This is a genomic window from Pseudoflavonifractor sp. 60, assembly GCF_009911645.1.
Classification (GTDB): domain Bacteria; phylum Bacillota; class Clostridia; order Oscillospirales; family Oscillospiraceae; genus Lawsonibacter.
On the sequence record NZ_QWKI01000044.1, the window covers coordinates 1 to 47,532 of the forward strand.

At 58.3% G+C, this 47,532-nt stretch carries 54 protein-coding genes and 1 other annotated feature; of the genes, 28 read left to right on the forward strand and 26 right to left on the reverse strand.

The genetic code is table 11. The features are described 5' to 3' along the window. On the reverse strand, positions 1-1,454 hold a 1,454-nt coding region (locus D1646_RS06015), incomplete at its 3' end, for a thiamine pyrophosphate-binding protein (RefSeq protein WP_160635592.1). 350 nt (positions 1,455-1,804) lie between these two features. Here D1646_RS06015 and D1646_RS06020 point away from each other — a divergent pair. Next, positions 1,805-2,086: a hypothetical protein gene (locus D1646_RS06020; protein ID WP_160635593.1), complete on the forward strand. Its 282-nt coding sequence runs from the start codon at positions 1,805-1,807 to the stop codon at positions 2,084-2,086. A gap of 56 nt (positions 2,087-2,142) precedes the next feature. On the opposite strand, the gene D1646_RS06025 is transcribed toward D1646_RS06020, so the two are convergent. Beyond that, positions 2,143-3,024 carry a LysR family transcriptional regulator gene (locus D1646_RS06025; protein WP_160635594.1) on the reverse strand — a complete coding sequence of 294 codons (882 nt, stop codon included), beginning with the start codon at positions 3,022-3,024 and terminating at the stop codon, positions 2,143-2,145. Positions 3,025-3,266: 242 nt separating this feature from the next. Between D1646_RS06025 and D1646_RS06030 the strand changes: the two genes are divergently transcribed. From D1646_RS06030 to D1646_RS06055, 6 genes are all read left to right on the forward strand, one after another. Next, positions 3,267-4,112, forward strand: coding sequence for a transketolase (locus D1646_RS06030; RefSeq protein WP_160635595.1), 846 nt, complete (start codon positions 3,267-3,269; stop codon positions 4,110-4,112). Beyond that, a complete protein-coding gene (locus tag D1646_RS06035; RefSeq protein WP_160635596.1) occupies positions 4,112-5,050 on the forward strand; it encodes a transketolase C-terminal domain-containing protein in 939 nt (312 codons plus the stop codon). Before D1646_RS06030 ends, D1646_RS06035 begins: the two co-directional genes overlap by 1 nt. An 85-nt stretch (positions 5,051-5,135) precedes the next feature. Beyond that, on the forward strand, positions 5,136-5,894 hold the full coding sequence (locus tag D1646_RS06040) for a class I SAM-dependent methyltransferase (RefSeq protein ID WP_160635597.1): 759 nt from the start codon (positions 5,136-5,138) through the stop codon (positions 5,892-5,894). Between the two features lie 15 nt (positions 5,895-5,909). Continuing rightward, positions 5,910-6,719, forward strand: a complete 810-nt coding sequence (locus D1646_RS06045; RefSeq protein WP_160635598.1) for a sugar phosphate isomerase/epimerase family protein — start codon at positions 5,910-5,912, stop codon at positions 6,717-6,719. 16 nt (positions 6,720-6,735) lie between these two features. Next, entirely contained in the window at positions 6,736-7,407 is a 672-nt protein-coding gene (locus tag D1646_RS06050) for an aspartate/glutamate racemase family protein (protein ID WP_201754571.1), read from the forward strand. Between the two features lie 57 nt (positions 7,408-7,464). Continuing rightward, positions 7,465-8,277 (forward strand): sugar phosphate isomerase/epimerase, encoded by an 813-nt coding sequence (locus D1646_RS06055; RefSeq protein ID WP_160635599.1) that lies wholly within the window; start codon positions 7,465-7,467, stop codon positions 8,275-8,277. Here D1646_RS06055 and D1646_RS06060 read toward each other — a convergent pair. After that, a complete protein-coding gene (locus tag D1646_RS06060) occupies positions 8,274-8,963 on the reverse strand; it encodes a LysR substrate-binding domain-containing protein (protein WP_160635600.1) in 690 nt (229 codons plus the stop codon). The two genes, D1646_RS06055 and D1646_RS06060, sit on opposite strands and share 4 nt — an antisense overlap. Before the next feature lie 237 nt (positions 8,964-9,200). On the opposite strand from D1646_RS06060, the gene D1646_RS06065 reads away from it, so the two are divergent. After that, positions 9,201-10,298, forward strand: coding sequence for a metallophosphoesterase (locus tag D1646_RS06065; RefSeq protein ID WP_160635601.1), 1,098 nt, complete (start codon positions 9,201-9,203; stop codon positions 10,296-10,298). 27 nt (positions 10,299-10,325) lie between these two features. Then, positions 10,326-11,234, forward strand: coding sequence for a phosphatidylglycerol lysyltransferase domain-containing protein (locus tag D1646_RS06070; protein WP_160635602.1), 909 nt, complete (start codon positions 10,326-10,328; stop codon positions 11,232-11,234). Positions 11,235-11,346: 112 nt separating this feature from the next. Here D1646_RS06070 and D1646_RS23680 read toward each other — a convergent pair whose 3' ends face one another. Beyond that, on the reverse strand, positions 11,347-12,876 hold the full coding sequence (locus tag D1646_RS23680; protein WP_279279922.1) for an oligosaccharide flippase family protein: 1,530 nt from the start codon (positions 12,874-12,876) through the stop codon (positions 11,347-11,349). 920 nt (positions 12,877-13,796) lie between these two features. Here D1646_RS23680 and D1646_RS06080 point away from each other — a divergent pair. The 3 genes from D1646_RS06080 to D1646_RS06090 all read left to right on the forward strand — a co-directional run bounded on the left by D1646_RS06080 (position 13,797) and on the right by D1646_RS06090 (position 17,498). Continuing rightward, positions 13,797-14,573, forward strand: a complete 777-nt coding sequence (locus D1646_RS06080; RefSeq protein WP_160635603.1) for an enoyl-CoA hydratase-related protein — start codon at positions 13,797-13,799, stop codon at positions 14,571-14,573. Positions 14,574-14,629: 56 nt separating this feature from the next. Continuing rightward, positions 14,630-15,913 carry an alpha-amylase family glycosyl hydrolase gene (locus D1646_RS06085; protein ID WP_160635604.1) on the forward strand — a complete coding sequence of 428 codons (1,284 nt, stop codon included), beginning with the start codon at positions 14,630-14,632 and terminating at the stop codon, positions 15,911-15,913. Between the two features lie 196 nt (positions 15,914-16,109). Then, positions 16,110-17,498: an MATE family efflux transporter gene (locus D1646_RS06090; RefSeq protein WP_160635605.1), complete on the forward strand. Its 1,389-nt coding sequence runs from the start codon at positions 16,110-16,112 to the stop codon at positions 17,496-17,498. An 81-nt stretch (positions 17,499-17,579) separates the two neighbouring features. On the opposite strand, the gene D1646_RS06095 is transcribed toward D1646_RS06090, so the two are convergent. The 7 genes from D1646_RS06095 to D1646_RS06125 all read right to left on the reverse strand — a co-directional run bounded on the left by D1646_RS06095 (position 17,580) and on the right by D1646_RS06125 (position 20,669). After that, positions 17,580-17,786: a hypothetical protein gene (locus D1646_RS06095; protein WP_160635606.1), complete on the reverse strand. Its 207-nt coding sequence runs from the start codon at positions 17,784-17,786 to the stop codon at positions 17,580-17,582. Further along, positions 17,773-17,997, reverse strand: coding sequence for a hypothetical protein (locus D1646_RS06100; RefSeq protein WP_160635607.1), 225 nt, complete (start codon positions 17,995-17,997; stop codon positions 17,773-17,775). Before D1646_RS06100 ends, D1646_RS06095 begins: the two co-directional genes overlap by 14 nt. Then, the gene (locus D1646_RS06105) at positions 17,994-18,293 is read right to left on the reverse strand and encodes a hypothetical protein (protein WP_160635608.1); all 300 of its coding nucleotides are present in this window, start codon (positions 18,291-18,293) and stop codon (positions 17,994-17,996) included. The genes D1646_RS06100 and D1646_RS06105 overlap by 4 nt, the downstream gene beginning before the upstream one ends. Positions 18,294-18,305: 12 nt before the next feature. Then, a complete protein-coding gene (locus D1646_RS06110; RefSeq protein ID WP_160635609.1) occupies positions 18,306-18,776 on the reverse strand; it encodes a hypothetical protein in 471 nt (156 codons plus the stop codon). A gap of 4 nt (positions 18,777-18,780) precedes the next feature. Further along, a complete protein-coding gene (locus D1646_RS06115; protein ID WP_160635610.1) occupies positions 18,781-19,299 on the reverse strand; it encodes a hypothetical protein in 519 nt (172 codons plus the stop codon). Beyond that, on the reverse strand, positions 19,296-19,901 hold the full coding sequence (locus D1646_RS06120) for a hypothetical protein (protein WP_160635611.1): 606 nt from the start codon (positions 19,899-19,901) through the stop codon (positions 19,296-19,298). Before D1646_RS06120 ends, D1646_RS06115 begins: the two co-directional genes overlap by 4 nt. A gap of 126 nt (positions 19,902-20,027) precedes the next feature. Next, on the reverse strand, positions 20,028-20,669 hold the full coding sequence (locus D1646_RS06125) for a YigZ family protein (RefSeq protein ID WP_160635612.1): 642 nt from the start codon (positions 20,667-20,669) through the stop codon (positions 20,028-20,030). Positions 20,670-20,777: 108 nt separating this feature from the next. On the opposite strand from D1646_RS06125, the gene D1646_RS06130 reads away from it, so the two are divergent. After that, positions 20,778-21,014 (forward strand): hypothetical protein, encoded by a 237-nt coding sequence (locus D1646_RS06130; protein WP_160635613.1) that lies wholly within the window; start codon positions 20,778-20,780, stop codon positions 21,012-21,014. 120 nt (positions 21,015-21,134) lie between these two features. Here D1646_RS06130 and D1646_RS06135 read toward each other — a convergent pair whose 3' ends face one another. Further along, positions 21,135-22,100, reverse strand: a complete 966-nt coding sequence (locus D1646_RS06135; RefSeq protein WP_160635614.1) for a carbohydrate kinase — start codon at positions 22,098-22,100, stop codon at positions 21,135-21,137. Between the two features lie 4 nt (positions 22,101-22,104). Further along, positions 22,105-23,607, reverse strand: coding sequence for a glycoside hydrolase family 32 protein (locus tag D1646_RS06140; protein WP_160635615.1), 1,503 nt, complete (start codon positions 23,605-23,607; stop codon positions 22,105-22,107). Between the two features lie 471 nt (positions 23,608-24,078). Between D1646_RS06140 and D1646_RS06145 the strand changes: the two genes are divergently transcribed. Then, positions 24,079-24,339: an HPr family phosphocarrier protein gene (locus D1646_RS06145; RefSeq protein ID WP_160635616.1), complete on the forward strand. Its 261-nt coding sequence runs from the start codon at positions 24,079-24,081 to the stop codon at positions 24,337-24,339. Positions 24,340-24,427: 88 nt separating this feature from the next. Next, positions 24,428-25,585: a DUF4317 domain-containing protein gene (locus tag D1646_RS06150; RefSeq protein WP_160635617.1), complete on the forward strand. Its 1,158-nt coding sequence runs from the start codon at positions 24,428-24,430 to the stop codon at positions 25,583-25,585. A gap of 81 nt (positions 25,586-25,666) precedes the next feature. Here the strand turns inward: D1646_RS06150 and D1646_RS06155 are convergent, their stop codons facing one another. The 3 genes from D1646_RS06155 to D1646_RS06165 are packed head-to-tail and all read right to left on the reverse strand — an operon-like array spanning position 25,667 to position 27,774. Beyond that, a complete protein-coding gene (locus tag D1646_RS06155; protein WP_160635618.1) occupies positions 25,667-26,176 on the reverse strand; it encodes a GNAT family protein in 510 nt (169 codons plus the stop codon). Positions 26,177-26,209: 33 nt separating this feature from the next. Further along, a complete protein-coding gene (gene hflX / locus D1646_RS06160; RefSeq protein ID WP_160635619.1) occupies positions 26,210-27,499 on the reverse strand; it encodes a GTPase HflX in 1,290 nt (429 codons plus the stop codon). A 5-nt stretch (positions 27,500-27,504) separates the two neighbouring features. Beyond that, positions 27,505-27,774 (reverse strand): hypothetical protein, encoded by a 270-nt coding sequence (locus tag D1646_RS06165; RefSeq protein ID WP_160635620.1) that lies wholly within the window; start codon positions 27,772-27,774, stop codon positions 27,505-27,507. A 111-nt stretch (positions 27,775-27,885) separates the two neighbouring features. On the opposite strand from D1646_RS06165, the gene D1646_RS06170 reads away from it, so the two are divergent. Then, a complete protein-coding gene (locus D1646_RS06170) occupies positions 27,886-28,131 on the forward strand; it encodes a helix-turn-helix domain-containing protein (RefSeq protein WP_160635621.1) in 246 nt (81 codons plus the stop codon). A gap of 2 nt (positions 28,132-28,133) precedes the next feature. On the opposite strand, the gene D1646_RS06175 is transcribed toward D1646_RS06170, so the two are convergent. Both D1646_RS06175 and rpmE read right to left on the reverse strand, forming a co-directional pair. Further along, positions 28,134-28,634, reverse strand: a complete 501-nt coding sequence (locus D1646_RS06175; protein WP_160635622.1) for a flavin reductase — start codon at positions 28,632-28,634, stop codon at positions 28,134-28,136. A gap of 139 nt (positions 28,635-28,773) precedes the next feature. Next, complete coding sequence (gene rpmE / locus D1646_RS06180; protein WP_120395541.1) at positions 28,774-28,977, reverse strand: 50S ribosomal protein L31; 204 nt, start codon at positions 28,975-28,977, stop codon at positions 28,774-28,776. 288 nt (positions 28,978-29,265) lie between these two features. Then, positions 29,266-29,500: a binding site (T-box leader), on the forward strand. A 50-nt stretch (positions 29,501-29,550) separates the two neighbouring features. On the opposite strand from rpmE, the gene D1646_RS06185 reads away from it, so the two are divergent. Further along, a complete protein-coding gene (locus D1646_RS06185; RefSeq protein WP_160635623.1) occupies positions 29,551-30,165 on the forward strand; it encodes a hypothetical protein in 615 nt (204 codons plus the stop codon). A 26-nt stretch (positions 30,166-30,191) separates the two neighbouring features. Further along, positions 30,192-31,877, forward strand: coding sequence for a 2-isopropylmalate synthase (gene leuA, locus D1646_RS06190; protein WP_160635624.1), 1,686 nt, complete (start codon positions 30,192-30,194; stop codon positions 31,875-31,877). A 116-nt stretch (positions 31,878-31,993) separates the two neighbouring features. Here the strand turns inward: leuA and tsf are convergent, their stop codons facing one another. After that, positions 31,994-32,914: a translation elongation factor Ts gene (tsf, locus tag D1646_RS06195; protein WP_201754572.1), complete on the reverse strand. Its 921-nt coding sequence runs from the start codon at positions 32,912-32,914 to the stop codon at positions 31,994-31,996. Positions 32,915-33,028: 114 nt separating this feature from the next. Then, positions 33,029-33,757, reverse strand: a complete 729-nt coding sequence (rpsB, locus tag D1646_RS06200; protein ID WP_160635625.1) for a 30S ribosomal protein S2 — start codon at positions 33,755-33,757, stop codon at positions 33,029-33,031. Between the two features lie 303 nt (positions 33,758-34,060). Here rpsB and D1646_RS06205 point away from each other — a divergent pair, with 303 nt between their 5' ends. From D1646_RS06205 to ispE, 6 genes are read left to right on the forward strand one after another with little or no spacing between them, the layout of a single operon-like run. Next, positions 34,061-34,540, forward strand: coding sequence for an Lrp/AsnC family transcriptional regulator (locus tag D1646_RS06205; RefSeq protein ID WP_160635626.1), 480 nt, complete (start codon positions 34,061-34,063; stop codon positions 34,538-34,540). Further along, positions 34,537-35,730 (forward strand): aminotransferase class I/II-fold pyridoxal phosphate-dependent enzyme, encoded by a 1,194-nt coding sequence (locus D1646_RS06210; RefSeq protein WP_160635627.1) that lies wholly within the window; start codon positions 34,537-34,539, stop codon positions 35,728-35,730. The genes D1646_RS06205 and D1646_RS06210 overlap by 4 nt, the downstream gene beginning before the upstream one ends. Further along, on the forward strand, positions 35,730-36,332 hold the full coding sequence (gene thrH / locus D1646_RS06215) for a bifunctional phosphoserine phosphatase/homoserine phosphotransferase ThrH (protein WP_160635628.1): 603 nt from the start codon (positions 35,730-35,732) through the stop codon (positions 36,330-36,332). Before D1646_RS06210 ends, thrH begins: the two co-directional genes overlap by 1 nt. Position 36,333: 1 nt before the next feature. Further along, positions 36,334-36,540 carry a hypothetical protein gene (locus D1646_RS06220; RefSeq protein WP_160635629.1) on the forward strand — a complete coding sequence of 69 codons (207 nt, stop codon included), beginning with the start codon at positions 36,334-36,336 and terminating at the stop codon, positions 36,538-36,540. Between the two features lie 15 nt (positions 36,541-36,555). Continuing rightward, positions 36,556-37,827 carry a DUF1015 domain-containing protein gene (locus D1646_RS06225; protein ID WP_160635630.1) on the forward strand — a complete coding sequence of 424 codons (1,272 nt, stop codon included), beginning with the start codon at positions 36,556-36,558 and terminating at the stop codon, positions 37,825-37,827. Positions 37,828-37,840: 13 nt separating this feature from the next. Then, positions 37,841-38,737 carry a 4-(cytidine 5'-diphospho)-2-C-methyl-D-erythritol kinase gene (gene ispE / locus D1646_RS06230; RefSeq protein ID WP_347565140.1) on the forward strand — a complete coding sequence of 299 codons (897 nt, stop codon included), beginning with the start codon at positions 37,841-37,843 and terminating at the stop codon, positions 38,735-38,737. Positions 38,738-38,781: 44 nt separating this feature from the next. Here the strand turns inward: ispE and D1646_RS06235 are convergent, their stop codons facing one another. Both D1646_RS06235 and D1646_RS06240 read right to left on the reverse strand, forming a co-directional pair. After that, positions 38,782-39,918 (reverse strand): DUF697 domain-containing protein, encoded by a 1,137-nt coding sequence (locus tag D1646_RS06235; protein ID WP_160635632.1) that lies wholly within the window; start codon positions 39,916-39,918, stop codon positions 38,782-38,784. A gap of 2 nt (positions 39,919-39,920) precedes the next feature. After that, complete coding sequence (locus D1646_RS06240) at positions 39,921-40,214, reverse strand: hypothetical protein (RefSeq protein WP_160635633.1); 294 nt, start codon at positions 40,212-40,214, stop codon at positions 39,921-39,923. Positions 40,215-40,565: 351 nt separating this feature from the next. On the opposite strand from D1646_RS06240, the gene D1646_RS06245 reads away from it, so the two are divergent. Beyond that, positions 40,566-41,189: a stage II sporulation protein R gene (locus tag D1646_RS06245; RefSeq protein WP_160635634.1), complete on the forward strand. Its 624-nt coding sequence runs from the start codon at positions 40,566-40,568 to the stop codon at positions 41,187-41,189. Between the two features lie 107 nt (positions 41,190-41,296). Beyond that, positions 41,297-41,665, forward strand: a complete 369-nt coding sequence (locus D1646_RS06250) for a TnpV protein (RefSeq protein WP_160635635.1) — start codon at positions 41,297-41,299, stop codon at positions 41,663-41,665. A gap of 65 nt (positions 41,666-41,730) precedes the next feature. Here D1646_RS06250 and D1646_RS06255 read toward each other — a convergent pair whose 3' ends face one another. The 4 genes from D1646_RS06255 to D1646_RS06270 are packed head-to-tail and all read right to left on the reverse strand — an operon-like array spanning position 41,731 to position 45,014. After that, on the reverse strand, positions 41,731-42,690 hold the full coding sequence (locus D1646_RS06255) for a hypothetical protein (RefSeq protein WP_160635636.1): 960 nt from the start codon (positions 42,688-42,690) through the stop codon (positions 41,731-41,733). A 25-nt stretch (positions 42,691-42,715) separates the two neighbouring features. Further along, positions 42,716-43,255 (reverse strand): hypothetical protein, encoded by a 540-nt coding sequence (locus D1646_RS06260; RefSeq protein WP_160635637.1) that lies wholly within the window; start codon positions 43,253-43,255, stop codon positions 42,716-42,718. A 24-nt stretch (positions 43,256-43,279) separates the two neighbouring features. Next, positions 43,280-44,626, reverse strand: coding sequence for a DNA/RNA non-specific endonuclease (locus D1646_RS06265; protein WP_160635638.1), 1,347 nt, complete (start codon positions 44,624-44,626; stop codon positions 43,280-43,282). Between the two features lie 13 nt (positions 44,627-44,639). Further along, positions 44,640-45,014, reverse strand: a complete 375-nt coding sequence (locus D1646_RS06270; RefSeq protein WP_160635639.1) for a hypothetical protein — start codon at positions 45,012-45,014, stop codon at positions 44,640-44,642. A gap of 842 nt (positions 45,015-45,856) precedes the next feature. Here D1646_RS06270 and D1646_RS06275 point away from each other — a divergent pair. After that, positions 45,857-46,147, forward strand: coding sequence for a hypothetical protein (locus D1646_RS06275; RefSeq protein WP_160635640.1), 291 nt, complete (start codon positions 45,857-45,859; stop codon positions 46,145-46,147). A 1-nt stretch (position 46,148) separates the two neighbouring features. Further along, positions 46,149-47,489 (forward strand): relaxase/mobilization nuclease domain-containing protein, encoded by a 1,341-nt coding sequence (locus D1646_RS06280; RefSeq protein ID WP_160635641.1) that lies wholly within the window; start codon positions 46,149-46,151, stop codon positions 47,487-47,489. Positions 47,490-47,532 lie beyond the last annotated feature (43 nt).

Here is a 47,532-nt window from a genome sequence, read left to right on the forward strand (position 1 = left end):
TTCATCACCACCCAGGTACAGGCGATGCCATGCTCCACCGCGGCGGCCAGCACGGAGGGGTTGATGCCGAAGCCGCCGTCACCGGTGAGGTTCAGGACAATCCGGTCGGGCGCCGCCACCTTGCCGCCCAGCACGGCAGCGGGGCCGAAGCCCATGGTGGCCAGGCCGGAGGAGTGGTGGATGGTACCGGGGAGGGTTATGTCGAACTCCTGAGCCACGCCGTTCTTGTTCCAGCCCACATCGGTGAAGATGATGGCGTCCTCGGGGATGACCTCCTTCACATCCTTCAGGATGCGCTGGGGGGTCATGGGGAAGCGGCTGTCGCTGGAAATGGCCTGGTTGGACTGCTTGAAGTCCGCCTTGGCCTGGGCGATCTGCTCCCGCAGGCCGGGGCGCTTCTTCCCCTGGGGGCAGATCTTCTTCACCTCGTCCAGGATCTGTGCCAGGGCAATCTTCACATCGGCAATGGCCCCAATCTCCACCGGGTAGTTGCGACCGATCTCGGTGGGGTCAATGTCGATCTGGAGGAAGGTGGTCTTGTCGGGGTCGAAGGTGACCCCCTGGTACCAGCTGGAGCTGTCCGCCTCCCCGAAGCGGGTACCCAGACCCAGGATCACATCGGCGTTGACGGTGAGGGAGTGGGTGAACTCCAGTCCCCAGAAGCCGGTCTGGCCGATCATCAGGGGGTGCAGGTCGGACAGGCAGCCCTGACCGGCCAGAGTGCGGGAGACGGGGATATCCAGGAACTCGGCCAGAGCGGCCAGCTCCTCAGAGGCCTGGGACAGCAGGATACCGCCGCCGGCATGGAGGACGGGGTTCTCGGCGTTGACCAGCTTCTCGGCGATGGCCTTGGCGGCGGCGGGGGAGAGACCGGGGCGCAGGGTCTCCCGGCTGTCCTTGTAGGTGCGCTCCCACAGAGCCTCCTCCATTTCCCGGGAAAACATATCCATGGGGACGTCCACCAGCACGGGGCCGGGGCGGCCCGACTCGGCCAGCCGGAAGGCCTTGTCCAGGATGTAGGGCAGAGCCTCCACATCGTCAACCCGCCAGCAGCGCTTGCAGACGGCCTCCAGCATGGAGTACTGGTCCCCGTCGGCGTGCATATTCACCTCCTGATGGGGGTGACGGCCATAGTAGTAGCTGGGCACGTCGCCGGCGATGACCACCATGGGGATGGAGTCAAGCGAGGCGTTGGCCACGCCGGTAATCACGTTGGTCAGACCGGGACCCAGGTGGCACATGACCACGGAGGCCCTGTGGGTCACCCGGGCGTAGCCGTCGGCGGCGGTGGAGGCAATGGCCTCGTGACGGGTTCCGATGTACTCGATCTTCTTGCTGCGGCTCAGGGCGTCCAGCATTCCAATTACGGTATGGCCGCACAGGCCAAACAGCTTGGTCACATCCCGGCGCTCCAGATAGTCCACCAGCAGATCGGACACCAATTTTTTACTCATAGTTTAACACTCCTTTAGCAGATTTTGTGTCATTACCTTACCGAAACGGAGAAAAAAAGTCCAATTCATTCTGGCAATAGCTGCTATCACAAGATGGAATAGAAGGGCGGCTTTTCCCCTTTTCTCCCCTTCTTCGGGCAAAAAATCGGGAAGCCATCCCAAAAATATGCCCATAAAAGGCGGAAGTTCCTTGGCTATTTGAACAAGGGCCGGAATATTATCATTTTTTATGATACTTACATGCACAAAAAGAATTGGACATTGGCGGTCAGGCGGAGTATCCTTGAGCTGTCAGAGTCCAAAAGACCTGCCTCAAAAGTAGACTTCAACCGGAGAAAGGATGTTTTGTGATGAGCGAAGGGAAAAAAATCTGTCCTCACTGCCAGCAGGCGATGGAGCTGGCCGTCAAGTCCTACCCCATGGGCAGCGTATTTCAGCTGAACCGCTTCCACGTGGACATCTACCGCTGCCCCAGCTGCATGAAAATTGAGCTGTTCGCCGCCGAGGGGGATATGGTGCCCTGCCCGGTGTGCGGCACCATGCACCCGGCCCAGGAGAAGTGCGTGACCTGCGCCCTGGACGCCGCCTTCGGAGGGACGGAGGCGCGGGAGAAGCTGGTCCCCAAGGAGTAAATACCCCAAAGGAAAACCGGGGAGACGCGGAATATGCCGCGTCTCCCCGATTTTTGTTATCTCGCCCACTCTCTGGCAAACTGTACCGCCGTATCCACCAGGGGTGAAGCCGTATCCTTCCGCCAGGCGATCCCCACCTCTTTGACAATCCGCTCCTTCAGCTTCAGCTCCAGGACCCCGTTCAGGCGGTGGGCCTCAAACTCCTCCGAGGGGAGCAGCGCAACCCCCAGCCCGCCCCGGACCATGTACAGCCCCGTGGTGGGACTGGCGGAGCGGCAGACGATGTTGGGCTCGAAGCCCGCCTTGCGGCAGGCGGCCAGGCACAGCTCCGAGGCCACCTGGCCCGTCTGATGGAAAATAAAGTGCTCGTCCCTCAGCTCCTCCAGGCTCACCTGGTCCCGCTTCGCCAGGGGGTGAATGGTGGGGACGGCCAGGGAGTACACGTCCTCCCCCAGCCGGACAAATTCCAGGCCGGAGGGGATGCCCGACGCGGGGCGGTTCAGAAAGGCCGCGTCCAGCTTCCGGTCCAGCAGCTTCTCAAACAGGCGGTAGGTCCCGTCCTGTGTGATGTTCACCGACACCTCCGGATAGCTCCCGCAGAAAGCGGACAGCAGGCCGCCGAAGTCGATGCACTGCAAGCTGGTGATGATGCCCAGGTTCAGCGTGCCCCGGCGCACCCCGGCGAACAGGGACATTTTGGCCTGGAGGGCGTCGGCGCGCTGAACGATCTCCTGGGCCATTTGGACAAACTCCCGGCCCGCCTCGGTAAGGACCGCCCCCCGGGAATTGCGGGTAAACAGGGCCACCCCCAGCTCCTTCTCCAACCGGGAGACCTGCTGGGACAGAGCGGGCTGGCCCACGTGGCAGGCCTGTGCCGCCAGCGAGAAACTTTCATGCTCCGCCACCGCCAGCACGTAGCGCATGGTATAAAGCTCCATTTGGGTTCCCTCCCCATGTTCTTTGTTAAATCGTCCAAAAAAGCGGTTGAGTTTTGTGCGGAATTCTCGCCTCGCCCTCTATCCTATCCCCATATTTCCCCCTCTGTCAAGTTTTTTTCCGGTTTCTATCATTTTTTCTGATAGCAGGCTTCATCAGGAAGAATTGGACTTTTTCCCGCTCCTGCGTTATGGTATTCTCACAAACCGAAACCCAAACACCAATAGAAAGGGCTGATTCTTCCATGACTTCCTTTTATTTCACCGAAAAAGACGTGGAACGGCTGGAGAAACAGGCTGTCCAAATCAGGCAGGATATCGTCTCCATGATCCACGCCGCCAAGGCCGGACATCCCGGCGGCTCTCTGTCCGCGGTGGAGATGGTCACCGCGCTGTACTTCCACGTGATGAACATTGACCCGGAAAACCCCCGCTGGGCCGACCGGGACCGGTTCATCCTCTCCAAGGGCCACTCCTGCCCGGTAATGTACGCCGCCTTGGCCCGGCGGGGCTACTTTGACCCGGCCATCCTCAACACCCTGCGCCAGTACCACTCCATCCTCCAGGGCCACCCCGACATGAACAAGGTGCCCGGGGTCGACATGTCCGCCGGCTCTCTGGGCAACGGTCTGTCGGTGGGTGTGGGTATGGCCCTGTCGGGCAAGCTGCACCACCAGGACTACATGACCTATGTCATGCTGGGGGACGGGGAGATCCAGGAGGGCATGGTCTGGGAGGCGGCTATGGCGGCCAACCACCACAACCTGAAAAACCTGGTGGCCATTGTGGACTGCAACGGCGTCCAGATCAACGGCTGGACCAACGAGATCATGACGGTGGAGCCCATCGCCGACAAGTGGCGCTCCTTCGGCTGGAAGGTGGTGGAGGTCAACGGCCACAACATGAAGGACGTGCTCACCGCTCTCCACACCGCCAAGACCATGCGCAGCCCCACGGTTATCCTGATGCGCACGGTGAAGGGCAAGGGGGTCTCCTTCATGGAGGACGAGAGCAAGTGGCATGGCGCGGCCCCCAGCGACGAGGAGCTGGTTAAAGCAATCAGTGAAATTCAGGAAGGCGGTGTAGTGTAATGGGAACCCTGGCAACGAGAATGGCCTTCGGGCAGGAATTGATTGAAATTGCCAAGACCAACGAGAATTTTGTGGTGTGCAACGCCGACACCAAGACCTGCGGTCTGGAGAAGTTCGGCAAGCTGTTCCCCGAGCGGGAGTTCTCCTTCGGTATCGCGGAGCAGAATCTGGTGGGGGCCTCCGCCGGCCTGGCCGCCTGCGGCAACAAGGTGTTCCTGGCCACCTTCGCGGTGTTCGCCTCCATGCGGGCCTGCGAGCAGGTGCGCACCTTCGTGTGCTACCCCAACCTGAACGTCACCGTCATCGGAACCCACGCCGGCCTCCAGGTGGGGGGCGACGGGGCAACCCACGCCGCCATTGAGGATGTGGCCATTATGCGCGCCTTCCCCAACATGACGGTGGTCCAGCCCGCCGACGCGGTGGCCGCCAAGGCGCTGGCCCACGCCGCAGTGGACTTTGTGGGCCCGCTGTATGTCCGCCTCCACCGCAACCCGGTGGCCGATCTCTACGACCCCAACACCTACAAGTTTGAGTGGGGCAAGGCCAACACTGTAGTGGACAACGGCAGGGATATGACCATGATCGTCTCCGGCATTCTGCTGAAAAAGGCAGTGGACGCCGCCGCCGCCCTGAAGGAGCAGGGGATCAATGTCCGGGTCCTGGACATGGCCACCATCAAGCCTCTGGACAACCAGGCCGTCATCCAGGCCGCCCGGGAGACCGGAGCCATTATGACCATCGAGGACCACACCATCTTCGGCGGTCTGGGCAGCGCGGTATCCGAGGTGGTAGTCCAGAACTGCCCCGTCCCCATGGAAATCGTGGGCATTCAGGACAAATTCGGCGAGTCCGGAGACCCGGAGCTGCTCTACCGGGACCACGGCATGGACACGGAGTCTATCATCGCCAAGGCCAAGGCGCTGGTTGGCCGCAAGTAAAGCCGGGAATTATCTCATACTTTACATTTCTCCAGTGGCCTTTGTGATAAAATCCCCTTAACAAAACCGGAAAGGGGCCATGACTATGAACATTCAGTGGAACGCCAAGGGGTACACCCAAAATTTCTCCTTCGTCCATCAATACGGGAGCGATTTGTTCTCCCTCATTGAGGGCCAGGGGCTGTCCGTCCTGGATTTGGGCTGCGGAAACGGGGCGCTAACCCATCAGCTGCGGCAGGCCGGCTTTGACGCCGAGGGGCTGGACGCCTCCCCGGAGCTGCTGGAAACCGCCAGAGAGCTCTGGCCCGACGTCCCCTTCCGCCTGGGGGACGCGGCGGATTTCCAGGCCGGCAGGCACTACGACGTGGTCTTTTCCAATGCGGTACTCCACTGGATCGACCCGGACCGGCAGGACGCCATGCTCCGATGCGTCAACCGGGCCTTGAAACCGGGGGGGCAGTTCATCTTTGAACTGGGCGGCTATGGCAACAATGCCCTCATCCACGGCGCCCTGGAAGGGGCCTTCACCCAGCAGGGCCGGACCTACCGGATGCCATTCTACTTCCCCTCCATCGGCCAATACGCCGCCCGTCTGGAGGGGGCCGGGTTCAAGGCGACCTACGCCACGCTGTTTGACCGCCCCACGCCGCTGAACGGGGACGACGGCCTGTACGACTGGCTGCGCATGTTCATCAAGACCCCCTTCCAGGGGATGGATTCGGCGGAGGAGGAGGCCATCCTGCGGGAGGTGGTGGAGGCGCTGCGGCCTGCCCTGTACCGGGACGGCGTCTGGTACTCCGACTATGTGCGCCTGCGGTGCAGGGCGGTGAAAGAGACAGTCTGAGGGGAGGCGCGGCAAATGAAAATTGGATGCTGTACCAACATGCTGCCCAAAACGGACAGCAACACCGGCTATGAGTACGCCGGTCTGATTCGGGAGGCCGGGTTTGACTACCTAGAGCTGCCCATCGGCCAGGTCAACGAGCTGAGCGCCAGCGCCTTTGAGGAAATGCGGTCGTATCTTCGCGCCTGTGCCCTCCCGGTGTACGCCTGCAACAATTTTTTCCCCGCCTCCATTCAGCTGGTGGGCCCCCAGGTGGACAGGGGGCACGTCCGGGCCTTCTACCAGAGCGCCCTGGAGCGGGCCGCACAGCTGCAATGCCGCTGTGTAGTGCTGGGAAGTCCCTGGTCCAAGAGCTGTCCGGAGGGCTTCTCCCCCCAGGCGGCCTTCCAGCAGCTGGCCCAGTGGTGCCGTGAGATTGGGGACGAGGCCCAAAAGCGGGGTATTGTCATCGCCATCGAGCCCAACAACCGCCAGGAGACCAACATGATTAACACCTTTGCCCAGGCGGTGGCGCTGGCCAAGGCGGCGGACCATCCCAGCGTGGGCTGCCTCCAGGACTACTACCACTGGCGGATGGAGGACGACACCACGGACAGCCTGCTGGAGTACGGAGGGGACTACCTGGTCCACAGCCACTTCGCCCGGCGGGAGGCGCGGGGATTTCCCCAAAATCCGGACCTCCACGACGAAATCTACTTCAGCGCCCTGAAACAGATTGGATATGACGGCGCGGTGAGCCTGGAGGGCGTTCCCGCAAGCGTGGAGCGCTTTCCGGAGGAGGCCGCCGCTGCCTGTCAGTTTTTGAAACAGATGGTATTAAAATAGGAAAGGAAGGATCCCTATGCCCCATGTATGTATTCTCCAGACCAGCTTCGCCAAGCGGGAGGACACCGTGGCCTTTTTAAAGGAGAAGGTCCCCGGCGTCCGGGTCGAGTTCATCACCGACAGCACCCTGCTCAGCGACGTGCGGGCCAACGGCGGCCCCACCCAGGCCGTCATCGACCGGATGACCCTCTATGCCAAGGCGGCGGAGATCTCCGGCGCGGACCTGATCGTCAACTCCTGCTCCACCGTGGGGGAGGTAGCGGACATCTATGAGAAGGAGGTCCGCGTCCCCGTGATGAAGATCGATCTGCCCATGGCCCGGGAGGCGGTGAGCCTGGGGACCAAGATCGCCCTCATCGCAACTCTGGAGACCACCCTGGGCCCCAGCCAGCGGCTCATTGAGAAGGTGGGCGCAGAGCAGGGCAAGCAGATGGAGTGTACCCAGTTCTTGCAGAATCCCGCCTGGGACGCCCTCCAGGCCGGCCACCCCGAGGAGCACAACCGCATTCTGATGGAGAGCATCCGGGAGCTGGACAAACAGGGCTACGATGCCATCGTCATGGCTCAGGTGTCCATGCGGGCCCTGCTGCCCGACCTGAAGGACGTAAAGACCCCCCTGCTGTGCAGCTTCTACTCCGGCTACGGGGCCATTGCGGATAAGCTGAACGAAATCGCTGCCCAGAAATAAATTCAGAACGCCGCCCAATCCTGTGCGGCGTTCTCTTCATAATGAGGAGGTATTTGCATGAGTCCCATTTTTTCCTTGGCATATCTGACCGTTCCCGGCACCCACCCGGCAGACCTGGTGGAGCTGGCCGCCCTGTGCGGTTACGATGGGGTCAGCCCCCGTTTTATCTCCATGCGCCTGCCTGGCGAGCCGGATTTCAGCCTGGAAAACGACCGGGTCTTTCAAAGTGTCCGGGACGCCCTGGAACGCACCGGGCTTCCCCTGATGGACATTGAGCTGGCCAGGATCGCCGATGGCATCAACGTGCTCTCCTATGAGAAAAATATCGCCCGGGCCGCCGAGCTGGGCGCACAGTATCTGATTACCAGTGTCTGGACCGAGGACCGCCCCTTCGCTTTGGAGGAGCTGAAAAAGCTGTGCGACCTGGCTGGGAAATATCAGCTTCTGGTAAATCTGGAGTTTATGTCCTTCTCCTGCGTCCCCACGCTGGCCACAGCCAGAAGAATGATCCAGGACGCCAGACGGCCCAATCTGCGGCTGATGATCGACTGTCTCCACGCCCACCGCGCCGGCGTAACTCGGGCAATGCTGGAGGACGTCCCCAAGGAGGAGTTCGGATTTGTCCATCTGTGCAACGGGCCCAGCTGGATCCCCCCCGCCGATCACCCCAACATGACGGAGGCGGCCCGCTCCGGACGCCGCTACATCGGGGAGGGCGGCATCGACGTCGCGGGTCTTCTGCGCGGGATCGGAGCGGCCCCCTACTACTCCATTGAGCTGCCCAACACCGAAGAGATATCGGCCCGGGGCAAGGTGGGGCACGCCAGAAAATGCCTGGAGACGGCAAAATCCCTTTTCACCGACGGCTAATCCCCAGCGGCAGAGCGCCGCATGAGAATGCCAATAAACAGTTCCTCCAGCCTGGACAGCTCCTGGCCCGGATTCAACACATACCCAACGCACATGGTCTCCTCCTCTGCCAGGGGAACGGAGACAAGGGAATCATCAAGCAGGGACTGGGGAAAACCATCTGTGGAAAGGGCGTAGCCGCCCAGTCCGGACATCAGAGGGAGTAGGGCGGCCCGGTCTCCCAGCGTAATGCGCTTGTCCACCGCCCCGCAGGCAAACAGCTCCTCCACGGGGTCGGGGGACCTGCCGCCCTCCTCCCCAAAACACACCATGGGATAGGGCCGCAACGCCTGAAAGGTGACGCTCTCACAGCCGGCCAGGGGGTGCTCTCTCCACAGGAGGATCCGGGGGGCCAGGGTGAACAGCTGGTGAAACTCCAGGCCGTACTGCCGGACACACTCCCGCAGCCCACACTCGCCCCCTCGCCGGAAGCAGAGAACACCCAAATCACTCACGTAGTTCCCCACGTCCTCTACCACCTGGCGCGTCTGCGCCTCGTTTAGGAGCAGCTCACAGCGCTCCCGCCCGAAGCGCAGAACCAGTTCCGCAAAGGCGTTGGCCAAAAAGGGGCAGGGCTGAGCAGATACGCAGAAGCGGGTCTGTTCCAAACCGTCTCCGGCGGCAGTCTCATATTTGATCCGCGGCATCACAGTTCCCCTCCCGACCTTAGCTTCTTTCCTCTATTATACCAACTTGTGGGCAGAAATTCAACAATCAGCCACAACGTGCCTCTTTTTTGTGCGGACCTCCCCCGGCCTCTGTATCCACCTTTCTCCTCTCCCGATATACCATAAAATTACTGGAAATTCACAGAATCTTATGGTACAATGGTGCTGAATCTCCCATTTCACCCCGCGGGATACGGTTTCCAAGGAGGGATGTTCATGGACAAGGCTATTGTAACCCGCCCGGTCTTTCCCCCGGACCGGCGAATCATTGTGGTCAGCGACATTCACGGCAACCTCCCCTTTTTCCAGGCGCTGATGAAAAAAATCGCCCTGACCCCCCAGGACATTTTCATCCCTCTGGGGGATTTTCTGGAGAAGGGACGTGAGAGCCTGGCTCTGCTGCGCCGCCTGATGGAGCTGTCCCGGACCCATACGCTTTTCCCGATCTGCGGCAACTGCGACGCGCTGGTACTGCGCTTCTTTGAGAGTGATGAGCTGGACCGCCGCTTTTTCACCTCCTATCTTCCCCAGCACCCCGAGTCAACTCTGCGACAGATGGCCCGGGAGGGGGGCTTTGAGCAGTGGGACGATCTGCCCAAGCTGCGGCAGGACCTGCGGCGGACCTTTCCAGAGGAGTGGACCTGGCTGAAGGGGCTGCCCACGGTGATAGAGACCGACCGCCTGGTGTTTGTCCACGGCGGCGTCCCCTCTCTGGAGCACATGGAGGAGTTGGACCGGTGGGGCTGCATGAAAAACGACGACTTTCTGGGTCAGGGGCACTCCTTTGATAAGTGGGTCATTGTGGGCCACTGGCCGGTGACTCTCTACGACCCCTGCATCCCTTCCGCCGCCCCCATTTTCACCCGGGACAGGAAGATCATCTCCATTGACGGCGGCTGCGTCCTCAAGGCCGACGGCCAGCTCAACGCCCTCATCCTCCCCTCTGCGGACTCAGAAGACTTCTCCTGGACCGCCTGGGACGGACTGCCCCGGGCCCGGGCTCTGGACCCCCAGCAGGCCAGCGCCGGTTCCATCAATATCCGCTGGGGCCGGGCCTCCCTGGAGCTGCTGGAACAGGGGGAGGAGCTGTCCCTGTGCCGCCACCTGGAGACGGGGCGGGAGCTGTATATTCTCAACGATTATCTCTGCCAGGGCCCCCGGGGACTGGAGTGCGAAGACTCCACCGACTATCGCCTGGAGGTGTCTCCCGGGGAGCTTTTGACGGTGGTGAAGGAAACAAAGGCGGGTTTTTTGTGCAAAAAAGAGGGGATCACGGGCTGGTATTATGGGCGGTTATCCGCTATAATGGAATAAAAAAGTACTGTTAAAGGATTTGAAGCTATGTTGGATTTCCACCCCCTCCGGCTGGAGGACCTTCCCCGCCTGCGCCCCTTCTTCGGCTACAGCCGCAGCCGCATCTGCGACACGACTCCCGGCACCGTCTTTATCTGGCGGGATATGTACAAAACCGAGTGGGCCATCTACAGCGGTTCCCTCTATTTCAAGGTGAATTATCCCGGCCTGGGTCCCACCTTTACCCTCCCCCTGGGGGGCGGCAGGCCGGAGCACTTCCGGGAGATTGCTGGCTACTGCTGCCGCCGGGATATGCCCATCTCCTTCTACCCCGTCCCCAAGGACGAGCTGGAGGAGCTCCAGGCTTTCTTCCCCGCCAGCACCGCCGTGGGGGAGCGGGACAATTTCGACTACCTCTACCGGGCGGAGGATTTGAAGTACTTCCGGGGCAAAAAGCTCAGCGGACAGCGCAACCATGTGAACAAGTTCCTGAAAACCTACGGCAGCTGGACCTTCCGCCCCATGACCCAGGAGGATATCCCCGGGGTGAAAACCTTTCTGGACAGCTACGCCCAACGCTGGAGCAAGGGGGCGGCCACCTTTCACGAGGACATCACCAAGACCCACGAGATTTTGGACAACTTTTCTGCCTACGACCTGCTGGGGGGCGTGCTGATGGTGGAGGACCGGATCGTGGGCTTCTCCCTGGGGGAGGTCATCGGCGATACCCTGTTTACCCACATTGAAAAGGCCGACCGGGACTATGAGGGCTGCTATCAGATGCTGGTGGCCCAGTTCGCCCAGCAGTTTGCCGGGGAGGGGATCTCCTTTATCAACCGGGAGGACGATACCGGGGATATGGGCCTGCGCACCAGTAAGCTGTCTTACCACCCCATCTCCCTGCTGGAGAAGTACACCGTCACCGTGGATGAGCCCTGTAACTTCTGCGAGCTATAAGCATTTACACACGCGGCTTCCGGCTGGGGCCGCGTGTTTTTTGCGCTGGAGACGGCAAAACGGAGGCGCCCCCATGGGACGCCCCCGTCATAGAATTTATCCCCAAGCAAACCTACCAGTCCAGCCGCAGCACATCCCGAGCCCGGACCCCCTGGGCCTGAAGCGCAGCCAGGTAGAGAATCAGGGCGAAGGCCAGGGTAGCCCCTCCAGCGGAGAGCTGGGACAGGCCGGCATCCTTCAAGACCCGGAACAGCAGATTGCTCACCAGCCCCGCCAGGGCGGCAGCCAGTCCGGGGGCGGCCAACCACTGGAAGGGCTGTACCTCCATGTCGGTGGCCCGCACCACCTGCCGCAGGCACAGGACCAGCTCCAGGGCGGCAGAGGCCACCGCTCCGGCCACATAGCCGCCCATCCCCACGCCGGGCAGGGGGACCAGCGCCAGGGTAAAGCCCAGCTGCACTCCACCACCCAGCAGGGAGATGACCGCCACCGCCCGCTGCCGCCCCAGTCCGTTGAGGGAGGAGGCCAGCACCGAGGTGCCGCAGTTCATGGCCACGGCGCAGGCCAGGGGGACCAGGTACTCCCCAACCCCCTCCTGGTGAAACATGGCTCTGCCCAGGTCGGAGCCCACTACCACCATCATGGCCATACAGGGCAGAGTAAGGAGGGCCACCGCCGAAACGGCCTGGGAGATCAGCCGCCGGGCCTCCCCGGGCCGGTCCAGGGCGCAGGCCCGGGACAGCCGGGGCACCAGCACCAGGTTCAGCGCCCCCAGAAAGACAATGGGCAGGGACAGCATGGGCATGGTCATGCCGCATACAACCCCGAATTGGGATACGGCGGCGGACCGCTCCACGCCCCCCTCCACCAGCTTCTGGGGGATGAGGGCGGAGTTGGCCGCGCTGAGCAGATTGCCCAGCAGGGCGTTGAGCCCCACGGGCAGGGCGATGGAGAAGATCCGGCGGCGGCGCACTCGGGACTCCTCCCCCCTCCCTGTGAGAGGGCCCCGGCGGCGGTGGTAGAGGACCACCAGGGTACAGGAGGAAAACACCTCACACAGGACCATCCCCGTCACAATCAGCCCCACGACCCGCTCCGGATACTGGGGCAGGAAGAGGAGCAGCAGGGTTATCACCGCAAATGTCCGGACAAACTGTTCCAGCAGCTCCACAATGGCGGGGGGTCGGACCACGCCCGAGCCGTAGAAGAAATGCTTGTGAAAATTCTCAACCCCGGTGAGGGCTACACAGGGGATGAGCAAAATCAGCCCCAGCTGGGTCCTGGCGTCCCCCAGAAGATAGACCGAGATGGCGTCGGAGCCCAGGATCACCGCTGTCCCCACCGGCAGGAGGAGGAGAAAGAAGAATTTCAGGCAGGCGGAGATGGTCTGGTCCGCCCCTCTGCGGTTGCCCAAAGCCAGGTGCTGAGAGGTGAGATTGGACACCGCTGAGGTCAGCCCTACGGCGGTGAGAGACAAAATCACCGAATACACCGGCATCACCAGCTGGTACAGCCCCATCACCTCTGCCCCCACCAGCCGGGAGAGCACAACCCGGTAGCAGAAGCCAAGGGCCTGGGAAATGGCACTCAGCGCCGTAAGGAACAGCGCCCCCTTCCCGGCAGACAGCATTTTTTCAGACAAACACAGCACCCCCTCCTGACAATCTATTCGGAGGGGGGACGGTTTATCCCAGACGGCCGCCGCTTCGGACACGGAACAAATCAGGGGATTGACAAACAGCCGCTTTTCAGCTATACTAAACAATAGAAAGGGCGCTGCTGGTAAGCGGTTGGCCCTCAAGAATTTAGTTACTCAAAAAGAGTAACCGCCTGGGTTGGAGCCGAGGGCGGTTACTTCTTTTTATTGGCCGCAATAAAGAGGCCGATGATAACAAGTGAGTACTGGAACAGCTCACTATATGTGACCATTGGGCAGCCCCCCTTTCGTAAGATTAGGGAGCAAGAAGCTGCCCCCCGTGCAAGAGGGCCAACCGCCTGCCGTTACAAGCAGCGCTGAAAGATCATTCTTTCCTGCCAACAGTTTACCACAATTTTTGACAGGACGCAACGGTCAAATCATTGCCCTTGGCTATAGCGTGTCCAAGCCAAAGAAATGATTGACAACCAGACATTTTTCGGCTATACTGAATTATAGAAAGGGCGCTGCTGGTAAGCGGTTGGCCCTCAAGAATTTAGTTACTCAAAAAGAAGTAACCGCCTGGGTTGGAGCCGAGGGCGGTTACTTCTTTTTATTGGCCGCAATAAAGAGGCCGATGATGCCGATGATAACAAGTGAGTACTGGAACAGCTCACTATATGTGACCATTGGGCAGCCCCCCTTTCGTAAGATCAGGGAGCAAGAAGCTGCCCCCTGTGCAAGAGGGCCAACCGCCTGCCGTTACAAGCAGCGCTGAAAGATTACTTTTTCCTGCCAACAGTTTACCACAATGTTTGACAGGACGCAACGGTCAGATTCCAGTTCTCCGTCAACTCCCCCTTGCCCTTTCCGGAAATATCCGCTATAATGGAGCTGTCATTCAAAAAACAAGGAGGAATCTTCCTATGGCTTTTGTAACACTGGAGAAGAAGGGCGCGGTGGGCATTATCACCATGAACCGGCCCGAGGCGCTGAACGCATTGGACAAGCAGGTGCTGGAGGACCTGAACGCTGTGCTGGACCAGGTGGAGGCCGACGCTGAGATCCTGGTGGCGGTGGTCACCGGGGCGGGCCGGTCCTTTGTGGCGGGGGCGGATATTGGCCAGATGTCCGGCTTCACCGCCGTGGAGGGCAAGGCTTTCGGCGTCTATGGCAATGGGGTCTTCCTGAAGCTGGAGAACCTGACCAAGCCCACCATCGCCGCCGTCAACGGTTTTGCTCTGGGCGGCGGGTGCGAGCTGTCCATGGCCTGCGATATCCGCGTCGCCAGCGAGAAGGCCAAGTTTGGCCAGCCCGAGGTGGGTCTGGGCATCACCCCCGGCTTTGGCGGCACCCAGCGGCTGGCCCGCATTGTGGGGGTATCCAACGCCATGGAGCTGATCCTCACCGCCAAGACCATCAAGGCGGAGGAGGCGGAGCGCATCGGTCTGGTCAGCCACGTCTACCCCGCCGAGGAGCTGATGGACAAGGCGCTGGAGCTGGCCAACGCCATTGCCGCCAATGCCCAGGTAGCGGTGCGCCAGTCCAAGGCGGCCATCCGCCGGGGGATGCAGACCGACATGGCCACCGGAGCCGCGTTTGAGGCAGAGGCCTTTGGGCTGTGCTTCTCCACTGAAGATCAAAAGGACGCCATGCGGGCCTTTGTGAACAAGGAGAAGCTCACCGGCTTTAAGAACCGCTGATAACCGCAGCCGCCGGTGGGCCTCCGCCGGCGGTTTTCATTTGAGGAGGAAGCAATATGGCAGATCAAACCCACAAGGGTCTGCGAAATCAGACCATCTACTCCGTATTTGTCCGCAATCACACCCCCGAGGGCACCTTCCAGGGGGTCCGTCGGGACCTGCCCCGCATCCGGGACCTGGGGGCGGACATCGTCTGGCTGATGCCCATCCACCCCATCGGGGAAAGGGCCCGGAAGGGAACGCTGGGCAGTCCCTACGCCATCCGGGACTACCGGGCAGTGAATCCGGAATTTGGGACGCTGGAGGACTTTCAGCAGCTGGTGGAGGATATCCACGCCCTGGGGATGAAGTGCATCATCGATGTGGTGTACAACCACACCTCCCCCGACTCGGTACTGGCGGGAGAGCACCCGGAGTGGTTCTATCACAAAGCAGACGGCTCCTTCGGCAACCGGGTTGGGGACTGGTCGGACATCATCGACCTGGACTACGGCCAGCGGGCGCTGTGGGACTATCAGATTGAGACGCTGAAGTACTGGGCCTCCATGGTGGACGGCTTCCGGTGCGATGTGGCTCCACTGGTCCCCCTGGACTTCTGGAAAACGGCTCGCCGCCAGGTGGAAGAGGTCCGCCCGGGCTGTATCTGGCTGGCGGAGACGGTAGAACCCTCCTTCATCACCTTCCTGCGCCGCGCCGGATACGACTGTCTGTCCGATTCCCAGGCTTACGAGGCCTTCGATATCTGCTATGACTACGATATCTACCACACCTTCCGGGACTGCCTGGAGGGGAAGCTCCCCCTGGAGCAGTACGCCCAGGCTCTGAACCGTCAGGAAACCACCTACCCAGGCAACTATGTCAAGCTGCGCTGTCTGGAAAACCACGACCAGCTTCGGGCCGCCTTTCTCCTCCCCGACCAGGGGGCGCTGCTCAACTGGACCGCCTTCCTCTTCTTCCTGAAGGGGACCGCCCTCATCTACGGCGGCCAGGAGGCGGGGTGTACCCATCTGCCCAGCCTCTTCGACAGGGACCCGGTGGACTGGTCGGGCCCCGACCGCTCAGAGCTGTTCCGGCGTCTGTGTGCCTTTAAGAAAAATCCTCTGCTCACCGACAGCGTTTTTCAGGTCCGGGCTCTGCCCCACGGCGTGCTCTATGGGACCCACTTCAGCGGCCAGCGCCGTCTGGTGGGCGTGTTCAGCACCCGGGGGACCCAGGAGCTGGTGAGCGTGGATGTGCCGGACGGCATTTACACGGATCTGTTCAGCGGCGGCAATGTGGAGGTCAAGCATGGAAAGCTGAGCTGTCAGGGCCGGCCTGTGGCGGTGGAGACGGCGGAATAACAAGCTCCCAAGCAGCGGTGAAAAGGGCCGCTGCTTTTGTTTTGGTGGGGAATCGGGAGGAATTGCGGTAAAATCTGTACAAACTGCCATTGACATAAAAATTGAGTTCCTCTATAATAGGTTTCTAATAGAAAAAGAGAAAAATTGCGTATTCCCTCCATCGGGCGGCAATTTTTGCTTGAAGGAGGAATGTAAAATGGAACAACCCAGAACCGAGAACAAGATGGGCGTCATGCCCGAGAACAAGCTGCTGCTGAATATGGCAGTCCCCATGATCGTATCCATGCTGATCCAGGCCTGCTACAACGTGGTAGACAGCTACTTTGTCTCCAAGCTCAGCGAGGACGCCCTGAACGCAGTGTCGCTGGCCTTCCCGGTGCAGAACCTGATGATCGCCGTGGCAGTGGGCACCGGCGTGGGCATCAACGCTCTGCTCTCCCGGAGCCTGGGCCAAAAGGACCAGGAGCGGGCCAACCGCACCGCAATGAACGGCATCCTGCTGGAGGTGGCCAGCGGTCTGGTGTTCATGTTGCTGGGCCTGACCTGCGCCCGGCTGTTTTACACCGTTCAGACTGACATCCCCCGCCTTGTGAAGTACGGAACCGACTACCTGACCATCATCTGCGGTGCCAGCATGGGCATTTTCCTGTCGGTCACCTGCGAGCGGCTGGTTCAGGCCACCGGACGCACGGTGTATGCCATGGTCATCCAGGGAGTGGGTTCGGTCATCAACCTGGTGCTGGACCCCATCCTCATCTTCGGCCTGTTCGGAATGCCCCGGATGGAGGTGGCCGGGGCGGCTGTGGCCACGGTGGCGGGCCAAATCGTCGGCGGCCTGGTGGGGCTCTACCTCTCTCTGACCCACAATCCGGAAATTCAGATGTCCTGGAAGGGTCTGAAGCCCAGCCGGGATATCATCGGCGGCATCTACAGCGTGGGCCTGCCCTCCATCATCATGCAGTCCATCGGCTCTGTCATGGTCTTCGGGATGAACCAGATTCTGCTGGCCTTTACCTCCACCGCCACGGCGGTATTTGGCATCTACTTCAAGCTCCAGTCCTTCATCTTCATGCCTGTGTTTGGACTGAACAACGGCATGGTGCCCATTGTGGCCTACAACTACGGAGCCCAGAAGCCTGAGCGAATTATCAAGACGGTCAAGCTGGCCGTGACCTACGCTGTGGGCATTATGGTGGTGGGCTTCGCCCTGTTCCAGCTCTTTCCCGACGTATTCCTCAGCCTGTTTGAGGCGGAGGGGGAGGAGGCCGGCGATCTGCTGACCATCGGCGTGCCCGCCCTGCGTATTATCTCTTACCACTTCCTGGTGGCTGGCATCAGCGTGGTGAGTATGTCCGTTTTCCAGGCGCTGGGCCACGGGCTGCTGTCCCTGATCGTGTCGGTCATCCGCCAGCTGGTGGTCCTGCTGCCGGTGGCCTTTGTGCTGTCCCGGCTGGGCGGACTGCACACGGTGTGGTGGGCTTTCCCCTGTGCGGAGATCTTTGCCGTCTCCCTGTGCTGTCTGTTCCTCTACCGGGTCTATCAGAAGGAAATCGCCCCCATGGGGGGACCGTCCAACTCTCTCTGATCCCAGCTCACCGCTGTCTGTTCCCATATATGCAAAAAAACGCCCGGCTGTGGAGGATCATCCACAGCCGGGCGTTTTCAATTACTCTTTTTTCACACTCTCTGCGTCCACCTTGGCCTCGGCGGCAATGTAGGCCACGATTGACGCCAGCGACACCACAGCCCCCGCCACGCTGGACACGGTCCCCTCGTCCAGGCCGAACACCATCGCCAGCCCCATGACGATTCCCGCCGCCGCAGCCCACAGCTTCCGGCTGCTCAGCTTGCGTCTCCAATCAATTTTGCTCATGTTCTCCGTCCTTTCCGTTTTTCAAAATGGTTTTCAAGCAGACCATCAACAGCTCTCCGCCGAAAAAGGCCAAAATCACCCCCAGCAGAGCGGCGGGGTCATGGCCGGTGCGGGACAGGATGCGCAGGGCATAGGCGCAGGCCGCTGTGCCGCAGCTCACACACCACAGCACCACCAATTTAGCGAACAGGTGGGGAATCCGCTTTTTCACAGTCCCACCCTGGCCAGCACCCAGGCCAGCACTGCGGCGGCCACCGCCCACAGACTCCTCTCCACCAGCCCGTCCCAGCGCCGGCCCGCCTTGCCAGTGAGCTCCTTGACCATCAGGGTCAGCTCATCCAGCTTGGCGTCAATGGCCTTATAGTGGGCGTCCTGGACGGCGTCAGAGGTCTCCAGGGCCCGGAGCCGGTCAAACATCTCCCGATGGGTGGAGGCGTGCTGCTCGTTGGTCCGCTCCAGGGCCTCCACCCGGAGGCGCAGGGCACAGTTTTCACAGGATTCCGGCATAGTCTCCCTCCTTTACAGCTTCATAATGTAGCACAGCGCATAGTAGGGCGGCATATTGTTGTGGGCATATCCGCTCCCCGTATTGTCGCTGTCGGCATAGGCGTACCAGTTGTAGTTGGCTGGGCTGGGCATATGGATCTGGGTGTACCAGTAATCGGTCTGAGACATCATATCGGCGTAGCTGCCCTGGATCCTGTGGTTGTGGGCGGGGAGCTCGCTGACGGTCAGGGTGTGGCTCTCCTCGCCGCCGGTATAGCCGGGGCTGTAGGAGCTGCCCGCCCCCAGCACAAAGCGGTTTCTCAGGTCGGGGGTCCCGTTCTGGCCGTTGCACAGCGCCCAGCCCTGGGGGATAGCGTTGGCCGCGCCGGACCAGATGGCGATCATCCCCTGGGGGACGGTGTCCAGCGCCGCCAGCCTAGTGTTCACATAGCTCTTGACCTTCCCCCAGAGGTAGGTCAGGCCGGTCTTATCCAAATATCCCATGGACTCACGCCTCTGCGATAGTGTCGATTTCGGCGTTGGTAATGGCCTGGATCTCGAAGAACTGGCCCAGAGCGTCCCAGTCCTGGCCGGTCCAGGCGTAGTTCATGCCGGTGGTCTCCACATTCCACACGTCCCCAATCTCATTGTCCTCCGCCGGCAGGGATGCGAAATTGGTCACGCTGCCCCGGTAGCGGTAGACGTGGGACAGGTCGCTTTTCAGGGCCAGGTCGGGCTTGTTCTCCACGTGGTCCCACTCCACACTGTCCGCCTTGCCGCCGCCGGTGGCGGAGAGGACCCCCTGATTGATAGCCAGGCCGGTCCCCACCTTCACGCCGCCCAGGGTCTCCGGGGTTGCGGCGGGCAGGTTATAGTTTGTCAAATTGCTCAGCTTGATTTTCTCGTCGGCGGTAAAGTCGTTGGAGCTCAGGCCCTTGCCGGTCTCCTTGTCCACCTTGCCGCCCAGCTTTCCGGCCAGCTTGCCCCACAGGTAGAGCAGGCCCTCGCTGTCAAGATACTTCCTCATTTCAACATCTCCTCCAATTCTGAATTTGTCAGAGCCTCCACAGGCTCAGGGATCCTCTCCAGCTCCTTCACCAGCCCGGAGATGGCCGCCATGGGGTGCTGATCCGGGTCCTCCAGGTGGCTGAGCTTCCGGTGGTCAGGGGCAGAGAGCGGCAGGGCGGACAGCAGCCGCTCCCCTGCGTAGAGCCCCAGCTCCCCCGCCTGCGTGTAGCCCAGGCCGTCCCCCTTCCGGTCCAGCTCCTGCCGCCACAACTCGGGGGTCGGGGGCAGGGAGGGCATCCCCGGGTCCGTCCCCTCCAGAATCAGACCCAGGTCCGCCCAGACGGTGGGCAGGACCACCCCCTCCCCCCGCCGGCCCAGAATCCCTGCGAAGAGGCGGCGTCCCGGCTGGGCCAGCAGCTCCCAGGGCACAGCGCACCGGCCGTCCTCCTCGGGCAGCACCGCCCGGGAGTCCTGTCCCGCCCGAAACACCGCCGTCTTTTCCAGTCCGTCCCACTCCGGGGAGAAGCGGAACTTTACAAGGCAGGCGTTGACTCCGCCGCTGGCGACGGTCTCCCTCTGCTCCACGGTCAGCCTGCTGACGTCCGCAAAGAGTTGAAACATTGCCTTTCACTCCTTTCAAGTCAATTCAAAATGGCCCGGCCTGGCGGGAAAGTTGTACGTTTGAATGCACCATTTCCACAAAATTTTCCACAAAAAAATACCGCCCGAAGGCGGCAGGGTGGATTGTTATCCTTTGGGCAGGCGGAAGGGGACGTCCTGGAACCGCTCCCCCGCCTCCAGCACCTCCACCGTTCCGGCGGAGAGCTCCAAAATCCGGGCGGCGAAGGGGGCGGCGCGCTCCTCGGGCAGCAGGGCGGAGATGAGCACATCCGCGCCATAGTCCACGTTCTCCACCGCTCCGCCGGAGGAGAGCACCTCCCGGCGCATGGACTCGAACTGGGCGTAGGTGCAGGGGATCTCCATGGCGACCCACCGGCGGACCACCGAGATCCCGGCGCAGTCCAGGGCGTCCTTGGCCCCCTGGGTATAGGCCCGGACCAGTCCTCCGGCCCCCAGCAGAACGCCCCCGAAATAGCGGGTCACCACGCAGACCACGTCCACCACCTCTTCCCGCTGGAAGACGTTGAGCATGGGCTGTCCCGCGGTGCCCTGGGGCTCGCCGTCGTCGGAGCAGCGCTCCAGCCCCCCCTGCCGCAGGCGGTAGCACCAGCAGTTGTGGCGGGCGTCGTAGTGCTTTTTCCGGGTCGCCTCAATGCGCTCCCGGGCCTCCTCCTCACTGCTGATCCGCCACACCTGGCCGATGAACCGGGACCGCTTTTCCACCAGCTCGGTCTCGCTGTGGCCGGTGGGAATGTAATATTCTGTCATTGAGGTCACCTCTTATAAAAAGATTACTACCGTTTGATAGTAAAATCAACACTTTCCATATTTATGTGGTATAATATTGCGCGATACATTATAAAGTGAGGTGATTTTATGGAACTCGAAAACTCCCCTTGGCTGGTGGATTTCTTCCAAGTCCGTCAAGATATCACGGAGGACGCTCTTTTGCTGGAAGCCCTGTCCGTATACATGTCTGCCAACGAGAAGTTCATCCGGGACGAACAGACCAAATACATCTCCATAGTCTTTTGCCGACTGTGCGACTACTTGTCCCAGCATGTTCAGGATCTCTGCCATCTGGAGCATCGCCTGGGCCTGGAACCCCAATGAGGCAAAAACAGCACGCCGGACCGCCGCACCCTGCCCGCACACGATAGCAGCGCACTTGCAGCGTGGGACGACCCAGCCCGCCGTCTCACAGGGCCCCGGGGTTCCCGGCCCTTGCCCAGTCTATTGCAGCAGCGCCATCACATCCGCCCGCTCGGGCATGGAGCGTATGGCCCCCTTCCGGGTCGTAACTAAGTAGGCCGCAGTGTTGGCAAACCGGAGCATCCCGGTCAAATCCTCCTCCGTCAGCCCATCCAGGCCCCGCTCCAGCACAAAGTTCAGCACGCAGGCGCAGAAGGTATCCCCCGCCCCGGTGGTCTCAATCACGCCGCCCAGCTTGCAGGCGGGGACAAAGACCCGCTTGTCCTCATAGTAGGAGTAGCTCCCCTCAGCCCCCGCTGTCACGTTGAACAGGCGGATGTTGGGGTATTTTTCCCGGAGGATGGCCGCACCCTTGTCAAAATCGCTCTCGCCGGTCATAAACTCCAGCTCGTTATCCGCGATTTTCAGGATATCGCACCGGGCCAGGCCGTACTCGATCTGCGTCCTGGCCTCCTCCAGGCCGTTCCACAGCGGCGGGCGGAGGTTGGGGTCAAAGGAGATCAGCGCGCCGCTCCCCTTCGCCGCGTCTATGGCCCGGCACGTGGCCCCTCGCACCCCCTCGTGGGTCATGGACAGGGTTCCAAAGTGGAAGATACGGCTGTCCCCAATGGCGTTCAGAGGCAGCTCCTCCGGGGTCAGCATCATATCCGCGCCGGGGTTGCGGTAGAAGGAGAAGTCCCGGTCCCCGTTGGGGAAGGTCTTCACAAAGGCCAGGGTAGTACGGACCTCCGGGTCAAACACCAGATAGTCCATGCAGATACCCGCCTCCGCCGCCACATCCCGCAGCAGATGGCCGAACATATCCTCTCCCACCTTGCCCACAAAGGCGCAGGAGCGGTCCAGCTTTTTCAGCATAGCCAGCACATTGCAGGGGGCGCCTCCGGGGTTGGCCTCAAACAGGGTATTCCCCTGCCCGCTGAGGCCGTTCTCGGTAAAGTCCACCAGCAGCTCTCCCAGCGCGATCACGTCAAACCGTTTTTCTGTCATCGTCTCAGCCCTCCATTTCCTGTTCGTCAAACGTCAAATCGTATTTTTCCACATCCATCAGCACCGATCCCCCCGCCTCGAAGGTAATGGCGGCGGCCTCCTGCCGGGTGTAGACGACCGCGCTGGCCGCCTGCTCCCCGTCGTTGACAAAGACCTCCACGCTGAACCGGTCCAGGATGATCCGGAGCTTGATCTCCCCTTCCCGATACCGCACCAGGAAACTGCGGGTGTGGACGATATCGTGGGGCAGGCCGCTGCGGGTCCGGTCAATTTTCAGGGTCCCGTCGCTGGGGCGGTAGCGGATAATGGTTTCGTGCTCCCCGTCCTTGGCGACCCGGATGCGGAACCAGCGGTACATCTCCCCGCCGGTGGGCCGGACGGTGACCGTCATATCCAGGACCCGCCCCTGAACGCCGGGCAGATTGACCTCCCCGCTGACGGGAATATTGCTGTGCATCACGCAGCAGCTGCGGTAATTCTCCAGCTCCCGCACCGGGTTCTGGTACAGCCGCCCGCTCTTCACCGCCAGCTCCCGGGGCAGGGTCATCTGCCCAAACCAGCGGCAGTGGTAGGGCTTGGCCCCCACCGTACCCCAGTTCTGCATCCAGGCCACCATGACCCGCCGCCCGTCGGGGGCCAGCAGAGTCTGGGGGGCGTAGAAGTCCAGTCCGTAGTCAATGGCCTGGACATACTGCCGCAGAAAGCCTTTCCCCTCCGGCTCGTAGTCCCCGATGAGGCACACCGTCCCGTTGCCGGCGTGGAACTCCAGCCCCACGGGGTTCATCTCCTGGGGACTGGTCATCAGCACCTGCTTGCCGTCCAGGGGGAAGAAGTCGGGGCACTCCCACATCTTCCCGTACTGGTTGTGGCAGCGGTCCAGAGTTCGGACGAACTCCCATTTGAGACCATCCCCACTGCGGTACAGCAGGACGGCCCCGCTGTCATCTGCGGTGCGGTTGCCGATGGCGGCGTAGAAGGTATCCCCCTCCCGCCAGACCTTGGGGTCCCGGAAGTCGATGGTGCTGCCCCCCCTGGGCAGGTCCTTCCCCCCCAGAACGGGGTTGTCCAGGAGCTTCTCATAGTCGATCCCGTCCCCAATGGCGACGCACTGGGTCTGGACATCCTGGAGAAAACCCTCGGCGTTGTGGCTGCGCTGGACGCCAGTGTACATCAGCAGCTGCCGTCCATCGGGCAGCTCCACCGCTCCGCCGGAAAAGCACCCAGCGGCGTCATAGTCCCGGTCGGGGGCCAGGGCGGCGGGCAGGCGCTCCCAGCGGATAAAGTCCCGGGTCTTCAGGTGCCCCCAGTGCATGGGGCCCCACTCGTTGGAGTAAGGGTGGTACTGGTAGAAGAGGTGGCACTCCCCTTTATAGAAGGAAAAGCCGTTGGGGTCGTTCATCCAGCCGATGGTGGGGGTTGCGTGGAAGGCGGGGCGCTCGCTGTCGGGGATGTGGGGGCCATACTGGGCCTCAAAATCCCGGGCTTTTTGCAGCGGTTCACTGGTCATGGAAAATTCCTCCGGACAATTTTATATTTGAACCCTCAACACAGGGTTGGTAATGATTTCACGGCCACAGGCGTCCTGATCGCTCCGAACTGAATGGAGCTGCATCACCGTTTCCTCATTATACCACAGACCAAAGAGCTTTAGCAAGCTGCTCGGACTCTGACATTTGCCGGCGCTGTTCGGCTGGCCGGAGGAGATGAGGGGACCGGTGCGGGGCGGCCCTATGGTCAAATCTCTGCGGCAGTTCTGTCTAACGGTGTCTGAAGTGCCGCTATTTTGACGAAACGACGGGGCAAAATAGAAAAAATTCACAGTCTTTAGGAAAAACTTGTCTATTCTGCTGCTTGACGGCAAAAAAACATCGTGGTAAGATTCCGCCATCGCAAGAGCAGGGACGCTCCGCGGCGAGCCTTGTCCCGGCCCTTGCCCTACGCTCCAGCCAACCACCTGTTTCAGAAAGGATTTATCTGCATGACTAGCTTTGAATACACCATCACTGCCCCTGTGGGCATCCACACCCGCTATGCCGGTCTGGTGGCCAGAACCGCCAAGGCTCTGGACAGCACCATCACCATCGGAAGGGTTGGAGGTGTCTCCACCTTGGCCACCAAGATCCTGGCGGTAATGGGACTGAACCTCAAGCAGGGCGACACCGTTTCAGTCACCGTGGAGGGCGGCAACGAGGACACCAACGCCGGCACCATGGAGTGGCTCTTCAAAAACAACCTGTAAGCGGGATTGCAATTTCTTCGGATTTCAGGTACAATAGAGGACACCGCGCCTATGCCAAACCCGTGACATTACAAAAGTGAGGTCTTCTATGAATCAGAAAGAGGTCAGCTTACTGCGCCGCCGCTGGCGGTCGGAGAAAAACGCCGTCAGCCGGATCTACGGCTGCTTTGTCAACGGCAGCAGGGAGATTATCTCCGATTTGGATGAGTCGTTAGGGCGGATGCCCGAGGAGGAGGCGGAGAAGTACCTGGGCCTCCTGAAAAAGTCGCTGTCCGGAACTTTGGGGAAGAACCTGATCGACATTGTCTTTTCCACCCAGCAGGTCATGGACAGCGAGGAGCACAAGCTGCTGACCGCCCTGCGCTCCAGCGGCCTGAAGGACGGACAGACCCGGAATACCTTCTACCGGAAGGTCATTGACAGCCTGGACATGGGGGACAGCAGCTATCTGCTCCTGATAGCCTGCGACACCTACGACATCCCCCGCCGGGGGAAGGACGACGCATCCCAGCCTGACGCCGCCGAGAATGTGTTTTCCTACATTCTGTGCTGTATCTGCCCGGTGAAGCCGGGAAAGGCAGAACTGAACTACTTCCCTGGCGACAACGAATTTCACTACGCCGCCGGTCAGGTGGTCTCCCCGCCGGAGCTGGGCTTTCTCTTCCCCGCCTTTGACGACCAAGCGGCTAACATCTATAACGCCCTGTTTTACTCCCGCAAGGCGGACGCCCTCCACCAGGAGTTTATTGACGCGGTGTTCCACACGGAGCCGCCCATGTCCGCCGCCGAGCAGCGGGAGGCCTTTCAGGGGGCTCTGTCCGAAGGGCTGGAGGATACTTACAGCGTAGAGGTGGTCCGCTCCATCCACGAGCGTCTGACAGAGCAGATCGCTCAGCACAAGGAGAGCAAATCCCCGGAGCCGCTGGACCTGACGGTGGAGGACATTGGCGCCGTACTCCGGGACTGCGGCGTTCCCCAGGAGCGGATCGACGCCTTCCAGGCCAGCTGCCAGGAGCGGTTTGGCGCGGGGGCCGTCCTCAGCCCCGCCAACCTGATCGACACGGGGAAATTTGAACTCAAAACGGCTCATGTCACTGTGACCGTCAGTCCGGACCAAAGTTATCTGGTGGAGCCCCGGACCATCGACGGCAGAAAATATCTCCTTATTCCCGCCGAAGAGGATGTGGAGGTCAACGGTCAAACTGTAAAGTTTGAGTCCAGCCCCACCGCCCCTCAGGAGTCATAAAAAAAGCTACAGCCTGGACAATGAAAGTCCAGGCTGTTGTTATGCGGATATGGGAGGGGTTCGGTTAGGACAGGGGGCAGTTCACCGGCAGAGCAGGGCGTACATACAGGAGTCCCAAATCCGCCCCTGCTTGCACACGCTGTGGCGCAGAACCCCCTCCAGGGCAAAGCCAGCCTTCTCCAGGACCCGGCGGGAGGCGGTGTTGTGGGCGAAGGGCTCGGCATAGATGCGGACCAAGTCGTCCCAGCGCTCCTCGCCCTCCTGGCAAATCTGCTGGACGGCCCGGGTCATCATCCCCCGGCCCCAGTACTCCTCGGCCAGCCAGTAGCCCAGTTCAGCGGTCAAACGGTACACATCGCTGCCCCGGAACAGGGCGATGCTGCCCACCGCATGGCCGTCCGCCTCAATGGCCCGGCACAGCTGACGGTCCTCGTCCCCTTCCACACAGCTGTTCACAAACTCCTGTGCGTCCGTCAGGATGTAGGGGAAGGGAAACGCGTCCCGCAGGTTCCGGGCGATCTTCTCGTTGTTGGCATACCGCAGTACGTCGGCCACGTCCTCACGCCGCCAGGTCCGCAAAATAAAATCCATATTGTCCTCCCCGGAGCGGGTGCGCCGCTCCTGTTACTCCTCCCAAAACTCCTTGTGGGGCCTCCACCCCTCCACCAGGGGGCCCAGCTGACCGATGACCTTGGGGGTACAGACGGCCTCCACATCGATGGTCTCCCCGTAGTTCACCTTCTCCACCTTGGCCTCCAGGTAGAGCTTGTCCAGCAGCCCCCCTTTGTCGTAGGGCAGGCGGATAGTGACCCGGCGGGCCCCGTTGTCCAGAATCCTGCCAATGGTGGAGAGCAGCTCCGGAATCCCCTCGCCGGTCCTGGCGGAGATGGACACCTGGTCCTCCCCATGGGGACGAATGTCGCCGGTCCACAGGTCGCACTTGTTAAAGACCTCAATGCGGGGGGTTTGACCGGCGCCCAGTTCCTGAATCAGCTGGTCCACCACCGCCCCCTGTTCCCGCCACTGGGGGCTGGAGGCGTCGATGACGTGGAGGAGCAGGTCGGCGTACTCCAGTTCCTCCAGGGTCGCCTTGAAGGCCTCTACCAGGTGGTGGGGCAGCTTGCGGATAAAGCCCACCGTATCAGACAGCAGCACGGTGCAGGTGTCGGAAATTTCCAGCGCCCGGGTTGTGGTGTCCAGGGTATCGAAGAGGCGGTTGTTGGCGGGGATATCCGCTCCAGTGAGGCAGTTGAGCAGGGTCGACTTGCCCGCATTGGTGTAGCCCACAATGGCCACCACCGGCACCTCATTTTTCATGCGCCGCTCCCGCTGGGTTGCCCGGACCCGGCGCACATCCTTCAATTCACTCTCCAGCTTGGCGATCTTCCGCCCCAGGATGCGCCGGTCCGACTCCAGCTGGGTCTCGCCGGGGCCCCGGGTCCCGATGGCGCCCTCCTGCCGCTCCAGGTGCTTCCACATACCCAGCAGCCGGGGCAGCAGATACTTATATTGCGCCAGTTCCACCTGGAGGCGGCCCTCTTTGGTCCTTGCCCGCTGGGCGAAGATGTCTAAAATCAGGGCGGAGCGGTCCAGGACCCCCACCTTTAGCTCCTCAGCCAGGTTGCGCTGCTGGGAGGGGGAGAGGGGATTGTCGAAGATGACCATGTCGGCCCCGGCGGCCTGGACCAGCTCCCGCACCTCGGCAACCTTGCCCTCCCCGATGAAGGTGCGGGGGTCGGGACTGTCCTTGGATTGGGTCACAATCCCCACCGTCTCGCCCCCCGCCGTCTCCAGCAGAGCGGCCAGCTCCTCCATGCTCTCCTCGTCGGCGTTCTCCTCCCGGCTCAGACTGAAGGCGTTCAGCCCCACCAGCACGGCCCGGTTAAACTGTGTTTTCTCTTGAATATCTTGCATACAGGCTAAATTTCCTCGTTTTCTTTTGACTTTTTTAGTGCTTTTGAAATGCAGAGAAGCATAAAAAGAGCATAGCTCTCTTCTTTCCACGCTTTTTCCATCATGGTTGGAATATCCTCCAGCGCTATAGCCGGGTCGTCACACATCTCTGTCAGCCCATCATAATTCGCCGCCGCCCACCAAATGGCCCGCTGTGCCCTGTCAGGCAGCATTTTTTCGACTTCTTTCATCAAGATCATCCACGTTGTCCAGTATTCTCCTCTTTTTTCCATCATATTTGCCCCTCACTTTTATAACTGGATATATTTATCCAATTATAACAGACCTGAACAGATAAAATCAAGGCGGATATACTAATCCAATAGATTTTATCTGGGGGTTTCCTCATGGCGAATGGATTGAAGCAGGATATTTCAATTGGAGCTAATTTGAAAGCATTGCGCAAGAAAAATGGATTGCTGCAAAAAGAAGTTTCGGCTCAATTAGAGGTAATGGGGATTCCTGTGACTGAGGGTATTATAGCCAAAATGGAACAAGGGCGTTATAGTGTACGAATCAGTGTACTTTTGGCGCTGAAGAAAATTTATAAAATGGATTCTTTTGACGATTTTTTTACGGGTCTGCATCTATAAACTCAGTCCTTCACCAGGGCCTCCACGATCTCCCCGATATACAGGGTGTGATAATCCGCCTGGGGATACCATTTTGTTTTGATCTCCCCGGGGATATTGTCCGGGTCCATGGGCTGGGCGAACCGTTTGCGGCACACCAGCACCAGCTCCGCCTCCTCAAAGTAGGGGGCGCCGCACTCCGCCGTCCTCACCGTAAAGCCGCACTCCTTCACCTTATCCGTGTCCCGGCCGCTTTTGGATCCGCACAGCTGGAGGGCTTTGCGGTGCTCCTCCCCGAAGAAGGCCAGGGTGAAATACTCCTCCCGGTCCACAAACTCCTTGGTGTATCGCTGGGGCCGGATGTAGCAGGTGGCCGCCGGAGCCCCCCAGATGACCCCCAGCCCGCCCCAGGAGGCGGTCATGGTATTGCAGTGCTCCGCCGTTCCGGCGGTAATGAGCATCCACTGCTCGCCAATGGCGGAAAAAACATTTTTGTCCAAATCCTTCACATCAACTCTGCGCATTGCGATTACCTCCCTTTTCTCTTCCCCTTTCATGAAAGGGGAACCACAGAAAACCTTTCCCTGTTATCTTATGGGAAATGCCGTGAATTGATACAAAAAACCGCACCGAATACACGGTGCGGCTTTTGTACACGGGAACTTACTTGTCGAAGCCAAACTTCTTGTTGAAGCGGCTGACACGACCACCTGTGTCCACCATCTTCTGCTTGCCGGTGTAGAAGGGATGACACTTGGAGCAAACTTCTACGCGGATGTCCTTCTTGGTGGAGCCGGTCTCAATCACGTTGCCGCAGGCGCACCGGATGGTGGTCTGTTGATAGTTGGGGTGGAGGCCTTCCTTCATTTTATCTTCACCTCTTTCTCCGCATGAGGGCATTCTTGTAAACGCAACTGGTATCATAACATAGTTACCGGAGAAAATCAACTGTTTTTTCAAATTTTCTTCAATTCGTAACGTAGAGAAAAATTGTAGAGCGGGCCGGCAGTACAGCTGGTCGTCCGTAATGCCCTTTTGGGTGTCGATTACCAATAAAACCATGGTTCCGCCTCCCGAATTGTCGTTGTTCTTTGCATTTTATCACAAAAATTTTCTCTTGACAAGCGGCGGGATTTCCGTTAAAATGCTTAACAAGAAAATGCGATGAAGGGGAAAAAGACAGCTTCCTCCCACTCAGAGAGCCGGCGGATGGTGCAAGCCGGTGTGGGCGCCGCTGTGGATAACTGGCCCCCGAGCAGTCCGTCTGAACCGAAGTAGGGCGGAACGGCTGGTCTCGTTATGGACCAAGGCCTTGTTGGAGGCTGTGAGGGCTGGCGGGCAACTGTCAGCTGAACCAGGGTGGTACCGCGTAATCAATTACGCCCCTGACTGAAAAGTCGGGGGTGTTTTTCTATCCCCCCGAGGGGAAAGGAGGGCGCTATGCCGGAACACCGAATCAAAGATCAGCCCTATGGGACCTACAGCGTCTACTCCGCACTGAAAACCGGGCTGTGTGTCACCTGCCCCCGGTGCGGCGGGATGGGGCTGGTCAGGCTCCAGGAGGGGCGGTACCGCTTCCAATGCACCCGCTGCGGCTATGGACAGCAGAAAAAGCTCAGCGGCTTTCGCTGCCGGGTCCAGAACCTGTGCCAGTCCTGCGGCCGGTTCTACAACGTCCCCATCTATGACCAGCGGCGGCAGACCTTCCCCGTGCTCCGGGTTCCCTGCCCCTACTGCGGCTTTGAGATGCCGGGGCGGGTTGAACAAACCGGACAGGCGGTGTGGTACGGCGGGGACGGGGCGCTCCGGCGGGGCCAGGACCCCATCTTCGGCTATGACCTGTGGTTCCTGACCAGCCTTGACGGCAAGCCGGTGTGGGCGCTGAACCGTGAGCACCTGGCCTATCTCATCGGCTATCTCAGCGCCAGACTGCGGGAAAAGCCCTCGGACTGGACCGGCGGAAGGACGCAGGCGGATGACCTGCCAACCCTTATGAAAAGGGCGAAAAATCGAGAGCGGCTTGTAAAAAAGCTGCAAAAGCTGCAACAAAAGTAACGTACCATGAAGGAGGATATCTTAATATGAAGCCCGGATTTGAAAAATACATTCCCTTCCAGCCCCAGCCTATTCAGGGGCGCACCTGGCCGGACAGGGTCATCACCAAGGCCCCTGTCTGGTGCTCCGTGGACCTGCGGGACGGCAACCAGGCCCTGGTGGACCCCATGAACCTGGCCGAAAAGCTGGAGTACTTCCACACTCTGGTGGATATCGGCGTAAAGGAGATTGAAATTGGCTTCCCCTCTGCCAGCGAGACGGAGTACGAGATCTGCCGGGAGCTCATCGAGGGGGGACACATTCCCGACGACGTGACCATCCAGGTGCTGGTCCAGGCCCGGGAGCACCTGATTAAAAAGACCTTTGAGGCCATCCAGGGGGCCAAAAATGTTATCCTCCACTTTTATAACTCCACCTCGACCCTTCAGCGGAAGGTAGTCTTCCAGATGGACTGCGACGGTATTACCAAAATTGCCACCGACGCCGCTGATCTGATCTACGAGATGTCCCAGCCCATGATCGAATCCGGTATGAATCTCCGCTTTGAGTACTCCCCGGAGTCCTTTATGGGTACCGAGATGGACTACGCTGTGGAGATTTGCCAGGCGGTGCTGGACCACCTCCACGCCACGCCTGAGAACAAGGTGATCCTCAACCTGCCCACCACCGTGGAGAACTGTATGCCCAACCAGTTCGCTGATATGCTGGAGTACTTCTGCCGGAAGATCCCCGGGCGGGACTGCGCCATCATCTCCCTCCACCCCCACAATGACCGGGGCTGCGGCGTAGCCACCACCGAGATGGGCCTGCTGGCGGGAGCGGACCGGGTAGAGGCGACCCTCTTCGGCAACGGAGAGCGCACCGGCAATGTGGATATGGTGACCCTGGCCATGAACATGTACACCCAGGGGGTGGACCCGAAACTGAACTTCTCCAACATCAACAAGATTAAGGAGATGTACGAGCGGTGTACCAAGATGCCGGTGGGCGACCGCCAGCCCTACGTGGGCAAGCTGGTGTTTACCGCCTTCTCGGGCAGCCACCAGGACGCCATCAACAAGGGCGTGCAGTATATGAAGACCTCGGGAACCCAGTTCTGGGAGATCCCCTATCTGCCCATCGACCCCGCCGACGTGGGCCGGGAGTACGAGCCCATTATCCGCATCAACTCCCAGTCGGGCAAGGGGGGCGCCGCCTATATTATGGAGCACGACTTCGGCTTCGACCTGCCCAAGTCCATGCACCCCGAATTCGGCCACATTGTTCAGGTGGAGACCGACCGGGTGGGCAAGGAAATTTCTCCGGAGCGCATCAGCGAGCTGTTCCACCAGGAGTATATCGACGTAAAGGAGCCCTACCAGCTGCTCAAGCACGCTTTTCAGGAGACGGTGGATGGGGAGGGCCACTCCCATGTGGCGTTTGAGGGCACCATCCAGCATACCGACACCGTGTTCCAGGTCTCCGGCGAGGGCAACGGCCCGATCGACGCATTTTTCAACGCCATCAAGGGGGAGAAGATCGACCGCTTTTCCTTCCTGGACTATACTTCCCACGCCATTACCGACGGCTCCGACTCCCAGGGTGTGGCCTACATCCTGCTCCAGGACAAGCGCACCGGCAAGCAGTACTGGGGCGTAGGTCTATCCCACAACATCAACCTGGCCCCCCTCCGTGCCATCCTGGCCGCCATTAACCGGGCCAAGAGAGCATAATTCCACAAAGGAATACAGGACCGGACCTCATTGGCAGGTCCGGTCCTGTTTCTCTCCACAGCTGGTGTAGGCAGCAAAAAAGCCGTCAGAGAGTGATCTCTGACGGCTTGGGGGAATTACTTCATCATGGAGGCCACTTCATCGGCGAAGTTCTCTTCCTTCTTCTCGATGCCCTCGCCGGTGGCGAAGCGGGTAAAGGCCTTCACGGTGATGGTGCCGCCCAGCTCCTTGGCCACGGCAGCCACGTGCTTCTCCACAGAAATCTTGTTCTCCTTCACAAAGGCCTGCTGGAGCAGACAGTTCTCCTCATAGTACTTACCCAGCTTGCCCATAACAATGCCCTCCTTCACCTTGTCAGGCTTGGCAGCCATCTTGGGGTCGTTGGCCATAATGGCCAGCTGGATCTCCTTCTCCTTGTTCAGCACCTCCTGGCTCACGTTGGACTTGTCCAGGTAGGTGGGGTTCATGGCACAGATCTGCATGGCCACGTCCCTGCCCAGTTCCACCACCTTGTCGGCATCAATGCCCTCCACGGCCAGGTTGACCAGCACGCCCACCTTGCCGTTCATGTGGACATAGGGCACGCTGACGCCCTCGGCGTAGCGGACGAAGCGGCGAATCTGGATATTCTCGCCAATGGCAAGCACCTTGTCGGCGGTCACGTCGGCGATGGTGCGGTCGGTGCCGGGGTACTTGCAGTTCTTCAGGGCCTCCACATCGGCGGGGTCCTCGGCGGCCACCACGCTGGCCACGTCCTTGACAAAGCCCTGGAACACGTCGTTCTTGGCCACAAAGTCGGTCTGAGAGTTGACCTCGATCAGAACGCCCACGCCGTTGTCGGTCGCCATAGCCAGGGACACGCCCTCAGCAGCCACCTTGCCGGCCTTCTTGGTCTGAGCGGCCAGACCCTTCTCCCGCAGCCACTCGATGGCCTTGTCAAAGTCGCCGTCGGCCTCCACCAGGGCCTTCTTGCAGTCCATCATGCCAACGCCGGTCATCTCGCGCAGCTTCTGTACGTCCTTAGCGGAAATCGCCATAATAAATTACCTCCAAATTATTGTGATACAGCAGGGCGCGACAACTGGCCGCGCGGCACGCCGCGTTTACCTGGGGCGGAATGCCGGGGTCGTCACGCCCTGCCAAAATATTTCTTACTCTCCGGCGGCGGGAGCGGCCTCCTCAGCGGGGGCGGCGTCCTGGCCCTGCTTGCCCTCCTGGATGGCGTTGGCCATAACGGAGGAGATGAGCTTGATGGCGCGGATGGCGTCGTCGTTGCCGGGGATCACGTAGTCAATCTCGTCGGGATCGCAGTTGGTGTCCACGATGGCTACAATGGGGATGTGGAGCTTGCGGGCCTCGTTAATGGCGTTGCGCTCCTTGCGGGGGTCCACCACGAACAGGGCGCCGGGGAGCTTCTTCATCTCGGTGACGCCGCCCAGGTACTTCTCCAGCTTGGCGATCTCGCCCATGTGCTTAATGACTTCCTTCTTGGGCAGCATGTCGAAGGTGCCGTCCTCCTGCATCTTCTTCAGCTGGGCCAGACGGTCCACGCGGCCCCGCATGGTCTTGAAGTTGGTGAGCATACCGCCCAGCCAGCGGGCGTTGACCCAGTACATGCCAACCCGGCCGGCCTCTTCCCGGATGGCCTCCTGGGCCTGCTTCTTGGTGCCCACGAAGAGCAGGGTCTCCCCCTTCTCGCCCAGGGAGCGGACAAAGTTATAGGCCTCCTCCAGCTTCTTCACCGTCTTCTGGAGATCGATGATATAGATGCCGTTGCGCTCGGTGTAAATGTAGGTGGCCATTTTGGGGTTCCACCGGCGGGTCTGGTGGCCGAAGTGGACGCCGGCCTCCAGCAGCTGCTTCATAGATACGACTGCCATAGTTGTTTCCTCCTGTTTTTTCAGTTATTCTTCTGGGGGCATCATGTTCTCCGCCAACCCGGTTTTTCCAGGCACCGGGCGAAAAATCCGCACTCCCACGCATAATGCCTGGGTAGTATACCACAGTTTCTCCCAGGAATCAATACTTTTTTTCTCTTTTGAGGCAATAATTTGCGGGAGCGGGAGAGACTGGGGCGGATTCCTGCGCTTTGGGATTGTTTTTCTCTGAAACAGCGTGTATAATGGAGCTTGATACGGGCCGTCCGGCGGTCCGGACGCCAATTTCACAAGGAGGAACAGTTCATGGAAAAGCTGCTGGAGCTGTTGGAACAGGACTGCACCATGCCGCTGTCGGCGCTGGCCGCCGCAGCAGGAGTGAGCGAGGAGGAGGCCAAGGCCGCCATCAAGCAATACGAGGACGACCGGACCATTCTGGGCTACCAGGCCATTGTGGACTGGGACCGGGTCCATAAGGAGACGGTGACCGCCCTGATCGAGGTCAATGTGACCCCCCAGTCCAAGGACGGCTTCGACCGCATCGCCGAGCGCATCTATCAGTATGACGAGGTGGAGAGTATGTACCTGATGAGCGGCTCCTTTGACCTGACCGTCATCATCTCGGGCCGCACCCTGCGCCAGGTGGCCCAGTTCGTGGGAGAGCGGCTGGCCCCCATCCAGGGCGTCACCGGCACGGCAACCCACTTCATCCTGAAAAAATACAAGGAAAAACATCTGGTGTTCCGTCCCCAGGACCCGGAGGAAAGGGAGTACATCTTCGTATGAATTACGAGCATATCCTCAATGAGAGAATCCAAAACGTGAAGCCCTCCGGCATTCGGAAGTTCTTCGACATTCTGGAGGAGATGACCGACGCCATCTCTCTGGGCATCGGCGAGCCCGACTTCGTGACCCCCTGGCACATCCGGGACGCGGGCATCTACTCCCTGGAGCGGGGCCGCACCAAGTACACCTCCAACGCCGGAATGCTCCAGCTGCGCCGGGAAATCGCCTCCTACCTCAACCGCCGCTTTGATTTGCAGTACGACTACGCCAGCCAGATTCTGGTCACCGTGGGGGGCAGCGAGGCCATCGACCTGGCCCTGCGGGTTCTGGTCAATCCGGGGGACGAGGTGATCGTACCGGTGCCCTCCTTCGTGTGCTACGGCCCCCTGGCCGAAATGGCCGGCGGCGTGCCCAGGTACCTGACCCTGAAGGCGGAGAACCAGTTCCGCCTCACCCCGGAGGAACTGGAGTCAGCCATTACCGACAAGACCAAGGTGCTGGTCCTCCCCTTCCCCTCCAATCCCACCGGCGGCACCATGGAGCGCAAGGACCTGGAGGCCATTGCCCAGGTACTGCGGGGCACCGATATTATGGTCATCTCCGACGAGATTTACGCTGAACTGACCTACGGCCGCCGTCACGTCTCCCTGGCCAACCTGACCGATATGTACGACCGGACCATCGTGGTCAACGGCTTCTCCAAGAGCCACGCTATGACCGGCTGGCGCATGGGCTATGTCTGCGCCCCCCAGCCCATTATCGCCGCCATGACCAAGCTCCACCAGTTCGGCATCATGTCCGCCCCCACCACCAGCCAGTACGCCGCCGTGGAGGCCATGCGCAACGGCGACGGGGACATTGAGCATATGCGGGAGGAGTACGACCGCCGCCGCCGGTATCTGGTGGAAAACCTGAACCGCATCGGCCTGCCCTGCTTCGAGCCCAAGGGCGCCTTCTATGTCTTCCCGGATATCCGCTCCACCGGCCTGACCAGCGAGGAGTTCTGTGAACGGTTCCTGCTGGAGGAGAAGGTGGCCGTCATCCCCGGCTCCGCCTTCGGTCCCGGCGGCGAGGGCTTTGTGCGGGCCTGCTACGCCGCCTCTATGAAGGATATCGCCGAGGCCGTGGCCCGGATGGACAACTTCCTCACCAATTTGAGAAGGAAGCAGGGAAGAGAGGAGAATATTTGATGAATATTGTATGTTTAGACATGGAGGGTGTCTTGGTCCCGGAAATTTGGATTGCCTTTTCTGAGGAGAGCGGCATCCCGGAGCTGCGCCGCACAACCCGAGACGAGCCCGACTACGACAAGCTGATGAAGTGGCGGCTGGGCATTTTGAAGGAGCACGGTCTGGGACTGAAGGAGATCCAGGCGGTCATCGCCAAAATCGACCCCCTGCCCGGGGCGAAAGAGTTCCTGGACCAGCTGCGCTCCCAGACCCAGGTGGTCATCCTCAGCGACACCTTCGAGCAGTTCGCCAAGCCTCTGATGGAGAAGCTGGGCTGGCCCGCCATCTTCTGCAACACCCTGGAGGTTGCGGAGAACGGGGAGATCACTGGCTACAAAATGCGCTGTGAGCAGTCCAAGCTGACCACGGTGCGGGCCCTCCAGTCCATGGGCTTTGACACCATCGCCGCCGGGGACAGCTTCAACGACCTGGGGATGATTCAGGCCAGCAAGGCGGGCTTCCTGTTCAAGTCCACCGACGCCATCAAGGCTGCCCACCCCGAGCTGCCCGCTTTCGAGGAGTTCGGCGACCTGCTCCGCGCCATTGAGGGGGCGCTGGATTAAGGTGGCCGCCTTCCTGATTTATGCCCTTCTATCCGCCGCCGGTATGTTTTTCTCGACCCTGATGCTGGCGCCGCTGGGGGAGGACTGGCTGATATTCGGCCTGATCCTGGGCGGCGCGGTTCTGGGCTGCCTGCGTGTCCTGTGGGAGAAGCTGGACCGGATAGAACAGAAATTGGACGCGCTGGCGGAACGGCAAAAAGAAAATTAAAATGAGTGATGATCTATGACAAAACAATTTGAAGACCTCCCCTTCCAGCCCGCAAACATTCTCCTGCCCCGGGACTGCGACCTGAGTCTGTGGAGCGTGGTGGCCTGCGACCAGTACACCTCCCGGCCCGAGTACTGGCAGCGGGTTGAGGAGCGGGTGGGCCGGGCGCCCTCGGCTCTGCGGCTGATTCTGCCGGAGAGCTGTCTGGAGGGCCCCAGTGTGGAGACGGACATCATGGAGATCAACAACACCATGAGCCGCTACCTGCGGGAGGGCCGCTTTCAGGAGTACCCCGACGCCCTGATCTATGTGGAGCGCACCCTGGACAGCGGCAAGGTCCGCCGGGGGCTGATCGGCGCGGTAGATTTGGAGCAGTACGACTACGAGCCGGAGACTGCCTCCGCCGTCCGGGCCACCGAGGGCACCGTCCTGTCCCGTATCCCGCCCCGGGTGGCGGTGCGGAAGAACGCCCCCATTGAGCTGCCCCACGCCATGCTCCTGGTGGACGACCCCCATAGGACGATGATCGAGCCCCTCTCCGCCTGCACAGAGGAGATGGAACTGCTCTACGATTTTGAGCTGATGGAGCGGGGCGGCCACATCAGGGGCTGGCTGCTGACTCCGGAGCTGAAAGTCCATGTCCTCCAGGCGCTGAAGACCTGGAGAGACCGGGTTGAGCAGGACCTGGACGGGCTGCTGTTCGCCGTGGGGGACGGCAACCACTCCCTGGCCGCCGCCAAGGCCTGCTACGAGCGGCGCAAGGGGCTCACCGACCCCGCCCAGTGGCCTGACCTGCCCTCCCGGTACGCCCTGTGCGAGTTGGTCAATCTCCACGACGACTCCCTGGAGTTCGAGCCCATCCACCGGGTCGTCTTCGGGGTCCGGCCGGAGGAGCTGCTGGACGCCCTGATGCGCTTCTACCCCTCCGCCGTCCAGGGCCGGGTGGAGGGCCACTTGCTGCCCTTCGTCATCAACCGCTGGAGCCGGGGGGAGATCACCGTCTCCGACCCCGCCGCCCGGCTGCCTGTGGCCACCCTGCAAAACTTTTTGGACAGCTACCTTGCCGCCCACCCCAAGGTACGCACCGACTACATTCATGGGGCGGAAGAGGCCTGTGCCCTGGCGGAGGAGCGGGAGGATGCCGTGGCCTTCCTGCTGCCCTCCATGTCCAAGGGGGAGCTGTTCCCCACCATTATCCACGATGGAGTGCTGCCCCGGAAGACCTTCTCCATGGGGGAGGCCCATCACAAGCGATTCTATCTGGAGGCCCGGAAGATACGAACATAAGGAGGCGGCCGCCGTGCAGGTGGAAGCTCACGCAAAACTGAATCTGACTCTGGATGTGCTGGGCAGGCGTCCCGACGGCTACCACGACCTGCGGATGGTGATGCAGTCCATTGAGCTGGCCGACCTCCTGGATCTGAGTTACACAAATACAGGGGAGCTGCGGGTCAGCACCAACCTCCACTTTCTGCCCAACAACGAGAAGAACCTGGCCGCCCAGGCCGCCCTGCGCTGGTATGAGAGCGCGGTCGTTCAGAATCCGGGCAAGTGGGATACGGAGGACTTAAAGCGCAGTGTTAACTTCGATGGGCTGGATGTCACCATCGAGAAGCATATCCCTGTCTGCGCCGGCCTGGGGGGCGGGAGCAGCGACGCCGCCGCCGTCCTTCGGGCGCTGAACCTGATGGAGGACGCCTGCCTGTCCCCGGAGGCGGTCGCCAGTATCGGAGCATTGGTAGGCTCCGACGTGCCCTACTGCGTCATCGGGGGCACCGCCCTGGCGGAGGGACGGGGGGAAATCCTCACTCCCCTGCCCCCCCTGCCCCGGTGCTGGGCGGTGCTGTGCAAGCCGGAGTTCTCCATCTCAACCCCCGCCCTCTTTGCCAAAATCGACAGTGTGCGCCTGCGCTGCCGCCCCGACACTAAGGGGGTCATCGCCGCCCTGGAGGCGGGGGACCTGGCCGGAGTTTCGCGGCGGATGTACAACGTCTTTGAGGACGCCCTCCCCGAGCGCCAGAGGACGCGGGTAAACGACATTAAAAACACCCTCATTCAGTGCGGGGCGCTGGGGGCCAGCATGAGCGGCACCGGCCCTACCGCCTTCGGGCTCTTCGACAGTGAGGACAAGGCACGGGAGGCCTGGGAGCGCCTTCGGGAGTTCGGCGGAGAGGTTTTCTTGGCTCAGACAGTCTGAAAATATCCAGGGACAGCACGGCAGGTGCTGTCCCTTGTTTTTGATTATCGTTTTTTCAGCCTCTGCTTGAAGGCCTCCGAGATGATCTGTCTTCCCCGTTCGCCCTCCAGGTCCTGGGCGCTGATCTCCCCCAGGAACATTTTTTCCATCAGCAGGATATATGCCTCTCCCAGGGCGGTGGTGATGACCCCCGCCGTACTGCCCGAAATGACCGCGCCGGCCACCGTCCCCACGCCGGGGATCAATTTTAGAATATTGGAGACGGCGGTCTTGCCCAGCACCGTCGCCCCGGCGCTGCCCAGGGTGGAGGAGACAAGGGCGGTCAAAATGCCCTTATTGATCTCGATCCCAAAAATCGCGGTGATGGAGGCGATCATGGTAACTTGCGTTGGAATCAGCAGCGCGGCGTCGGAAAAAGGGATAGGGCTGGCCCCTGTGGCAACCGCTGCTGCTGCCGCTGTTGCAACGGCGGCATGGGCCCTGTTCTTTTTTTCGGATAAGCTGACCTTCTGGACATGCTGGAGGGTATCAAGGAGTTCCTCCGGTATGCACTGAGATGTTACCTGCAATAAAATTTCCAGGTTACAGGCGCGCACTATATATGCTCCGCCGTTAAAACTCTTATCCTGGGCCACAACAGGGACAACTTTGGCGATGGGCAGATTGTAGGCATTAATTTGATTTTTCATTACCTTGGCGTCGTCCATATCATAGGCCTTGGTCAGCACGACTATGACCGGAACTTTGGTTTTGGCAGTGGAGCTTGTCAAATCCTTGATCCACTCCAACTCTCCACCGTCAAAGGTGCGGTCTCCCGTCACACTGACACAGTACCAGATACAGTGGATCATCTGATTGACATCCCTTGACTCCACGCCGGTTTCAATCAATTTGAGGATATCCCGCTTTACGTTCTCCGTTTGGCCCTTTGTCAGTTCAAAGCCAGGTGTGTCATAGATTACCAGCGGGCAACCGGGTTTACTGTGCTTTTGGATCTCCTTTGTTACCGGTTCCCCAATTCCGGTATCTGCCATATTCCCGTGGAACATACTGTTAATCAGTGTGCTTTTCCCCACGCCGGTCTTTCCAGTTACCACAATGTTAAAGTTTCTCAGATTTCGGATTCTGTCCTGAATCGCTTTAAAGCACTGGTTCACAAGGTCATTTAAGCTGATATCCATCCTTACTCCTCCTCGTCTAAATCGTCCCCCGTGTTATCCTGAGCCTCCTCGTCCGCCTGGAGCACCTCCTTAGGGATTTTCGGCCCGGTATACCAGCTGTCCTCGTCCAGGACGGAATCCGGAGATTTGTACATCTGGTCATAAATAAAGGCTGTCACCTTTGGCATCAGCTTGGGGATCGCCACACAGGCCCCGGCGCAGAGAGCCAGACTGCCCACGATATAGCCAGCTTTGGATTTGCTGCGCCTCTTTTTGCTGGACTTCTCAAGTTCTGGGTTCAGATTTGTTTCGCTCATAGGATTACCTCCCTATCAATACTGCTGCATTACCAGGTGCGGCGCTTGCGGCCACAAGTGGCAAAAAGTACACTTTTTGACATTTGCCGGAAATCAGATAATTGGTAATTATTTGAAAATAATTTGATAAAAAATCACGAAAAAGCTCTTGCAAACGTTGTCGATTTATGGTATCCTAAACTACAGTCAACAACTATCAAAAAGTGTACCTTATGATATTTTTCGGATTCCGGTCGAACTGCCGCTTCATTATTTTCTTGTCTGCATACCATTATAAAAACTGAAAAATCCGTCCATACTGTAAGAAACTTAACAGTGTGGGCGGATTTTTATTTCAGGGAGGAAAATGGTATGGACCGAAAATTAAAGCGCTGGGAGCTGGCGCTGATGTTTGGCGTACTGGTGGCGGTGATTGCGGGCAGCTGGCTGGGACGGGAGCAGCAGGAGCTGGCAGACCATGTAATTCGTCTTCACGTCATCGCCAACTCAGACAGCCGGGAGGACCAGGCGCTGAAGCTGGCGGTACGGGACCGGATTTTAGAGCAGGCGGAAACGCTGTATCCCGAGAACGCGACCCTGTCTCAGGCCCAGGCGGCGCTGGAGGGCCATTTGAACACCCTGGCCGCCGCAGGACGGGCGGTGGTAGAGGAGCAGGGCTGGGACTACCCCGTGTCCGCCAGCCTGGAGGAGTGTTGGTTCCCCACCAAGGAGTACGACGGCTTCGCCCTCCCTGCCGGGAACTACACCGCCCTCCGGGTCATTATCGGGGAGGGCAAGGGTCAAAACTGGTGGTGCGTGGCCTTCCCTCCCCTGTGTCTGGGGGCCGCCAGCGAAACGGTGGACCAGGCTCTGGAGGCCGGTTACTTCACCCCGGAGCAGGGCGCTCTGGTCACCGGCGGCGGCGAGGGCTATGTCCTCAAGTTCAAGGCCATGGAGCTGCTGGGCGAAGTACAGAGCTTTTTTGCGAAAAAATGAGAGGCGTCTTGGGAGGGACTTCGTAAGGAAGTTCCTCCCAAACTTTTATCAAGTCAACCGAATGTGATTGAATTGCAGGAAATATCAATCTATCGGAGGACTATATTATGGAAAAGTCATTATTTGAGCAGATGGGTGGAACTTACTACCAGCAGGGCGATTATTTCTTGCCTAATCTCTCTGTTCCTGAAACTGTTCCCATCGGCATTTGGGGCCAACGGCATTTGCGCTACATAAAGAAGTACCGTCGAGCCATCTATACCGCTATGCTGTTATCAGGTAAGTTGGACACTTATCTTTCTGAAATTGACTGGCAAGCCGACGATATGTTTTCTCAGTTGGTCAAACAGCTAACGGAGCAGGAGGGCATTACGGAGCAACTCAAAGCTACTGACCAGATAAAATGGGTATGTCAGATGAACAATATTGTAGAACGAGTGATAGAAATCATAAATACCGAGCTAATCTACAAATAATAGAACTAAGGGGTGCAAGCAATGCTTGTACCCCTTGGCTTTAGTGATTTTTCAAAAGCTGTTCCCTACTGTATCTCTGTCAAAACTGTAATTATTTGATTTTCTAAATCTATCTGCTGATCGTGTGCCAACTTAGAAGAAATTCTTACAATTAATGTGCCAACCACAGTATGAGTGCCGCGATCCAACGATGTATTATCGAAAGAAGCAAGGTATGTATCCCGCGTTTGAGCCTCCTCAACCGTACCATATACCTCAATGGAGCCACCGCCGATTGTCCCAATGTCAATTACATTATATTTTTCTGGCTCAATGTCCCAGCCCCTTTTATCGACCCGTTCATCAGAAAAATAGATACATCCAATATAGCCGCCAGGGGTTCCAAGATAGCCATTTGGATCATGATTTTTTGTTACCGCTGCAAGGCCGAGGATGGTGTCAAGCTCTTTTAATCGATCCATTACAAAGTCATCTGAAGGCGCTGTAACTTGCTTGAGCCCCTGAATACTATTTTGGAAAGCGATTTGATTTTCTTTTATCGTTTCAATAGAGACGGTATAATCAGGTGTGGTTGGCGTGTCAGGAAACGAAATCTTTATAAGCGCATCCTTTTCAGCAATAACAGTCTGTTCTATTTCTTCCCGTTCTGATGTGGTCGCATCAACTGGAATAATCACTTCTTCTTTGAGTGGGAGCAAATCAGGAACGGTCATCATTCTGGCCATAGCTGTAGAGATTGATTGTTCAAGGGCAATGGATGTTTGAGGATCAAATGGCAGTTCCCCAGAATTAAGAGCCAACGTTGCATCTGTAATAATTTCTTCTAAATATGTATTTGCTCCTACTATAGCTGGAATTGCATCATTATGAGCAGCCACGGCCACATTGTATTGTGCAACTAAAGCATTATACTCAGCAACAACTGCTTCTACTGTGCTTTCACTACCCTCTACCCTGGAACTATTGCAGGCCACAACAATACAGGCCATAACGACCAAAAATATTGTAGCTGCGACTTTTTTCATGGGAAGTTCCTCATTTCATTATCTATCAATGTACGCCGTTTATAACATCTTCCGCTTCTTTTGAAAAATAGATTGTGTTTCGTGCATCGTAACGAGTATCAACTTGGTCATCATATATGACCTCAAGCGTTACGCTGGATGCTCCATCAGGAGAATACTGAAAAATAACAATATCTTCCTCGGCTTCTTTGTCAGTCTGCGCTAAAAGAGAACGAGTATATTCTACAACGTTATCCTCTGTACCATCTACCAGAGTAGCTATGCCGTCAGAAATTTCAATGCCACAATCTCCCGAACAAGTAAATCTATATGTAACTACAATTTCCGAATCAACTCCACTTTTTATATCCGTGACGGTAGTAGAGCCAATGCGAACATAGCAGTTTTTGTCGCCAGGAAACTCTTTTTGCTGATTTCCATAAGTCCAGTCACTATTGTCACCAGCTAAATAATAAATAGAAGTTTCGGTAGAGAATACCGGCGTTTTATCGCCGCAACTTGAAAGCGAAAAAGCTACAAATAGTGTAAAGATTGTCATGAAGCACGATTTAAACTTAAATGTCATATGAATTACCTCTCTTTTTCCATGTTAATTGAACAGTTTAACGAAATCGGAAACGCCGTCAATAATATAGGACACATCCATCCTGCTGGGTCTGAATGAACTTCCATCATATAATAGTTGAATTGTTCCTTGAACCGCTTTCCCGTCTTTTAGTGACTCTGCCCACAGGTTTTCTACGGCAAGATATTCTGATTGGTTAAGCTTGGAACTCATCGGAACCAAATTTTCAATACCACCAGTACCATTGAAACGATCTCCGATGATGTGTCCTCTTTGGTCGCCAATCTGTTGAAAGCCACGACCAATATCGTCAATAGATACGCCTAATGTTTTGCGTGCTTGGCCAACAGGCTTCATAGTTAACTTTTCAAACGAAACACTAATAATGCGCCCCAAGTCATCGGTCTGATACATATATCCGTTAATCTTGTAGATTGAGTTTGGAACAAGGTCATCACCGATACGGTAAATCTTACCTGCTGCATCTGTCAAGCAACGAACAGCATCATCCCCAGACCCTCGCCAAAACGCAGAGTTTGCCTTGAGTGCAACTTTGGTAACATCAAGAATTTCATCTCCATTGGATTTGAAGAAACCAAGAATCCGGCCAGCATCATCTATAAGGGTTATTTGCTTCTCTGCTGTACTATATAAAGCTTTTCCAATTATCTTGCCAGTTTTGTCCTTTACATTTCCAAAATTGTCTACAACGAGTTTGCCAAGTCCCTTAGATCGTAATGCTGTTGGAGTAACAATATTCTCAACAGCACCGGCTATCGCTCCCCACATATATCCTTCGGAAAATCCCTCTATTGCATACTTAGCTACTTTCGCTTTTGGTGCATCTCCCTCGTCGCAGGTTAGGATGACCTTCATAGTAGCTTCAATGGCACCAGAAATTATCGCCTCCGCTGCAATACCTGCTGCTGACCCAAATACAAAGAATGTCTTACCTCCCGTAGCGGTATTTATGGCACCAACAGCGATAACTACGCTTGTCCCTACCGCAAATTGAGAAATGACCTTTGGCCAGTCAATATCGTAGTCCACGATGTCTTCAGGAAGATACTGAAGGATATCCGTTTTACTATCCGGGGTTATGGTTATTTCAAAGATATACGATTGGCAAATGAACTGTTCGCCAATAGTAACTTCATATATCCCATTCTCAAAAATCAAGTTTTCTGCAATGTATTTTGCTTGAATTTTATCTTCGCTAATAAAATCACCGGCGATGACATCTTGGTAAATTTTATCCTCCTCGATAAATGTACCTGGATCAACATCACTACCTGAATTGGAGCATCCAGTAAGACATTGCATACATAGCAATATTGCCAAAAAGAGAGACAAATATCGTTTTGGTGCCATAATTGCCACCTCTTTATTCCAGTATCAGTTTGGCATATTCTACGCCATCCTCGTAAAAGGTTTTGCAAAATATATGTTTGCCGACAACAGACAAGAAATCCTTTATATAGTCTATTTTTCTACCACCTATCTCAATATAGCAGGTGGTAGAATCTGAAGTGTTTTTTTCAGGATAAAAATCTGTAACATGAACTAAAAATTGTTCCAGCAAGTCTTCCAGCGGATACTGTGAAATGTCAGCTCCAGAGGTTCCCTCTCCTAATAAGGGCTCCTGTTCAAACGCAATACTGGTAACAAAAAGTTCACCCATTTGATAAATGTTGGGTGCTATTTTTGTATATGGATTAGTTTGATACTTTAGGGGCGTATACGGAACAATATTTTTCAAGATTACTTTCCTCCAAAGAGAAATCATAAATTTATTTGTTCAGATAATATCACATTACCTGTCGAAAGTAAAGTACAGATGCCAAAAGGGTAGTCCTACCTATTGAATTGTGTGTTGACAAACATTAGTTCCATATGGTAAACTGTACTCCCATGCAAGTGGGCCAACTTAATAACACATATAGCACATCCCTTTTGGCGCTTGTAAAACAAGGCCGGTACATCAAACTCGCTTCAACGGAACGAAAATTCTGCTGGGGCTGGTTTTGATGTACCGGCTTCTTTTTTGCTTTGACAACTGAATGACCGTCCGAATGGGATACTCCGCCATGACCTCCACCGGGGAGCGAGCGAGACAACGCCGCTGAACAGGGGCAGGAACGCCATTCGGGACAATCGGCAAAACAGTGTGACGGCAAAAATGACCTTATTTGCCGTCACTATTTCGCCCCGCCAATAGAAGTGATGCCAAAATTGCCGTCACTTAATCGGCTTCAACCGAATCATGACGGCATTTTTGACGTCATGTGCCGTCACCTGTGCGTGGCATCATCCGTGATGCCACTTTTGTGCGGCCTATCTATAAGAATGGCATCACCTATGATGCCATAGCCCAGATATGGGACAGGCCAAACGTAACTGCGAAAAAATGTTCTCAGCATATTTCCTCAGAAAGAAGCCGAACCAGCCTGCTTTCCATGCCCCAGGAGTAGCAGAACTACCCCTGTCCACAGGGATAGCGAGCATCGGATTTCGCCCCCCCACGGGGCAAAATCCATTCCCAGGGGAGACCCCTGAATACCCCCTCCCACGGCGGAAATTTGACAGAATGGAGGAATTATTTTGAGTACCAACGACAAAAAAGTACGGCTGAAAATCCGACTGACGGTCGAAGAAAAGACCAAGCTGGAGCATGACGCCGCCCTGTGCGGCCTGACCCAATCCGAATATCTCCGGCAGATTTGTTTGGGTAAGCGGCCCAAGCCCAAGCAACCCTCGGAGTTTTGGGAACTGCTGGACGCCTTGTATGAAATCCACGATAAGCTGGAACGCCTGACCGTCTACGGCCCGGAAGCGGCAGAAGAATGTTCCCGGCTTGAAAAGCTCGTCCTGTTCTTACAGGAGGTGGCCTGACGTGGCAACCACCAGCCTGTGTCACATCAAGGGCCGCCTCAGCGACCTGATCGCCTATGTGGAAAACCCTGAGAAAACCATCCCCAAGGGCACCGAGGACTTTTTCAATGTATTTTCGTACATCCAGAACCCACAAAAAACCGCAGATGGCTCCTTTGTCACCACTATCAACTGCTTGAAGCAAACAGCCCTACGTCAGATGATCCTGACCAAGCAGCGGTACGGCAAAGAGGACAAGTACATCGCGTGGCACGGCTATCAGAGCTTCAAACCGGGGGAGGTCACCCCGGAGCGGTGCCATGAGATCGGCGTGAAGCTGGCACAGGATATGTGGGGTGACAGGTTCCAGGTCATTGTCACCACCCACCTGGACAAAGGCCACCTGCACAATCATTTCTGTTTCAATTCAGTATCTTTCAGGGATGGCAAAAAGTATAACTACTCCAAAGCCGAGCAGCAGCGCCTCCGAGACACCTCAGACCGGCTTTGCCGGGAATATGGCCTGTCCGTCATTGAGCATGGGCGCAAGGCCCCCAGCCGCCCGGTCTGGCTGGACGAGCAGAGCGGCAAACCCACCCGCTACAATGTTTATCGGGCGGACGTGCGGGAAGCGGTCAACGGAAGCCGTACTGTGGAGATGATGGAGAAGTATCTCCGGCGCAAGGGCTATCTCACCGATTTCACGGGCAAACATTGGAAGATACGCCTGCCACAATACCAGCACTTCACCCGTCTGGACACCCTGGACGAGCGGTGGACGCCGGAAAATATCAGGCGCAGCCTGGGCGCACGAGCCAGCTTTGGGAATAAACGCCCCACCGTGAATTTCGCCCCGGAGCTGCCGGAGGAACTGCGGGTCTATGTTCCGTTCCAGCCCACAGGCCACGTTTACCGGCTGTTCCTCTATTGGGAATACCAGCTTGGCATTTTACCCAAGGGAACGGATTACAAGCCCACCAGCCCGTTTATGAAAGAGGAACTGCGAAAGCTGGATACGATCACCGCCCAGGTGGATTATTTGGCGAAAAACCGCATTGAAACGCTGGACGATCTTCTTTCAGCCCGTGAAACCATTCAAAGTGAATTGGACACGCTGATCGACCAGCGGACAAAGCTACAAAATAAGATACGCAGAGCGTCACCCGCTGAAAAGGAGCGGTTACGGGGCGAAAAACAAGCTATAACCGCTCAAATTTCTGCTTGCAGAAAGAAATTGAAGCTGAATACAGGCGTTGAGGAACGCTCCGCCAAAATTCAAGACACGATGGACATGGTTTACACCAACGAGGAACAGCACCGCCAGATAGGACAGGAGAGAACGAGAGGAGCGAGAAGCAGATGAATATTATCAAGTTGGAATTGACCGAGCAGGAAGCGAAAATCTA

Excerpts from the sequence above, each read along its gene's own strand:
- D1646_RS06020 (WP_160635593.1), top strand. The coding sequence starts at position 1,805 with ATGAGCGAAGGGAAAAAAATCTGTCCTCACTGCCAGCAGGCGATGGAG.
- D1646_RS06025 (WP_160635594.1), bottom strand. The coding sequence starts at position 3,024 with ATGGAGCTTTATACCATGCGCTACGTGCTGGCGGTGGCGGAGCATGAA.
- D1646_RS06030 (WP_160635595.1), top strand. The coding sequence starts at position 3,267 with ATGACTTCCTTTTATTTCACCGAAAAAGACGTGGAACGGCTGGAGAAA.
- D1646_RS06035 (WP_160635596.1), top strand. The coding sequence starts at position 4,112 with ATGGGAACCCTGGCAACGAGAATGGCCTTCGGGCAGGAATTGATTGAA.
- D1646_RS06040 (WP_160635597.1), top strand. The coding sequence starts at position 5,136 with ATGAACATTCAGTGGAACGCCAAGGGGTACACCCAAAATTTCTCCTTC.
- D1646_RS06045 (WP_160635598.1), top strand. The coding sequence starts at position 5,910 with ATGAAAATTGGATGCTGTACCAACATGCTGCCCAAAACGGACAGCAAC.
- D1646_RS06050 (WP_201754571.1), top strand. The coding sequence starts at position 6,736 with ATGCCCCATGTATGTATTCTCCAGACCAGCTTCGCCAAGCGGGAGGAC.
- D1646_RS06055 (WP_160635599.1), top strand. The coding sequence starts at position 7,465 with ATGAGTCCCATTTTTTCCTTGGCATATCTGACCGTTCCCGGCACCCAC.
- D1646_RS06060 (WP_160635600.1), bottom strand. The coding sequence starts at position 8,963 with ATGCCGCGGATCAAATATGAGACTGCCGCCGGAGACGGTTTGGAACAG.
- D1646_RS06065 (WP_160635601.1), top strand. The coding sequence starts at position 9,201 with ATGGACAAGGCTATTGTAACCCGCCCGGTCTTTCCCCCGGACCGGCGA.
- D1646_RS06070 (WP_160635602.1), top strand. The coding sequence starts at position 10,326 with ATGTTGGATTTCCACCCCCTCCGGCTGGAGGACCTTCCCCGCCTGCGC.
- D1646_RS06080 (WP_160635603.1), top strand. The coding sequence starts at position 13,797 with ATGGCTTTTGTAACACTGGAGAAGAAGGGCGCGGTGGGCATTATCACC.
- D1646_RS06085 (WP_160635604.1), top strand. The coding sequence starts at position 14,630 with ATGGCAGATCAAACCCACAAGGGTCTGCGAAATCAGACCATCTACTCC.
- D1646_RS06090 (WP_160635605.1), top strand. The coding sequence starts at position 16,110 with ATGGAACAACCCAGAACCGAGAACAAGATGGGCGTCATGCCCGAGAAC.
- D1646_RS06095 (WP_160635606.1), bottom strand. The coding sequence starts at position 17,786 with ATGAGCAAAATTGATTGGAGACGCAAGCTGAGCAGCCGGAAGCTGTGG.
- D1646_RS06105 (WP_160635608.1), bottom strand. The coding sequence starts at position 18,293 with ATGCCGGAATCCTGTGAAAACTGTGCCCTGCGCCTCCGGGTGGAGGCC.
- D1646_RS06110 (WP_160635609.1), bottom strand. The coding sequence starts at position 18,776 with ATGGGATATTTGGATAAGACCGGCCTGACCTACCTCTGGGGGAAGGTC.
- D1646_RS06115 (WP_160635610.1), bottom strand. The coding sequence starts at position 19,299 with ATGAGGAAGTATCTTGACAGCGAGGGCCTGCTCTACCTGTGGGGCAAG.
- D1646_RS06120 (WP_160635611.1), bottom strand. The coding sequence starts at position 19,901 with ATGTTTCAACTCTTTGCGGACGTCAGCAGGCTGACCGTGGAGCAGAGG.
- D1646_RS06125 (WP_160635612.1), bottom strand. The coding sequence starts at position 20,669 with ATGACAGAATATTACATTCCCACCGGCCACAGCGAGACCGAGCTGGTG.
- D1646_RS06130 (WP_160635613.1), top strand. The coding sequence starts at position 20,778 with ATGGAACTCGAAAACTCCCCTTGGCTGGTGGATTTCTTCCAAGTCCGT.
- D1646_RS06135 (WP_160635614.1), bottom strand. The coding sequence starts at position 22,100 with ATGACAGAAAAACGGTTTGACGTGATCGCGCTGGGAGAGCTGCTGGTG.
- D1646_RS06140 (WP_160635615.1), bottom strand. The coding sequence starts at position 23,607 with ATGACCAGTGAACCGCTGCAAAAAGCCCGGGATTTTGAGGCCCAGTAT.
- D1646_RS06145 (WP_160635616.1), top strand. The coding sequence starts at position 24,079 with ATGACTAGCTTTGAATACACCATCACTGCCCCTGTGGGCATCCACACC.
- D1646_RS06150 (WP_160635617.1), top strand. The coding sequence starts at position 24,428 with ATGAATCAGAAAGAGGTCAGCTTACTGCGCCGCCGCTGGCGGTCGGAG.
- D1646_RS06155 (WP_160635618.1), bottom strand. The coding sequence starts at position 26,176 with ATGGATTTTATTTTGCGGACCTGGCGGCGTGAGGACGTGGCCGACGTA.
- hflX (WP_160635619.1), bottom strand. The coding sequence starts at position 27,499 with ATGCAAGATATTCAAGAGAAAACACAGTTTAACCGGGCCGTGCTGGTG.
- D1646_RS06165 (WP_160635620.1), bottom strand. The coding sequence starts at position 27,774 with ATGATGGAAAAAAGAGGAGAATACTGGACAACGTGGATGATCTTGATG.
- D1646_RS06170 (WP_160635621.1), top strand. The coding sequence starts at position 27,886 with ATGGCGAATGGATTGAAGCAGGATATTTCAATTGGAGCTAATTTGAAA.
- D1646_RS06175 (WP_160635622.1), bottom strand. The coding sequence starts at position 28,634 with ATGCGCAGAGTTGATGTGAAGGATTTGGACAAAAATGTTTTTTCCGCC.
- rpmE (WP_120395541.1), bottom strand. The coding sequence starts at position 28,977 with ATGAAGGAAGGCCTCCACCCCAACTATCAACAGACCACCATCCGGTGC.
- D1646_RS06185 (WP_160635623.1), top strand. The coding sequence starts at position 29,551 with ATGCCGGAACACCGAATCAAAGATCAGCCCTATGGGACCTACAGCGTC.
- leuA (WP_160635624.1), top strand. The coding sequence starts at position 30,192 with ATGAAGCCCGGATTTGAAAAATACATTCCCTTCCAGCCCCAGCCTATT.
- tsf (WP_201754572.1), bottom strand. The coding sequence starts at position 32,914 with ATGGCGATTTCCGCTAAGGACGTACAGAAGCTGCGCGAGATGACCGGC.
- rpsB (WP_160635625.1), bottom strand. The coding sequence starts at position 33,757 with ATGGCAGTCGTATCTATGAAGCAGCTGCTGGAGGCCGGCGTCCACTTC.
- D1646_RS06205 (WP_160635626.1), top strand. The coding sequence starts at position 34,061 with ATGGAAAAGCTGCTGGAGCTGTTGGAACAGGACTGCACCATGCCGCTG.
- D1646_RS06210 (WP_160635627.1), top strand. The coding sequence starts at position 34,537 with ATGAATTACGAGCATATCCTCAATGAGAGAATCCAAAACGTGAAGCCC.
- thrH (WP_160635628.1), top strand. The coding sequence starts at position 35,730 with ATGAATATTGTATGTTTAGACATGGAGGGTGTCTTGGTCCCGGAAATT.
- D1646_RS06225 (WP_160635630.1), top strand. The coding sequence starts at position 36,556 with ATGACAAAACAATTTGAAGACCTCCCCTTCCAGCCCGCAAACATTCTC.
- D1646_RS06235 (WP_160635632.1), bottom strand. The coding sequence starts at position 39,918 with ATGGATATCAGCTTAAATGACCTTGTGAACCAGTGCTTTAAAGCGATT.
- D1646_RS06240 (WP_160635633.1), bottom strand. The coding sequence starts at position 40,214 with ATGAGCGAAACAAATCTGAACCCAGAACTTGAGAAGTCCAGCAAAAAG.
- D1646_RS06245 (WP_160635634.1), top strand. The coding sequence starts at position 40,566 with ATGGACCGAAAATTAAAGCGCTGGGAGCTGGCGCTGATGTTTGGCGTA.
- D1646_RS06250 (WP_160635635.1), top strand. The coding sequence starts at position 41,297 with ATGGAAAAGTCATTATTTGAGCAGATGGGTGGAACTTACTACCAGCAG.
- D1646_RS06255 (WP_160635636.1), bottom strand. The coding sequence starts at position 42,690 with ATGAAAAAAGTCGCAGCTACAATATTTTTGGTCGTTATGGCCTGTATT.
- D1646_RS06260 (WP_160635637.1), bottom strand. The coding sequence starts at position 43,255 with ATGACATTTAAGTTTAAATCGTGCTTCATGACAATCTTTACACTATTT.
- D1646_RS06265 (WP_160635638.1), bottom strand. The coding sequence starts at position 44,626 with ATGGCACCAAAACGATATTTGTCTCTCTTTTTGGCAATATTGCTATGT.